Below are 57,671 nucleotides of genomic sequence, written 5' to 3'. Positions count from 1 at the left end.
ATCAATAATTAATTTTGCACCACTTAGTCTTCCTCTGATTGGAAGTGATATTCGGCTTCTTCCCATTCTCTATGGAGTTTCTATGATATTCTCCTTCAAGATAAGCCAAGCTGGAGGCGCTACACAAAGTGGAATGACAGGAAAATTCATGATGTACGGAATGCCCATCATGTTCTTCTTCATCCTGTATAATGCTCCCTCCGGATTGTTGCTTTACTGGATGGTCATGAACTTCATCTCAATTGGGCAGCAGATTTATATGAATAAAAAGCGGAGACGGACCCAAGCCCAGAGCGAAAGTTCCACACTTTCATTAAGAAAAGTCGGAAAAGGTAAGAAGAAATAAGATTCCTCTAGGAGATGGTAAATAACATGGTTAAAGAATTTGAAGGAAAAACAGAACAAGAGGCCATCGCAATAGCGATGGAGGAACTACAACTCGAACAAGATGAGTTGGATATAGAAATAATCGATTCTGGAAAACGTGGACTATTCAAAAAGAGCAATGTACGGATACGGGTATATCTACCCGACGATGAATTTGAGGAAGTTGACGAAGAGGTCGAAGTACAAGATTTAGAAGAGTACGAGATTAAGGTTGTCAATTATGTTTCTGGCCTTATAGAAAGAATGGGATACCCTGGAGAGGTCCATGTGAATTTCCGAAAAGAGGGAAAACTGGGCTTGGATATTGTCTCTGAACATTCTTCGATCATCATCGGGAAGAAAGGTAAGAATCTCGATGCTATACAGTTGATTGTGAATGTATATGCAGGGCAGGTAAATCCTGGAATCAAAGTTGTAATCGATAGTGAAAATTATCGTATGCGTCACGAAGAGCAATTGGTAAAACTCGCGTATCGCTCGGCTGAGCAAGTGAGAAGAAGCGGACGCTCTAAATTACTCAATCCCATGAATCCTTTCGAACGGAGACTGGTCCATACCGCGTTGAACGATATGGAAGGAATAACAACTAAGAGTGAGGGTGAGGGACTTTTTAAGCAAGTCCGTATCTCTGTAGATGATGAATTGCCCCCATTGCGAAAAGACCAGTAAATTGGAGAAAAGACCATGGAAAGACGTGGAAGGCAATTGTTTACCAGCGAATCCGTAAGTGAAGGGCATCCCGATAAGGTCTGCGATCAGATTTCTGATGCTATACTCGACACATGTCTCTTGCAAGATGCCCACTCAAGGGTCGCCTGTGAGACGTTTGCTACTACTGACCGAGTGGTAGTTGGTGGGGAAATTACTACCGACGCTGAACTACATGTTGAATCCTTAGTCAGGGAAGTGGTCAAAGGAATCGGATATACATTCGAGAATACTGGCTTTGATTATAAAACTCTTGAAGTGATGCAATTTTTGCATAAACAATCTCCCGATATTGCGATGGGAGTAGATGCATCCAGTAGTGCTTCCGGTTTTCAAGGTGCGGGAGACCAGGGGATGATGTTTGGTTATGCTTGCACTGAGACTCCTGAACTCATGCCCGCACCAATCATGTTCAGTCATAGAATTCTCCAAAGGGCAGCCTCTCTACGAAAGATGATGGATGTGTCCTGGTTAAGACCAGATGCGAAAGCGCAGGTAACCGTTGAGTACGATCACGGTACTCCGGTTGGGATCGACACCATAGTCATTTCCCATCAACATGATGAGAAGGTTAAACGCGAGGATCTTGAATCATATCTAAGGTCTGAGGTGATCCAGCCTGTCTTAGGAGCTACCGGACTACTACATGGGAAAACTAAATATTATATCAATCCCACTGGACGGTTCGTTATAGGAGGGCCTTCGGGAGATGCTGGCTTGACTGGTCGTAAGATCATAGTCGATACCTATGGAGGAATGGGACGTCACGGAGGCGGAGCCTTTAGTGGAAAGGACCCCTCAAAAGTAGATCGTTCTGCCGCATATATGGCTCGATTCGTTGCAAAGAACCTCGTCTCTTGGGGCTTGTGTTCAAGATGTGAAGTCCAATTCTCCTATGCTATTGGTGTTCCTGAGCCAGTCTCTATCGTTGTAGATACTTTTGGAACGGGAATAACGGACGATGAGGAGATTGAAAAATTGGTGAGGGAGGAATTCGATCTGTCCCCTGCCGGAATCATTGAACAACTCGATTTGTTACGGCCTATCTATCGCTCACATATGAATTATGGACATTTTGGGAAACCTGGAGTTCCATGGGAAGCCAAATTACCTAAGCCGGCGAAATTGCGGTAGATATTTTTCTCATAATTTTTTTAGAGCGGATAAGTTTGTTCCAGATTGGAACGTATTTTATCCGCTTTTTCTTTATTGAGTTGAGCTCCTCGTTGTTGGATAATCTCTCCTGCCAGTAGAGATGCGATATATCCAGCCTCTTCTATAGACCGATTTCGACAAAGTCCATAGAGGAATCCTGCAGCATAGACATCCCCTGCTCCTGTAGTGTCGGTTGGTGTGACCGGACCTTGGACTGGAATACGTATTAATTTCCGCTTATGAGAAATGAAAGAACCCATCTTCCCGTTTTTTACGATTGCAGTATCACATAACTTACCCATTGATTTACAACATTCATATGGGTCGTAATTCTCAAAAAGTATCCGGGCTTCCTCACTATTGGCGAATACAACATCGGCGTGTTCTGAAATAAGATTTAAGAATTCATCACGATTCCGTCCAACGGCAAAAGGATCTGCAATATCGAATGTGATGGTAACCCCATTACTTTTTGCAATTTTAATTGCATGTTTGATTGCGCTTTTTTGGGAGGTAGTGTCCCACATATAACCAGTAAAATGGAAATAATCGGCTTGAGCTAGAGTATTCTCACAGATATCTTGCTTTGCATAGAATCGATTTGCACCAAGATAGGTATTCATTGTTCTCTCGGAATCGGGTGTGATAAGTATGATGGAGGAGCCTGTCGGTTCCGGACAGTCTTCCAATTCATCGGAAACTCCTAGGGATGTCAATCTATCCTTATAGATTTTCCCAAACTCATCATTTCCAACTTTTCCTGCCAGCGTAGCCTTTATACCTAAAGAAGCTAGTGTGATGATGGTATTGGGACATGACCCTCCACACGAGTATTCAAGCTTCTTGTTCTCAATATGGGTAAGCAATTCTTCTCTTCTTTTTTCATCAATGAGATGCATTGCCCCTTTATGAATCCCCAACCTATCAAGTTCTTGGTCATTTACTTGTGCGATAATATCAATAAGCGGGTTGCCGATACCATATACCCGAGGAGAATCGTTTTCCATTCATTTATATTACCTGTCTTTCCTGCTCCATTCAACTGGATTGTCAAATGAAGTTTTCCCTTGTAGGATGGAGGTATGGGATCTTTCGTCATTACAGGTGGAACACCTCTTAATGGTAGCGTAGCAATCAGTGGTAATAAAAATGCCGCATTGCCATGTATTGCTGCGACATTGCTTTCAGATGCTCCGATTACACTTCATAATGTCCCGGCCATTGAGGATGTGCGGGTAATGGTGGAGTTGGTCGAACGCTTGGGATCTCAGGTAACCTGGCATAGCCCAAACTCACTTACAATCACCAGTGGCGATTTAGAGGCTTCCCAGGCGAAGGTACTGCCTCCAGATCTAGTGGATGCTATCCGTGCTTCATTGCTTCTGGCAGGGCCGCTGGTAGCTCGTATCGGTCATATCATTTTACCTCCACCAGGAGGAGATGTTATCGGGTTTAGACGACTGGATACACATTTTTTCGCTTTAGAATCACTTGGTAGTCGATGCCGAATAAGTGATGATGGATATCTGGAAATCGTCGCTCCAGAATTGATTGGTTCTCCAGTGTTTTTGGATGAAGCATCTGTAACTGCTACTGAAAATGTCATAATGGCAGCAGTTTTGGCTAAAGGAACTACCGTAATCAGCAATGCTGCAAGCGAGCCACATGTACAGGATCTTTGCCGGATGCTTGTCTCCATGGGTGCCCATATCAGTGGAATTGGTTCGAATCTTGTAACCATCGAAGGTGTAGAAACTCTCTCCTCAGCAGACTTCACCATAGGTTCAGATTATATGGAGGTTGGGTCCTTTATTGGTCTGGCCGCTGCTACAAAAGGTTCATTGGAACTTTCTGGAGTAGATATCAATCAATTGCCCATGATAGCAAAAGGGTTTGAAAGGGTTGGAATTGGTTGGAGGGTGATTGGTGATGATTCAATATTCGTCTCTTCTGACCAAATGCGTATAATCAAGAAAACTGTTAATGGACAGACTCACAAGATCGATGATGCTCCATGGCCAGGCTTCCCAGCCGATCTATTAAGTATCATCACTGTGGTTGCTACGCAAATGACCGGATCGGTTTTGATACACGAGAAGATGTACGAATCGAGGATGTTCTTCATCGATTGGATAATTCGGATGGGCGCTGATATTATCCTTTGCGATCCGCATAGAGCGATTGTTCATGGGCCGGTGAAACTCAAACCGGCTGAGGTCTCTAGCCCTGATGTTCGTGCGGGCATGGCATTGGTGATAGCGGCGCTCTGTGCTGACGGTGTATCTACTATCCAAAATATCTATCAGATAGAACGGGGATATGAGCGGTTGGAAGAGAAGCTCTTGGGGGTTGGTGCAATTATCGAAAGAAGAACCTAACCGTATATTTTTTAAGGATTTCCGTTCAATATTCCTTATCTTTCCCACAGGTGTTCCAACACTAGTCAACAAGTTATCCACAACCTATTCCTATCTGTATTCAGATGCACATGGGTGCTATCTTGTCAACCTATCCAAAGGCAGGCGAAAGACATTTCGCACTAATACTGTCAACTTATTCCTTATAAAAGAGTTAGTTGCTATTTGTATATCTTATGATTATCCAATACCTATATAAGAATTATTGGCTTTAATATAGGAAGTTAGGCCCTCCGAACACCCTCTCTATCCACAAGTTTTCCACAGGCTATTATCTTTATACATTCCATTTTTCTGATACTCTCTATATAACCCTTCTCAACACTGATTCAGTAAGGATTTCCTTGAATGAGAGTTCTTGGGCAGTCTGACTGGCAAAAACGGATAGTCGCTCCAATTCATGAAATAGCTCTCGTGCATTTCCAGGCCAGTTGTAGTCCATGATCAGCCTCATAGTAGTTCTGTCAGGTCTTCGGTATTCGCCGAGAAGAGATAAGAAATGGTCTACCAATAGTGGTATGTCTTCTTTCCTCTCTCGTAGTGGTGCAATATGGATTACCAATCTTTCTAAACGATAGAATAAATCAGATCGAATCTTATCGGTATCGCGGAGAGTTCTAAGCGGTATGTTGGAAGCTGTGATCAATTTGAATCTGCTTTGTTGGATAGAATCACCTCCCACTCTCTGATAGCTATGTGTTTCGAGAAGCCTGAGCAATTTTGCCTGTACCGGTTTTCCCATATCTTCCAATTCATCCAAAAAAAGTACGCCACCATTGGCTTGGCCAACATACCCAGGCGTGGATTCTTTCGCATCGGTATAGGCGCCTCTTCTACTACCGAATAGATGAGTATCCGCTAATGTCTCTGGAATAGTGGAACAGTTAACAACGATAAAAGGATCTGGTGTTTCCGATTCTTCCCTAAGGAGATTGGCGATCACCTCTTTCCCGGTACCCGTTTCACCTTCAATATGTACACCGGTAAAATTTGGGCCTATAGTCTGTATAATGTTATGTATATTCGTGATGTTGGCCGATTGTCCGATAAGAACAGAAGAGAGTCGGTTATTACCTTGAGTCTTCATAAGTCGGTCTTTTTGCGGTTTTGTCAGATGGTCGCTTATTGCTCTGATTCCCGCTACCTCTATCACGCATGATATTAGTTGTTCAATTTTAGAACATCTGTGAAGTATACCAAAAGAATTATCCTTTACATATCCAGCTTGGGCATCAAGGTGGGATGCACTTGAGATGAGAATTTTTTTCCCAGGAAGATGTTCCTTCATAATGGTATGGATCAAATAGAGAAGACCCTTCTTTGAGAATTCATCGTCTATCAGCAATACAGCATGTCGGTCGGTTTCCATAGCCTGCTTGAGCGTTGTGATCCGATTAAAGGTTGTCGCAGCGGGGCAGGGTTTTTTCAATTGGCGATTTATCGCGGTACGTAGTTTCATGTCATTCGACAAAAGATATAGTGACACCTCTATTCCTCCTCAGCAAAGTTGTTTATAGATAGGGGTGTCTATAGGATATAAGGTGATTTTTGTATAAACAATGTCGTAAATTTACGACACCGTGTCAACCATGAATTGTTGTACGATTGCAATTGATGCAATAGCTGCCGTCTCGGCACGAAGAATATTGGTCTTCAATAAGACAGGAAGAAAGTTTTCAGCGATCAATGATGCTACTTCACGCTCTGAAAATCCCCCCTCTGATCCAATTACGATCGCAATAGGTGTATGAATTTTATTGTCTCTCTGTATTTGAAGGATTTCATACAACTCTTTTTGTTTTTCGACAGTTGTTTGATGGAACAGTAGGGCCGTCCCTCGCCCATTCCAATCTGATGCCACTTTATCGAAAGGAAGAGGTTTCCCTATCTCGGTGACCACCGGAGAACCACTTTGTTGCATGGCTTCCTTGGCAATGGATTCATAGCGAGATATTCGATCTTTCTCTTTTTTAGAAATATCGGCAACGCAAAACTCAGTGGATATGGGGATGATCCGTGTCACACCTAGTTCTGTTGCCTGCCGAACAATCTGCTCCATCTTCTTCCCTTTGCATATGGCCTGGTAAAGATGGATTTCAGGAAATGGTCCCCGGAATACGGGAAGGGAATCGGTTGAAGATGATGCAATCGACTGCGTGGGATGGCATGCCAGAATGCAAGAATCCTTCCGGATCGTTTGTATCGTAATATCCCAAAATTTTCCCTCAATATCCCGACCCGTAATGGAGTCTCCCTCCGATAGGCGAAGAACTTTTGTAAGGTAATGGACATCCTTACCTTCGATAGTATATCTACTAGCTCCCCGAAAATCGGAAGGGAGTACAAAAATCCGCATTAGTTTCCAGTCTCCAAGAATTCAATGGCTCTCTTGAGAACGCGATCGTAATCGGTATCTGCTATAGGTCTATCATCGTAAGGCATCTGATACAAATATTCACGACGAATCAACAATCGATATATATCGGTCTCGAATATCGCATCATCACCAACTATCGTATCTACGAACAGCTCTATATTATCTTTGTTGAAATCGGGATGTTCTTCGACAAAATCGGTAAGGACACCACTATTGATAAATTCCATATAGGCATCCATTTCCTCTTCCTCGATTTCCAAGTCCTCCACTTCAATATCCACTGGAATACCTAATTCATGGATATCATTGCCATCAGGTGTCCGATATTGACTGGTTGTTAATGTATAGTATCCATCTCCGAAGGGAGAGACTATTTGAATAAGACCTTTTCCAAAGGTTGTCGTACCAATCAAAGTTGCCCTTTCGTTGTCCTTCAGAGCTCCAGCGAGTATTTCTGAACTGGAAGCAGACCCATTGTTAACCAAAACGACGACAGGCATGGTCTGTGGAACCAGCGTACGCGAAGAGGAGACGTAGGACCGGTTCTTTGCCGAATCCTTACTATTTACGTGCACAATCAACTGGTCGGAGAGCATCATATCTGCAACATTCATGGTAGCATCGACGATTCCACCTGGATTATCGCGAAGGTCAACGATGAGGGATGTAATTCCCTCGTCAAGAAGCTTTGAAAGGTCTTCTCGTACTTGATCTCCAGTTGTAGTGGTGAACTGGATGATACGTAGATATCCGATCCCATTGTCCAGAACTTCAGCTGCTACAGTCGGGATGGAGACTATCTTACGTATCACGGTAACTTGGAATTCCGATGAACCTCGTTGAATCGTTAATACCACTGGAGTATTTGGTGTTCCTTTTAGTGCCTTGGAGGCTTCGTCAGCTTCCCAATCTTCAACAGGCTCACCATCTATATGGCTTATTAGATCACCTGAACGGAGTCCCGCTGCCTCTGCTGGAGAGCCGGGGAATACACTAGTGATATTGACCATATAGGTTTCGGGTTTCGTGAAGTCACGGTATTCCAGATAGTTCTTCGATATATACGCACCAATACCTCCATAGGTGCCACTGGTATCTTCACTGAAATCTGCGGCTTCTTTTGAAACGATATATGCGGAGTAGTCATCCCCAAGGCCAGAGAACAAACCCTTCGCCATACTTTCATACACCTCTTTATGATCGATATCAAACAGGAAGTCGCGTTCGACAAGACGATAAAGCAACTCCAATTTCTGCATATTGGTGGAAATTTCATCTTGACTGTAATTCGCGACAGTAGTCTGTGGTGTCCCTGTCAGGAAAGCGGGAATCAATTGCTCTTCGATACCGGTTGCGGCGGCTGCCTGGCTGATAAAGAAAGAGATGATTACCAATACTATGATACTTACAATCTTTTTCATGGATGTAATATATAAAATTTTACGCCAGACGGCTACAAATGTATGGTTGACCATCATGATTTCTCAGCGTACACTTCCGCCATGTTTCAATTTATTGCTTATCCTTCATGGATATCACCGTATGTCATTCCAGGAATGCCAATCCGATGGTACAGTGTCATGTACCTTGTTGCCTTTGCGGTCACATTCATTCTTTTTATAAAACAACGTAATAAAGGGCTTATAAAAATATCTAATGATGATGCATATACACTCTTTCTCTTTACCATAACCGGGCTCATTTTAGGAGCCCGGCTTTTCTCTACATTGTTTTATGATGGAACACTCTATTATTGGAAACATCCATGGTTAATCTTCTGGCCATTTTCGAATGGACAATTCGTAGGCTTGCCGGGAATGAGCTATCACGGAGGTCTTGTTGGTGCCGTTGCGGGGGCAATGTTGTTCGCTAAACGATATAAGATGAAATTCCTTTCAATAGCCGATACTCTTGTTGCAGGAATACCTCTCGGATATACCTTTGGAAGGTTGGGGAATTTTATCAATGGAGAATTATGGGGCCGTGTCTCCACAGCTCCATGGGCAATCGTATTTCCCCGTGCACCATCGTTCTCCACCAATTACGAATGGGTACGAAATATTGCCGATGCGGTGGGAATCGAGTATATCTCTGGAGCTATGGTGAATCTTCCCAGGCACCCTAGCCAGTTGTATGAAGCACTGTTTGAAGGGGTAATTCTATGGGCTTTCCTTTGGTTCTTCATGAGAAAACGGGATAAATTCCCAGGATACACGCTGAGTTGGTATCTTATTGGATATGGCTCTGTCCGCTTCCTTATCGAGTATTTGCGGGAGCCCGATTCAAACCTCGGCTTCATCCTCTCCTTAGGAGCACAGACAGAACCGACTGCATTGTTTCTCTCTCCATTTAATATCTCTATGGGTCAACTGCTTAGCTTCGCCATGATTTTGGCGGGAATCCTCATGTTGGTTATCTGGGGAAAACATAGTATTGATGTTACGGCTCCAGTTGTGCCCCAAAGTGTCCATAAGCCACGCCATAAGAAAAAAAAGAAAAAGCACAAATAGATAGGAGCCTACATGTCAGACATAACAAATCGACTGGAAATGATAAGAAACCTTATGGTTGAAGAGCAAATCGATGCTTGGGTAGATTTTGGGAGCGATCCTCATGGAAGTGAATATGTCGCTCCTAGATGGCGCACCCGAGCATGGATTTCCGGATTTACTGGATCTGCGGGGACCATAGTTATTACACAAGAAACAGCGCTGTTATGGGTTGATTCTCGTTACCACATCCAAGCAGCTCAACAGATTTCAGGAACTCCGTTCAAGTTGCAAAGATTGGGGAATCCGGGAGTCGTAGACCATACCCAATGGATACTGGATAATCTTCCTTTGGGGGCCACTGTGGGTACGACAGGGCTTACTGTTTCCATTGCTGTAGGCCGATCGATGAGAGAGACTCTATCGAGAAAGGGTGTGAACCTCGTCTATACTGAAGATTGGTTAGATACTATATGGCAGGAACGTCCATCTCTCCCTTGTGAGCTTGTAAGGGCTCAAGATGTAGCTATAGCTGGAACCAGTGCTAGAGCAAAGATTGAGAAGGTACGGGAAACGATCGCAACCTATGGTTGTTCCTATACGGTAGTTTCATCATTGGATGATATTGCATGGTTGTTGAATCTTCGTGGTTCAGATATCGCTTTCAATCCTGTCTTTCTTGCATACCTTTTGATTGGGGAGAAAGAGGTAGTTCTTTTTACCGAGGCTTCCCGTGTCGATTCTTCTTGGATGCATGATTTTTCCTCTTTCGGAGAAGTACGTGGATATGAAGAAATCTTCAATTACTTGCCACAAGTCTTCAAAGAGACTGATACCGTCTTCCTCTCACCGGAGAAAACAAGCGTAACATTGCTTAAAGCTATTCCTGTAGGAATCAATCTAGTAGAAGGCCGCGATATTTCTACTAATCTAAAAGCTAAAAAATCTTATATCGAGATCGAAGGTATGCGAAGAGCCCATGTCTTGGATGGAATCGCTATGGTCAAGCTCTTATCACAGCTGAACCGAGCGGAAAAAGTATACACCGAGTTATCGATAGCCGAAGCACTTGAAAACTTCCGCTCCGAGCATGAAGAGTATCTTGGCCCCTCCTTTTCTCCCATTGCCGGATTCGGTCCACATGGAGCCCTTGCTCACTATAGTGCTTCAAAGGAATCCTCGGTCGATCTACTAGGTGATGGACTATTGGTTCTGGATACTGGAGGACAATACGCGACAGGGACGACCGACATTACCCGTACTTTGCTTTTTGGAGAACCTTCTGACCAAATGAAACGTGACTATACATTAGTCCTGAAAGGGAATTTAGCCCTTGCTGCACAACGTTTTCCTGTTGGTACTTATGGTTATCAGTTGGATATCCTTGCAAGACAGTTCCTCTGGCAGGCGGGTTACTCATACGGTCATGGTACCGGACACGGTGTGGGCTTTTGTCTGAATGTTCATGAAGGACCTTTCAATATTTCACCAAAGCCGATTACCGTTGCTATTGAGCAGGGTATGGTCATGAGCGATGAACCTGGAATATATAGAGAAGGATTGTATGGTATCCGATTGGAGAACTTACTTGTTGCCCAAAGCTCAGGGACAACGGAATTTGGAGAGTTCTTGGCGTTCGATGTGTTATCCCTATGTCCTTTCGAACGAAAATTGATTGAAGTCTCTTTACTTACCGAACCTGAGATCCAAATGCTCAATGCTTACCACGGATGGGTTTATGATGAGTTATCCGATAAACTTCCTGAGGCCGATAAGAGTTGGTTGGAAGAAGCGACTTTACCTCTTTCGGCTCTATAGGTATATTCAACATATGTTGGCCAATGGCCGATGCTAAGGAGATCGATCAATATGGTAGAACCATTGAAAAAACACAACAAAGTAACGAGAAAAGGTCCTGTCGTCCTAGTTATTATGGATGGAGTTGGATTTGGAAAATATAAAGAGGGTGATGCTGTTGCTGAGGCAAAGACTGCAACACTGTCATCCCTATACGGAAGTGCTCCATGGACGAAGCTGAAAGCTCATGGAACAGCAGTTGGATTACCATCTGATGATGATATGGGAAATAGTGAAGTCGGACATAATGCAATCGGTTGTGGTCGGGTTTTCGCCCAAGGTGCAAAGTTGGTAGGAATTTCTATCGAGACAGGAGCCATGTTTTCTGGAGAGACCTGGAAAAAGTTGGTTGATAATGCGAAGAAGAAGTCGAAGACTCTGCACTTTATTGGACTGTTGTCCGATGGTAATGTCCACTCCCATGTAGATAATCTTAGAAAAATGATCGCTCAAGCGAAATCAGATGGTGTTTCACGTGTTCGGGTACATGCCTTGCTTGATGGACGGGATGTAGGGGAGTTGAGTGCTCTGGAATATTTCGATCCATTCGAAGCGTATTTGGAATCATTGAACGATGAATCCTTCGATGCCAGAATTGCGAGTGGTGGTGGAAGAATGGTAATCACCATGGACCGGTACAATGCCGACTGGAATATGGTGAAAAAAGGATGGGAGACTCACGTTCTCGGCGAAGGTCGAAAATTCCCTTCTGCCCACCAAGCAATTGAAACATTGCGTAAGGAAACTGGAGCTATCGACCAGGACTTACCTCCTTTCGTGATTGCCGATGGTGAAAAGCCTGTAGGGGAAATTGTCGATGGAGATAGTGTTATTCTATTCAACTTCCGAGGTGACCGTGCATTAGAAATCACGAAAGCCTTCGAGGCGGAATCTTTAACCGAATTCGATAGAAAACGGCATCCTAAAGTCGAGTACGCTGGCATGATGGAATATGATGGTGATTTACACGTTCCCGCCCAATATCTTGTGAGTCCTCCCTCTATCGATCGGACGATGGCTGAATATCTTGTGAAAAGTGGTGTGAAGCAATTCTCAATCAGTGAAACTCAGAAGTATGGGCATGTCACATATTTTTTCAATGGAAACCGGTCTGGGAAATTCGATGAAAAATTAGAGACATATGTAGAGATTACTTCGGATAATGTCCCCTTTGAGCAACGTCCTTGGATGAAATGTGCCGAAATAACCGATAAAGTTATCGAAGTTTTAAAGAGTGGTGAGTACGATCTTATAAAAATGAACTATCCCAATGGAGATATGGTGGGACATACGGGAATTTATCAAGCTGTGCTTTGTTCCATGGAGGGGATGGATTTGCAACTCGGTCGATTGAAGAATGCCGTCAAGGAGGCTGGTGGAATTCTTATCCTCACAGCAGATCATGGCAATGCTGACGATATGTTCGAACACGCCAAGGATGGTTCTGTCAGTCGAAAGGAAGATGGATCACCAAAGGGAAAAACTTCCCATTCGTTGAACCCTGTTCCATTTATTATATATGATCCGGAATATAATGGGGAATATGAGCTGGAACTGAATAGTGGTCTAGGTATTAGCTCGATAGCTTCCACCTGCATGAATCTCTTAGGTTTTGAACCCCCAGAGGATTACGATCAAAGTATCATTAAATTGAAGTAATCTTTTCTGTTTGAAATGGAAATATAGACCTCCAAGTTGAATAAAATCTCCTTGGAGGCCTTTTCATTCTATTGTATTTGGCTGAATCTTCCTCTGGGAATTCCTATTACAATTCCGATTCCGAAGAAAATTATTCCCAACCATACCATGGGACCTGACATCCGAGATACATTGAGTAGATACCCAGATATGATCAATATGATACTGATACTTTGAAATAGGGAATGTTGTAGGCGTTCACGAAGATAGATTGCTAAATAATTGAATCCTGCGATTACTCCAACCAAGAGTGGAATGAGAAAAAATTGGCGATCGGTAATCCACATCGTCTGATCCATCGGATTCATTGCCACGGAAAGAGGCACCATAACCGCGATGAGAATACAACCAAGTGCTGCTAATAAGGTGAATTGGAAAATCTTGCTTGTGTTTATACCTAAATGGAACAGCCCCATGAATAGTAAAAGGATAGTAGTGAACAGGATGGCAAAAACATAGATACGTGCTACGGGATTCATGCCTATGAGACCCATTTCCCGATAAGCCATTGCGTGTACTATCACTGGAATGTTGGTGAGAGTCATACTTAAGTACATTGGAGGCATGAGGACCCGTTCAATTTCATTTTTAGATGTGGCGGGAAGGTAGAGAGCAGGAACCATGCCTATGAAGGATAGGATGATATGGAGGAAGGTTGGTAATAAAAAGGGTGCAATCGGCTCCAATCTGTCGTGAGTTCCCGTTTCGAATGGCTGGGGTAAGATTCGATGTAGCAAAAGGTACAATACGATTGATGATAAAAATACAACAAGTACTCCATGGGCGATAATATAGGTAAGTTTTTGCGTTTTTTGCTTCATGACAATTACATCATTTCTTCAATGGGAACCCTATCATCAGGAGAGACTATTCTGGATCCGAAAGTGGTCCCAAAGGCATTGATAGCGGAATCGGTTATCAGAGCCGCCATTTGAAGACAAGGCAATAGAACAACGATTCCAGATGAAAGGATAGAAGTCCCTTCTCCTTGTATGCCTCCCATTACGAAAACCATGATGAAGATAACTTCTAGACCGGGAGAGAACGATGCCCCAAAAGAGAAGAGCGCAGAAAAGAGCGCAATGGCAACCATAGATTGTAATGAAAGCGGATTCCCCATACTTTCAATAAGGGTAATGATTGTAAAACTGGCAACCATAGCAGAACCACCGCGTCCGAGTATGGTAAGAAGAGGGATTGAAATTCCAGAGACCCGTTTTCGGACTCCGCAGTTGTGTTGGGTAAGGGCAATAAGAGGAGTGGTCCCGAACAATAGACTGCCAGAGAATCCACTGGCTAATAGCGCACCCATGGTACCGAAGAGAATCTTATAGGGATTACCTCCCTTGAATAAGGTCGCTACACCGAAAAGTAAGGGTAAAAGAAGAAATATCGCTATTACTACGGTTGCCAACAATGCAACACTGAATAAAATATTTTCTTTTGAGACCAATAGTCCAGGGAAATCTATGAACCATTTTGCACTTATGACCAAAAGCAATGCAGCTCCAATTACACTGAAGATACGTGCAAGACGCATCATGGCTTCTGCAAAAGAGTTCACCACAACGTAAGCGGGACGGATGGCTTCCCTATCAGGGCGAAGAGAGATACCGAAAACCATGGCAACAATAAGTATAGGTAGAAGAGATATCGATGTTACCGTGAACTGGTTGAAGGCATTAGTTGTGATGAAAAAATTTGACAATGTTGAAAATTGAAAGAAGTTGACTTCAGGTTGACTTGTACTAGGGGGAAGATCAAGAACGAACGGAGAGGCTATTGCCAGTCCCATACCTAAGAAACTCAACAACAAAGCGGTAATCAATCCCCAGAAAAAAGCTGAAGAGAAGACGATAATTGTATCCTTATATCTTCTCAGGGATGCCGTCGCTGCAGTAAAAAGAGTGAAGACTATGGGGAATAGGACAAAAAGACCAAGTTGATGGGCGAAAGGGACAATCGCATTGAGAAAATCGGTATATGGTTGCCAATCTTTTAGGAGCAAAGTAGCTGCCAATCCAAAGATTATTGCCGCCGGATATGTGATCCATGTCTTCATATTTTCAACAGTATCCTATCGTTATGCATAAGTCAATTCACTTGTTCCAGAAGGGTTCTGACCTTATATTGGGCTCGTAGATCCGCTTTCAACCATGAGGAAAGAAGCTTCTCCAAATTATTTTGTCCATCGGCGGTACTATGTACGCAGGCACCAAGGGAGATTAGGAATACAGTCTCTTGGAACGATTCCTTTCGATACCATTGTACATGCTGGTATTCGTTCCACCCTACTGAGCGTTTGAATTCGGGACTATCGAAGAGACGTTCCAGACATCGCTTTGGGTTTGGTTCGTTATCATGTAACTCCATGCGAATTTCCTTGATATCAAGTGTAATGTAGATTGCTCTTCTCAATATTTCCTCAAGAGCAAATTCATCAATACCTAGACGTTGTGCATGATCAGCAAAAAACTTACCTAACAGAAGACTCTCATTGATATAACCAGCTTCATGCATTGTTGTGTCAGGAAAAACAAAAGCTTTTAGGATGAGCGAAGAGAGCACTAAAAGGGGCAATTCATCCATGACCATACCACCTGAAGAGAGGAGTTTGGAACCATTGGACGGGTTGAGGCAATTGATGAATGCTTCAAGTTCTTGGAGGAGTTGTTTTGGTTGTATTTCAGCAGAGAGAGATGGAATGGCATCCACTGTCATTTGGGGAAGTGTCTCATAGAGTGCCGTCAGGCGAGCATAGGCTTCTCCTGCCATGAGGATGAATTTCTTTAGATCCTTACTCTTGATAGTCTTCCCTTCGATAATACTGTGTATTGTCCCAAACATGAATGGAGAACGGAAGTTTTCTAAGGCTTGGAATACCGGCTGTAGTCTTATTGCAGCCAAATCCCGCTCCAGTGTCGAAGTTCCATTACCCTCGAGGTATCGGTACAATGCCTCGTAAGTTCCATCATGGTCCTCCACTTCTCGAATGTTAAGCAAGATTCGGGTTTCAAATCCATTCAAAGAAACCCACATTCCTTCATCGAATACAGTCATCGATGGTACGATATAGGTCAGGCGGTCAGGGAAACTTTCATACAGCATGTATTGTCGACCACCGACGGTGAGTCCCAAACTTTCCCCTAATGATTTCGTTCGGGTTGTTCGTCCTCCATCTGAATGCCGTACCAGCTTTGGAACCGAAGAGAAAATTCTTCCCTGTGCATGTTCATACTGGTTGTTGTACAGTACCAAAGCTCTTCTTTCATGAGTTCCATTCACATATGCATAGACGGACTCACTTACAGAATCGCCGTCGAGAACGTCAAAAAGATCGAAATAGTCTACGCCACTGAAAGCATATCTGATTTTTAGAAGGGGGAATATTCTCTTATGATGTTCACCTATCAAGTGGTCATTCGGATATTCGTTCCAGTAGGCTCTTCGATACTCCATTCCGTATTTTTCTTTGAACCCTTCAACTTGCCCATGGCCGAACATGGGAAGTCCAGGCATGGTAGACAAGAGAGTACAGACTCCAAAATACTTATCACCATCTCCAAATTGGGCAATCGCGGTCTCCTCATCTGGATTGTTCATGAAATTGACGAAGCGTTTGAGGATTTCAGGATCGAAAGCAAGTGTGTTCTTAATAGTATCGCGATATTTCTTATTTTCCTGATTCTTGAGCATATTCATGAATGCACTGTTATATACTCTATGCATGCCAAGAGTCCTGACAAAGTAGCTTTCCATCATCCAGAAAGCCTCTGCGAGAAGTAATGTATCGGGAACCTCTTTGGCAACACGATCAACTACCTCTCTCCAAAATTCCTGAGGCATTCTTTGTGCGAACTCCTCATTGTCCATCCCTGCTTCCGCACGTCCAGGTATATCGCCACCACTACCTGGTTGGGGATACCACAATCTTTGGACATGACGTTTCGCAAGCGTCATCGCCGCATCGAATCGTATTACATGGAAGTTCCTTGCCACATGGAGTATTTGTTGAATGACAGCTTCTCTAGTATTTGGATTGAGGAAATCAAGCTGTGCAGTGTCATTCCAGGGCATAGAAGTACCATCATTACCATGAAAAATGTAGGTAGTCTCATGGGTTTGTTTGTCTCTTCTCCTGTAGGTCACTGCAGCATCGGTACGGTCAAAATAGTGGTCCTCAATCTTAACCTCGATTCGAGGATCCGGTGAAAGGTCCTCCCCATTGAATGAATAAGATGGAAATGGTGGATAGGGTGTCCGAATGAAATATTCAGGATGATAGAGAGCCCAATCGCTATCGAGTCCAGTGTGGTTGGGAACCATATCACTGGCAAGTCGGATACCTCTTGCTTTGCATCGTTCATCCAAATTCTTGAGTGCTGCCCAACCACCTATACTTGTAGCAATATCGTATCCCTTAAGAGAATAAGCTGAAGCCTCAGCTTCGGGATTACCACAAAGATTTTTAATTTTTTTTGAGGCATTGCTTCTCTCCCAGATGCCTATCAACCATAATCCGGTAAATCCGCGTTCAGCCATAAGATCCAATTCACGATCCGGTATTTTGTCGAGCGTATCAACTGGATAACCGTAATAACGAGATAATTGATCCATCCAAACCAAGGTGCTTTTTGCCAATAGAATTACGTTAGGCATCCAGTTCTGGTCTGAACTGTAGGCTTCATATTCCATATCAGGAGAGCCATAGGAAGGAACTTCGATCGGACCAGGTCCTGCGCCATGAAATCGTGGTTTCTCTTCTTCTTGGACGAAGTCGATAGCACGTAGCAGGTGCCTCTGTAAGTTCTCGGGAATCAGGTCTTTCCACTTTCTGAGGATGTAACTTATTTGTGCTGTAAGAGAATCAGGGTGGGCTTTCGCTGGTCCGGTGAGAAATGAAAACAAATCCTCATCATATTCTCCAACTCGTGGAGCTGATCTTGTATAACCACCCATCAAAGCTGTAATTGCCATGGAAGCTGGGGGGAATTGGATTCCTTCCGGTTTAATGAAAGGTTTTGCGGCTTTGGTGAGTGCAGGATTTTCTAGCATGACTTGATGGATAAAAAAACCTCTGGTTGATTCCTCCATCAAGTATGGAGCGGTTGGACGGCTTTTATTGAGTAAAGGTGATGGAAATTCCCTAGAGAAGAAGACCAGAACATCCTGACAGGAGTGGTTTTTGGTTATCTGTGGGGTCAGTCGAGTGAAGAAGTCGTGATCTTGCTCTACTAGATATCTTGAGACTACCGATTGGTACAGAAGGTGGAGAATCCCCGTAGCATGAAGTTTTGCAGCCGAAATGAAAACCTCTCCTCCCTCCCTCTTCTGAGTGGAATTATATGTATGGGCAAGAGCTTTCGCTTGCTCGTACATGCCTTCAAGTTGATCCTCTGAAGCAAAAACCGGTTCTTCATAGGAAATTTCTTGTCGGGTTTTACGTGCAATCCGAAAATCTCTTGCTGCCATACTATTCCCCCTGATGGTCCATGTTTTATTAATGCGAATCTACTATTCCAGTATCGCCTTCAGAGTCGTTGACGTCAACAGAAATCCCTTATTCACCTAGAGTGAAGAAAAGAGGTAAATCCCCGATTTTGCATCCCCCTGCGATCCAATTACGTAAAATTTCGTGATTTCGATCGAATATCAGAGGAAGTTCAGCATCCTCCATGGGTGAGAATTTACCCAGTACATATGAGGTGACGTCTCCCCTTTGGGGACGTCCTATACCAATCCTCAATCGTATGAAGTCTTTTGAACCGATTGCAGTCTTTATAGATCTGAGACCGTTATGTCCAGCCATGCCCCCTCCGACTTGTATGCGAGTTGTGGCAAACGGGAGTTCCAAATCATCATGGACTACGAGAATTTCTTCTGGCTTGATGGAAAAGTATTTCGCCATCGCCCCAACACATATACCGCTCTCATTCATATAGGTCATAGGTTTTACGAGGTAAATTCTTGTGTTAGCGATTTCTGTCTTGGTCCATAATCCATGGAATTTCTCTTGCCAATTGATCGCTGGAGGGATTTCCGGTAGAGATTCAAGAAATAACCAACCACTATTATGTCGGGTCCTATGGTAAGTTTTTCCTTTGTTGCCAAGAAAGACGATGAGACGTATCATGATTTCATCATCATAGTTTTTTATTACGTACGGAGCAAGAGAAGGGGGAAGGTATGTATATGCTTGTCTTTCATGTCCCTGTATCCCATGTGGAACAGGTCAAGGAGGCGGTATTCGCCGCAGGAGCCGGAACAATGGGAAATTATGAAAAATGTTGTTGGCAGGTTATTGGCACTGGCCAATTCCTCCCTATGGAAGGTTCTTCCCCGTATATCGGTTCAGTTGGTGAAATCGAGAGGGTAGACGAATACCGTGTTGAAATGACTGTTGACGAATCGGTAATATCTGCAGTTGTATCGGCTCTTCTCTCTGCACATCCCTATGAAGTTCCTTCCTATCAACTAGTGCCGGTGCTTACTCTTGAGCATACAGATTTCAACTGATACACTGCCCCAAATCGTCTTCTTGGGGGAAATGCATGACCCGCATTGAATACCTGGTCGAGCTGGCCGAAAAAAAAGTTCTCGTACTTGACGGTGCGATGGGAACAAAAATTCAAAAAATCCCACTGACCGATGATGATGTTACTTTTGAGAATATCGGTCCAGCATATGGTTGTAATGAACTACTTAACCTTACCCGTAGTGACGAAATCTTAGATATACATCTCTCATACATCAATGCAGGTGCAGATATCATAGAAACCAATACGTTCGGCGCCAATGCCTTCTCTTTGGCAGAGTACGGTTTCTCAGACCATGTTTACGATATCAACCTTGCCGCTGTTGAAATCGCTAAAGCTGCAGCGGAGATCATCGAAACACAGGAGCCCTCCAGATATGTATTCATAGCAGGAGTAGTAGGGCCGACTGGTAAATCGCTCTCATTCTCTCCATCTGTCGATGACCCCTCCTACCGTGATGTGTCATTCGATGATTTTGTGTTTATGTACAAACAGCAGATGAGTGCTTTGGTCGACGGTGGGGTAGATCTGCTATTGATCGAGACGGTATTTGATACTTTAGTGGCAAAGGCAGCAGTCGTAGCTGCATTGGAAATCATGGAGGAACAGGGAAAAGATATTCCTCTCATGGTTTCAGCTACCTTCAGTGATAAGAGTGCTCGGACTTTGTCGGGACAAACTCTTGAGGCTTTGGTGGATACCTTATCTCCCTACCCACTATTTTCGCTTGGAATCAATTGTTCAACAGGACCTCAAGAGATGATTCCTCTGCTACAACGGCTCTCTGAGATTTCTCCATTCAGAATCAGCGCTCATCCAAATGCAGGGTTTCCTGATAATGAGGGTAACTATCGGCAGACACCCCGCGATATGGCGCATCTGTTGATGCCAGAGTTGGAAGCCGGGCACTTGAACATTCTTGGTGGATGTTGTGGAACCACAGAACAACATATAATTGAGATGGCTAGGGCTGCTCGTGGTGTCAAACCACGAAGAATTCCTCCAGTCCAAGAACGACTTGGAGTTTGTGGGCTGGAACCGCTGAGAAAGGATATTCATGACCGTTTCATAGCGGTAGGAGAGAGAACTAATGTAGCCGGTTCTCGAAAATTTGCTCGACTTATCAAAGAGAAACGCTACGATCAAGCATTGAGCATTGCCAAGAGTCAGATTGGGCAAGGAGCAACGGTAATTGACATCTGTATGGACGATGCTCTCATCGATCCGGTGGAATCCATGGTCACATTCCTTAGACTAGCTGCAGCGGAACCCGAAATCTCTCGTGTTCCCTTTATGATCGATTCATCGAATTGGGAGGTTGTGGTCGCAGGCTTGAAAGAGGTTCAAGGTCGTGCCATCGTAAATTCTATCAGTCTAAAAGAGGGCAATGCTTTATTTTTGGAAAGGGCGCGATATATTCAGAAGATGGGTGCAGCCATGGTCGTCATGCTCTTTGATGAAGAGGGTCAGGCTGATACTTTTGAACGTAAATGCCAGGTAGCGGATAGGGCATATCACCTATTAGTCGACTCCGGAATCTGCCGCCCTGGTTCGATTATCTTCGATCCGAATGTATTGGCGATAGCAACAGGGATCGATGGACATGATAGATATGCTAATGATTTCATACGGGCGGTGAAGTGGATAAAGTCCCATTATCCAGCGGTTTCCATTAGTGGTGGGATTAGCAACCTTTCTTTCTCTTTCCGGGGAAACAATACCCTAAGAGAAGCTATCCATTCCATTTTTTTGGACTACGCGATTGAATCGGGTCTTTCTATGGCAATTATTAATCCTTCTACTCTCATGGATTCCAAGCGAATCCCATCCCAAGCCGCTTCGGTAATAAGGCGAGCAATTTTGGCAGACGAAGACAACCCTAAAAATGCTCGCGATGCATTGGTCCAACTTGCAATGACTCCTTTTGAATGGGATGGCAAGATTGAATCCAAGGGGAAGGAACAGGAACGGAAAGAATGGCGATCATTCTCCGTCGGTGAACGACTTTCCCATGCTCTGCTGATTGGAGAAGATTCCTATTTGAAACAGGATTTGGCGGAAACAATGAATTCTGACCCGGTCTCCGTGATTGAAGGACCCCTGATGGATGGTATGGCCTATGTAGGGAAACTGTTTGGAGAAGGAAAATTGTTTCTACCCCAAGTTGTCCGGTCGGCGCGTGTCATGAAACAAGCAGTGGACATCTTACAACCTCGATTGGATCTTTTGAACACCAAGGCAAGCCGTAGTAGCGGGACCATAGTTCTTGCTACGGTAAAGGGAGATGTCCATGATATCGGGAAAAATATTGTTTCTCTCGTACTCAAATGTAATAACTTCGAGGTAATCGATTTGGGTGTTATGGTTCCTGCTAAGGATATCCTTGATGCAGCCAAAAAGTACTCTGCCGATATTGTAGGGTTAAGCGGTCTGATCACGCCATCGCTCTCAGAGATGGCCAACATTTGCAAACTGTTTGACCAATCTGGTCTACAGATACCTATCATGGTGGGAGGAGCGACTACAAGCGAAGAACATACCGCACTAAAATTATCACCATGTTATGGATCTCGAGTATTCCATTCCACAGATGCATCGAATGCCGTTGCTGTTGCACTCAAGCTGGTCTCTGCTGGAAGAGAGGGTTTCATTAAGGAAATTGAGGGTCGATATGCGAAAGTCCGGGAATTGAATAGCAAATCCCATGGTAGTGGGATTTGGGTATTGCCTCGAGCGATTGAACACCGGTATTTGAAGAAGCATCCCGCTCCTATGCCATCTTGTCATGGTGTCTATACTGTAGGAGATATTTCGCTTGGAGATTTGGTAAGGCGAATACGATGGAATATGATTGCATCAGGTTGGCGAGTTCCTCCCAAATCGGAGGAGGCTCAAAAATTGCGATTAGATGCAGAACAGTTGTTAGCTTCTAGTCGAGTGACTTCTGTCTTTTCCAGAGCTTTCAAAGCAGTGGTTGGAATCTTTTCCGCAAAGAGGGTGGGAGACCGATCGATTGAAGTAACTACTGGAAATTTTTCCCAAACTTTCGAGTTCTTACGCATGCAAACTCCTGGCAGAGATGGATATTGCCGATCCTTAGCTGACTATATACACCCTTCCCAACCTGATACTATAGGTATGTTTGTTGCGACTGCAGGTCTTGGAGTCGAATCTTTGGTCGAATCTTTCAGGATTCAGGGGGAGGAGTACCAAGCTCTCCTGATATCGATGATTGCTGATCGTCTTGCGGAAGCTTTCAGTGAATATCTTGAGGATAGACTTTCCTCCTCATGGTGGAAGCTAGGAGATGCAACAGTAATTCGACCTGCAATCGGCTACCCCTCAGCACCTGATCATATACAGAAAAAACAGGTATTTTCCCTTCTGGAAGCAACGGAGCGTATTGGTGTAGAATTAACCGAGGGTTTCGCCATGAAGCCTGCTGCCTCTGTCTGCGGATTTTATTTTGCAGGAGAAGGTAGCTCCTATTTCTCTCTTGGAGCTATTGGTAAAGACCAGCTTTCCGAATATGCTGGAAAAACGGGTAGAACTGTAGAAGAATTGGAACAGACCATGCGAATTGATGCAGAGCAGGGATGAAGGAGCCGAGATGAAAGTTACAGATATTATTTCACAAGCAAAAGGACCACTCTTTACTTTCGAGCTTCTTCCTCCTTTGAAAGGCCATACTATGGAGGCTTTGAACGCAGCGATCGAAACATTAATTCCTTACCATCCTGCCTATATCAATATAACAAACCATCAGATGGAAGTAGTTTACATAGAGAGACCCGATGGACTGATGGAACGCAGGACTACCCGAAAGCGACCTGGAACCGTAGGACTTGCAGCCGCAATTCAGCACAGATATGGCATTCCAGTAGTGCCTCACCTTATTTGTGGAGGACAAACGAAAGAGCAACTGGAAGACCAATTGGTTGAATTGAACTTTCTGGGGATAGAGAATGTGCTTGCTTTACGTGGAGATCCTCCACATGGGGAACGTCGATTCATAGCCGCTAAAGGTGGGTATGACCATACGGATGGTATGGTTGCGCAGATTGCGGCTACAAATCGCGGAGAATACCTGGATCCCACATTGCGTGATCCTGCTCCTACCTCCTTTTGTATAGGTATAGCGGGATATCCGGAAAAACATGCTGAAGCTCCAAATTTGGAACATGATATCGCAATGTTGAAGAAGAAGGTCGATGCTGGTGCCGATTATATCGTTACACAAATGTTTTTCATAAATGAAAGGTTCTTCTCTTTTGTCGAACAGTGTAGGAATGCGGGAATTACTGTTCCTATTATTCCTGGAATTAAACCTATCCAAAGGAAAAGTGATATCGACCTGTTGCCCCAGACCTTTCGTGTCGATCTACCTGTATCACTGGTAAAGGCTATTGAGGAGAGTTCCTCAGCTGCTCAGGTCCGAAGAATTGGGATTGATTATTGTATCGATCAGGTAACTGAGTTGATAAAAGCGAAGGTTCCAGGGGTACATTTCTATACACAAGGGAGAGCTGAACCTATAGCAAAGATTGTCGAAGCAACATTCGACCTTGGATGATCACGTCTATCGGGACGTTTTCACTCCCTTCTTTTGGCATACATCTACAACAGGACACTGAGAACAGAGTGGTGAGATCGGTTTGCATATTCGTTGCCCAAAAGTGACTAAAAGTTCATTAAGAGGTATCCAATAATGGCGAGGCATAATTTTCTCCAAAGCCAATTCCGATTGTTCAGGTGTTTTAGTCTCTATCCATCCCATTCGGTTGGAGATCCGGTGGACATGCGTATCAACACAAATTGCATCGATACCGAATCCTAGATTTAAGGTAAGATTCGCTGTCTTCACCCCTACTCCCGGAAGAGATAATAAGGTATCCCGTCTAGAAGGGACTTCTCCACAAAATTTTTGTATCAAGATTTGCGAAATAGCCAGTATGTTTTCCGCCTTTACACGGTAGAAGCCAGCAGGATATATTGCTCTTTCAACGACCTCTTTAGGGATATGGATCATTTTTTGAGGAGTATCGGCAATTTTAAAGAGCCTTCTTGAAGCCGCTATGGTGACTTCATCCTTAGTACGTAATGAGATTATTGTGGAAATGAGCACTCTAAAGGGATTATGATTTTCTTGTGCAATCGTTGAAACCGAGGGGAGATCTTCATCAGAACTACGTATACTCATCTTCATTCTTGTAAAAATATCATCCCAATCCATTTCCTAAAGCTCCTCCCGCGGATGTAAGCTATCATAGCCAAATCCAAGTGATATGGACAACTACTCAATAGTTGAACCTTGACAGCAAATGGTAAAAGATTTAGGTTTCTTCTACCATGATCATTATTCTCAAACAACACATAAGCGATGCTCAAAAGAGTTCTATAAAGGATTTCCTGAAAGGCCGAGGCTTCAAAGTTAAGGAAATCATAGGTCAGGAAGAGACTGTCCTCGGTGCAGTGGGGACCAATCGGATCGATATTAGGGAAGTTTCATTACTCGAAGGAGTAGCCGATGTAATTCCTATTTCCAAACCATTCAAATTGGCTTCCAGAGAACTTAAGAAGAGCGATACAATCGTACAAGTCGGAAAGGTTAAGATCGGGGGACAGCGCATTGTGATGATGGCTGGGCCTTGTGCAGTGGAAAGCCGACAACAGATTATGGAGATAGCCTCCCAGGTACGAGATGCCGGTGCTGTTATTCTTCGTGGAGGAGCTTTCAAACCAAGAACAAGTCCCTATGCATTCCAAGGTTTGGGAGAAGAGGGTTTGCGATATCTACGGGAAGCCGGCGATGCCTATGATATGCCGGTTACTACAGAGGTTGTCAGTCCGAGGGACGTTACGATGATGTTGGATTACATCGATATGTTCCAAATTGGCGCTCGGAATATGCAGAATTTCGAATTGCTCAAGGAGGTCGGTAGCACTGGTCGACCAGTATTGCTAAAGAGAGGTCTTTCTGCAACCATTGAAGAATGGCTCATGGCAGCCGAATATTTGATGGCTTCTGGAACTGACCAGATTATTCTCTGTGAACGTGGAATTAGAACCTATGAGAGGGCAACTAGGAATACGCTGGATATCAGTGCAATTCCAGTTGTGCAAAAATTGACTCATCTGCCAGTAGTCGCCGATCCAAGTCATGCAACAGGACTGAGGGATATGGTTGCGCCCATGTCTCTCGCTATTGTTGCTGCAGGAGCAAGTGGTTTGATTGTCGAGGTCCACAATAATCCTGATAAAGCCTTCTCGGATGGTCCACAGTCATTGTATCCACAGCAATTCGATAAGTTGATGCATGATATCCAAGCTCTTTGCCCGGTAGTCGGTAAATCGTTGGAACGCATTCCGAGGTCACAAATCATTATTGGAGAAAAGCCTTCAAAGAGTGTTCCAACACAAAAGGATTCTCCCCTGAGAATCGCATTCCAGGGAGAACCTGGTGCATACAGTGAACAGGCGATTCGTTTTATTTTTGATGAGACTGCAGAGACTGTTCCCTGTAGGAGCTTTTCAGACGCATTCGAGGCTGTGTCGGCGGGTGAAGCCGCCTATGGAATGCTTCCTGTCGAAAATACGCTTGGGGGAACCATAAACGAGACCCTCGACCTACTCAATAGCCATCCAGATCTGACCGTTGTAGGGGAGAAACAAATCCGTATACGGCACAATTTGATTGGTATTCCAGGAACCTCACTTAGCCAAATCCGGCAAGTTTTTTCACATCCACAAGCATTAGCCCAATGCGCAGAATTCCTGGCGAAGGAACTGCCTAATGCAGAGGCGGTACCTTTTTTTGATACAGCTGGAGCCGTAGCCCATATCGCCAAAGTGAAAGATCGCTCCTGTGCCGCGATTGCGAGCTCGATTGCTGCCACTTACCATCACATGGAGATCCTCCAAGAGAGTTTGGAAACCGACAGCAGCAACTTTACCCGGTTTTATATCATCTGCAGGGAGGAACAGGCTGAAGTGTTCCGTAGTGCTATGGTAGTGAATCGTATTGCTATGGTCTTTTCTGTAAATGACAGACCGGGATCCTTGTTTGAGGTTCTCCAGATTCTCTCAAAGTATGGTCTCAATATGAAAAAATTGGAGTCTAGGCCAATCCCGGGCAAGCCTTGGGAATATGCATTCTTCATTGAATCTGAGTTGATTCCAGAGGACCAATTCACGAAAGCGATCGAAGAATTGACAGCCGCTTGTACCACATTCAGGATTCTCGGGACCTTCCACGGAGACAGGAGGTAACTAGCATGGCAAGTCCTAGACCATTCCGTCCAGTGAAATTGGTCATAGGAGTCTTGTCAGTAAATACTGAAGCCCATTCCCGATTGTTTTCTCTTGTTGAAGAGACATTTGGTCCGATTGAGTTTGTGACCGAAGCGATTCCATTCGACTATACCAAATACTACGATAGGGAGATGGGAGCTCATCCGGATCGATTTTTCATCGTATGTAAAAATCTGGTCGATCCTGCGATGTTGGCACAGTTTAAAACGCGGTCCAATGAGATAGAAGTTCTGTTCATGAAAGAGGGTAATCGGAAGATCAATCTTGATCCAGGTATGCTATCCGCAGAGAATTTAATTCTAGCTACAACCAAGAATAGAAGTCATAGAATTCCTTTGAATAATGGGATTTATGGGGAACTCACGCTTATGTATAGTGACAAGGAATTCCAAAGTTTTCCATGGACGTATGCCGACTATGCCAGTGAGTCGTTCAAGTCATTCTTCTATCGATTGAGAGTTTCCTATTTGGAGCAATTGAAGCATTGATCTCGTAAGCGACGTTATCTGGGTATGAGAAGTCGTTTATCTCTCTATTTCCGCTGTATAATCGTATGTTCCGCACTACTGCTATTCTCAGGTTGTGAACAGAACCTTTGGATCGAAGTTTCTCTCGGAGAGGATCATCCTTGGGAAGTGTCTTCAGGAAGAAGATTTTGGTATACTGTCATCTATCAAGGGCTTCATGGAGTTGAACAACAGCAGCTATCAATTGGAGTACGCACCTTCCGGTTACTTGTTCCTCCCTCTTCCACATGTATTATCGCTGCTTTTCCTTTAGGCCAAGGGATTCCTTTTGGAGGGGCTTACCAAGCCCAAAGTAGTGGAAGTACCGTTACATTGGAACTACGCGATGGCCTATTGGCAAAAACCTTACTCCAAGTCGCCCAGAATTGGCCAGAACCTGTTCAGACAGTGAATTTCTATCGACTCGCCAAGGAAATTTCGTATATCGATTCGCGTGGAATCGCCATTGATTGGAATCGGCTAGCAAAAGATTTGGTGAGTGGTGGATTGGATTCCGATTCATTGAAACAAAGTAATATGATGCACATCGAAATCTCTGATCTGATTGGTGGACATTGGATAGCAGAGTCTCCCTGGATCACTTCATTCTATGCTTTCTCTTCGATGGTTTCTGGGATTGGGGAGCTTCCACCAGGTATTTTCCGCTATATAAATCTTGCTGCAAAGGTAGAGCTCCGATTGGTAGTACCAGATGATGATTCGCAACAGGTCTTTTGGCATTTGGTGCCACTAGATGCTCTACTCAGGATCTCCGATGCTGTTTATCAGAAACTCTTGGAGGACGATGGAGACTTCCCATAGCACAAGGAAATCGATAGAGTATGCGCATGGAATCGATAAGAGAGCTTTACAGGATTGGATATGGTCCCTCTAGTAGCCATACGATGGGACCGAGGTACGCTGCGCAGCGCTTCCTCTCAGAACAAACGGATGCTGACCATTTTGAAGCGGAACTCTATGGAAGTCTTGCTGCTACAGGAAAAGGGCACCTTACAGATACAACTTTGAGGGAAGTGTTCGGTCAAAAGGAGAAAGCCCTTACTATCCACTGGTATCCTGAGCAGTTCAAACCTTATCATCCTAATGCCCTTACACTTAAAGCTTTTGATGGAAACGATTCTCTTGTTCGTGAAAAGACCTATTACAGCGTTGGCGGAGGGAAAGTGGTTGAGGAGGGAGATGTCCTCTCTTCCCAAAAACAAACCTACCCCAAATATTTGAGCAAAATGGATCATATCCTTGCCTACTGTAGAAAAGAGGGAATGCAACTATGGGAGCTGGTTGTAAAATATGAGGGAAGGGAAATACTCACCTTTGTAGAAGAAGTCTGGAATGTCATGGTCTCTGCAATAGAGCGTGGTTTAGATGAGGAGGGAGTTCTTCCCGGAGGGTTGAAACTACCAAGAAAAGCGTCCCAATATTTTGCCCAAGCTAAGGATATGTCGGGTCCTGTCGGAACCTCTTCCCGTGCAATCAGTTATGCTTTGGCTGTAGCTGAGGAGAATGCTGGGGGAGGTCAGATCGTGACAGCTCCAACTTGTGGTTCGTGTGGAGTTCTTCCAGGGGTACTCTACTACATCAGGAACCAATATAAATTACCGAAGATAAAGATACTACGTGCTCTTCTTACTGCAGGTCTTATCGGGAACTTGGTAAAGACAAATGGATCGATATCTGGTGCTGAAGTCGGATGTCAAGGAGAAGTTGGAGTTGCCTGCGCGATGGCATCAGGTGCCGTCGCCCAACTCTTGGGAGGCTCGATCCATCAGATTGAATACGCAGCCGAAATGGGCTTGGAACATCATCTTGGTTTAACCTGTGACCCCATGATGGGATTGGTGCAGATCCCTTGTATCGAAAGGAATGCACTTGGTGCGATGCGGGCACTGGATCATGCAAACTATGCCCTGTTATCGGATGGAAGGCATAAAGTATCATTCGATGATGTTGTGGATGTTATGATGGAGACCGGCCAAGCACTACCCTCATTATACCGAGAGACATCATTGGGAGGTCTTAGCAGGATTAAAAGTTGAACATGGAAGCAATGGCAACCATTGCCTCCATGTTGGATATTTAGCCTTTCACGACTATATTGACTAGTTTGTCAGGAACAACAATCGTTTTAATGATGGTCTTGCCTTCTGTAAGTTCGATGATCCTCTCCTGCTTCATCGCTTCTGAGAGGATTGCATCTTTCGCGATTCCTTTCGCTGTTTGGATCTTTGCCCGTAACTTTCCATTGATTTGGATTACGATTTCAACTTCATCATCTATTGTCAACTCTTCACGATACTTTGGCCAATTCTGGTTAGCGACTGAGGGTTTATGACCAGCCATTTCCCATAGTTCCTCAGCCAAATGAGGGACATAAGGTGCTAACATGAGAATCAGAGCCTCCCAGATAGAGCGAGGCAAATCCTCAATCTTATACAATTCATTGACTAGAATCATCATCTGGGAAATCGCGGTATTGAAGTCAAGACTATTGGTATCTTTGGTAACCTTCTTGATAGTCTTATGAAGAACCTTCAACATATATTCGGAGGGTGCATCCTCAGAGATTGTACGTTCAGTCAATCTCCAGACACGGTCTAGGAATCTATATACCCCAGAGAGTCCTGTAGTAGCCCATGGCTTTGAAACTTGGAGTGGCCCCATGAACATCTCGTATGTCCGCATGGCATCCGCTCCATAATCATTGATGATCTCATCAGGATTGATGACATTCTTCAAGCTTTTGGACATTTTGGCGATAACACGTTCGAGTTTTTCTCCCGTAGCTTTTTCCACGTATGTGTCGGGTGCTATCTCCTCAACTTCGTCGGTCGCCACGAGAGTTTTGTCGGCCCGCTGATAGGCGAATGAAGTGATCATTCCTTGGTTCACCAGTCGTTGGAAAGGTTCTATAGTGTTCACAATTCCCAAGTCATAAAGGACTTTATGCCAGAATCTTGCATAGAGAAGGTGTAAGACAGCATGCTCCGCACCTCCTACATACAAATCCACTGGCATCCAGTAATCAATGGCTTCCTTGGATGCTAAAGCTTCTGAATTATGGGGATCCAAATATCTGAGATAGTACCAACAGGAACCCGCCCATTGTGGCATAGTATTAGTTTCCCGTTTGGCAGGACCTCCACACGAAGGACATGTCGTTTCAACCCATTCGGGAATAGTAACCAATGGACTCTCACCTGTTCCCGATGGTGTGTAGGAATCAACTTCGGGAAGAGTTAAGGGGAGTTGGTCCTCCGGTACAGGTACGGTACCACAAGAGGTACAATGGACCAATGGGATTGGTTCTCCCCAATAACGCTGACGGCTGAATACCCAGTCACGTAACTTATAGTTAATGGTTCGTTTGCCAATACCCTGTTCTTCCAGCCAGGAATTCATCGTCTCAATAGCGTCCTCTTTGTTCAATCCATCGAGGAATCCTGAATTTACATGGATACCATCTTCAGTCCAAGCCTGTTCTTGAACATTGACTTCACTTTTCAGGACTTCAATGATAGGGAGATCAAATTTTTTGGCGAATTCCCAGTCTCGGGTATCGTGTGCAGGAACAGCCATAATGGCTCCAGTTCCATAAGATACCAATACATAGTCGGCAATCCATATTGGTATCTTCTTCTTATTGACTGGATTAATTGCATAACTTCCACTGAATACGCCCGTTTTATCCTTAGCCAAGTCGGTTCTTTCCAAGTCGGATTTATGGGAAGCTTGATGGATGTATTCTTCCACAGCTTCTCTTTGTGTTTCAGTTGTCAGTTTTTCGACCAAAGGATGTTCAGGGGCGACGACCATATACGTAGCGCCGAAAAGTGTATCACTTCTTGTTGTGTAGACTTCTAGGCTATCCCCAAGCTTTTCCAGTTTGAATTGGACACTGGCGCCTTCGCTCCTACCAATCCAATTGCTTTGCATGCTCTTTATGGAATCAGACCAATCAAGAGTATCCAGATCGTTGAGCAAACGATCCGCATAGGCTGTTATCTTGAGAATCCATTGACGAATATTCTTTCTTGATACAAGAGAGCCGCATCGTTCGCATTTGCCATCCTTGACCTCTTCATTGGAAAGTCCGGTAAGACAACTGGGACACCAATTTATTGGAGTTTCCGCTTCGTAGGCTAGGCCTTTCTTGTATAGTTGTAAAAAGATCCATTGGGTCCAACGGTAGTATTCTTCCGTATGGGTCGAGACTTCCCGATCCCAGTCATAACAGAAACCGAGACTTTTTATCTGTTTTCGGAAATTCTCAATATTCTTTTCAGTTGTAGTCCTTGGGTGTGTCCCTGTCTTGATTGCATAGTTTTCGGCAGGTAGACCAAAGGAGTCAAAACCCATGGGATGTAGTACATTGTACCCATTCATACGAAGATACCGGCAATAAATATCAGTTGCGGTATATCCTTCAGGGTGCCCTACATGGAGGCCTGCTCCCGATGGATAAGGAAACATGTCCAATACATATTTGCGCTTTTCGATAGGAACCGAAGGATCTTCAGTTACTTTGAATGTTCGGTTCTTATCCCAGAATTCCTGCCATTTTTTCTCTATTTCGCTAAAAGGATACGTACTCATGCGCGCATCATACAACCGACTCCAAAGGGTGTCAATGGAAGTCGTTCTGTTGATAATCCTCTCCTGGTTGGATAGGTGTGAGACGAACCGATTCTATTCTCTTCCCTTTCATGGAAACAATGGTGAAGATTCCGTAGGGGAAGGATATCTCTTCTCCAGGGACAGGGATAGTCCCCAACTGCTCGATCAGGAAAGCTGCCAAAGTACAGGAGAGGTCGGTACGTTTGATCTCCAGGTCCAGTTCATCATTGATTTGTTGCATGGTCGTATCGGCTTTGATCAAATATGTACCCGATTCTTCCGACTTGATCCGTAATAATTCTCCGGTTTCATGTTCATCATAAATTTCACCAAAAAGCTGTTCTACAATATCTTCCATTGATACGATTCCCGACAATCCTCCATATTCATCTAAAACGACAGCGATCTGGAGTTTTCCTTTCTGAAATTGGAAGAGCATGGAGTCAACTTTACGAGTCTCTGGGACGAAAATAGGGGTATGGGTAAACTCGGATAACGGTTGGTCGAGCCTACCATCCACCTCTGCGATCAACGCATCCCGAACCAGCAATATACCGGTGATATTCTCTGGACTTTCATGATAAACAGGTATCCTGGAGTATCCACTGGCGATTATCGGGGGGAATGCCTCTCTAAGACTGATGGAATCCGAGAGACTGAATACCTCTGTCCTGTGTGTCATGATTGATTTCACCGGTGCTTCACTGAAATGGAGGACTCTCTGAACCAGGCTTGTCTCGTATTCATCCACGATTCCTTCATTTTCAGCGACATCCACAACATGCATGAGGCTGTCAAGGGAAAGGGATGCTTTCTCTTCTGTTGCGAACATCCGTGTAATGAGAGAACTCAGCCAGCGAATGACCATAATTATGGGGTAAAGGACGATAGTTAGGAATTTTATTGGATAGGCGGAGAGTCGTGCCATTGCTGTGTTATAGGTAATGGAGAGATGTTTTGGAGTAATTTCCCCAAAAATTAAAATAAGGAATGTCAGTATTCCCGTAGCTATACTTATGGCAGTGTTTCCCCAAATTGAGATCGCTAGCGTTGTGGTTAGCGCAGATGCTGTAAGATTGACGATGTTGTTTCCAATGAGGATGGTTGTCAATAATAGATCGGGCGTTTTAGCAAGTCGTGCGGCAAGACGACTTGAACGACGATCATCAGTCTCCAGTTCTCTAATTTGTAAAAAGGAAAGAGAGGTATAGGCCGTTTCCGATCCGCTGAAAAATGCGGAAAGAAACAACAGTATGATAATTGCACCAATATGGAGGCTCATAGAGTCCTCCAATGTCGTCTACACTGGGGACCTGTACTCTCAGGCTCCGAATTGTCTGTACTAGGTAAAGGATCTTCCATAGGGGTCTACTATACTAGAAAGTCGGTGGATAAGGCAAGCTATGAAAACAACATACAAGGATTGCTGGAAATATCTGTCATGTGGCTGCCAAACCACCTCCGCTATGGTATTGTTTTTCCAAAAGGATTTGGTATGGAGGGCATATGGTACCACAAGAGCGGATACGAATGCGTAACAGTAAGCCAGTGATAGGAGAGAGAACTTATATTCTCTATTGGATGCAGAGTGCACAACGTGTCCAGGAAAATCCAGCGCTCTCATACGCAATCGAAATAGCCAATTCACTCCACAAGCCATTGATAGTCTGTTTTGGGTTGACCGGTGATTTCCTGAATGCCACCAAGCGACATTACCGATTTCTTTTGGAAGGGTTATCGGATGTCGAAACACGATTGAAGGAGATGGGCATTCGGTTCGTGCTATCTCCAGAAGGGCCGATTGAAGGACCGCTCCGTCTGGCTGGAGATGCTGCAATGATGGTTACCGATTTTGCTTATGGGAAGCTGGAACGACTCTGGAGAAAAGAGGTAGCGGCTAGAGTTTCGTGTAGCTTGGTCCAAATAGAGACGAATGTAGTGGTACCTGTAGAGACAGCATCTTCCAAAGAGGAGTATTCTGCTGCCACTTTAAGAAGGAAAATTGAACCGATGATAGCCCATTTTGTATCATCCATACCCCTTCGAGCTATTAAGATATCATCTACAGATATCGCATTGAATATACCTGAATTATCGTTATCGGATATTCCTCATATCATGTCTACGGTTAATATTCCATCAGGAGCTTCCGAATGCAGCTGGATTAGCGGGGGAGAAACAGCTGCCCAAAACCAGTTGAACGATTTCATTGAGAATCGTTTGGAAGGGTATGGTTCACGGCATAACGATCCTGCTGATCCATACGACTCTGGTCTTAGCCCCTACCTCCACTTTGGACATATTTCACCAGTATCAATCTATAACGAGGTCGTAGGTAAGGCTGTTGGGGACGTCTCGGATTTTATCGAAGAATTAATCGTCAGACGTGAACTCGCAATCAATTTCGTATACTACAATCCACGCTATGATAGCTATAGCGGCTTACCAGAATGGGCACAGAAAAGTCTTTCCAAACATGAAGTAGACCCAAGGGAGTACTGCTATACCTATAGAGAACTTCTATCGGCAAAGACGCATGATCCGTATTGGAATGCCGCCCAGCAGGAATTGGTATACTTCGGAACAATGCATGGGTATATGCGGATGTATTGGGGTAAGAAGATTCTCGAGTGGTCTCCGTCTCCCCAACAGGCTTTCTCTACTGCTCTGGATTTGAACAATAGATTTCAGTTGGATGGACGAGATCCAAATGGCTATGCAGGGGTAGCATGGTGCTTTGGCAAGCACGATAGGCCGTGGGTAGAACGGCCCATATTCGGTAATGTTCGGTATATGAATGACAAAGGGTTGGAGAGGAAGTTTGCGATCAAACGGTATGTCGAAAGAATTGAGAAGGCGAAGGAGCGTAGTTTTGGAAAAGAGTAGCATGACTAAAAAGAAATCTTATCTCATATCAGCATTGTTGTTTGTAGCTTTTCTGTTCTTCAGTTCCTGTTTGCTCCCCTATGCTTTCACCGTATCACAGTCCGAAGGTTCCCATCCAACTATCAAACCCTATGCAGAGTCACAGTACATGTTAGTCGATGGTGTTTGGATCCACTATCGTTCTTTAGTCCCTTTGGATCCGCACCCACAGGGAAAGGTCCTATTGGTACACGGGTTGGGCGGCTCAACTTATTCTTTCGATCGTATGATCGACGTACTGAAAAAAGAGGGATATATAATAGTCGCGGTAGATCTCCCTGGTTTCGGATATAGCGGGCGTCCAGAAAAATTCGATCATAGTCAAACTAGTAGAGCTAAATTACTATGGTCCCTATTATCTGATCTGGATAGGAATTCCTCAATTTCCGAGTTCTCCGCAATGCCTTGGCATCTGGTGGGTCATAGCATGGGTGGGGGTACAGTAGCTGCCATGGCTGTTGCTGATCCTTACAGAAGCGCAAGTCTCACTCTCATAGCAGGCGCTTTGGAGGATAGGCAGTCTATTCTCAACACTTTGGTCAATTTCCCTCCCTTTGCACGATGGACACAAATTTATTTGGAACGTTCCTTGCTGACCGAGGAGCGTGTCACAAAAATACTAGAAGAAGCATATGGACGTGTTCCTACTTCGAAGGAGGTCTCTGCATACTTGGTCCCTCTTGAGATTTCTGGGACAGCACGAAGCTTGACCAATTTTGCCAAGACCTCTGAATCGATTCCACTTTCAGTGGTGGGAACTTTGGATATACCGGTATCTGGAATCTGGGGGGAACTCGACACAATTGTGCCATTGGAAAAATCGAGGGTCATTGGGAAATACTTGCCCCACATGCGTCTCTATGTGATTGGAGGTTCAGCTCATATTCCAATGGAAACCCATCCTGAAAAGACGAATTTTGCACTTATTGAGTTTCTTTCCGAAAACCAAAGATGATCACTAGACTTTCCAAGTAGCGATAAAGCGTATATACTGAATACCCATGGCAAAGAAAAAATCTCCAGCAGGTCCAATGGCCTATGATGAGAGCAAAATACAGACTCTAAGTGCTCTTGAGCATATCCGTCTACGTCCAGGAATGTATATCGGAAGACTAGGAGACGGATCCCATTTTGAAGATGGCATATATGTGTTGCTGAAAGAGGTCATAGACAATAGTGTCGATGAATTTATTATGGACTATGGAGCCCGGATCACCATTCGACTGGATGATGATAAGGTGTCCATCCGTGACTTTGGACGAGGAATTCCATTAGGTAAGGTTATCGATTGTGTATCTATCATTAATACCGGAGGAAAATTCAACAATGAAGTGTTCCAGTTTTCTGTTGGATTGAATGGTGTTGGTACGAAAGCTGTCAATGCATTGTCCTCCCATTTTAGAGTAGTCTCCTATCGGGATGGTGTAACGTTTGAAGCTCTTTTCGCCAAAGGAGAATTGGTGAGTAGTAAGAAGGGTAAAAGCGAGGAGCCTAATGGAACGTTGATCGAGTTCATCCCAGATCACGATCCCGACATTTTCGGTAACTATAAATTCAATGATGAGTTTATAGAGGAACGCCTTTGGAACTATGCCTATTTGAATATGGGCCTCTCCATCGATTACAATAAGAAGATTTTTTCAAGTAAACGTGGGTTGCTCGATTTATTGGATAAGCAAGTGGGTGTTGATGGGATGTATACGATCATCCACCACCGTTCTGATAAATTGGAGTTTGCCTTTACCCACACCCAGAATTACGGAGAGAACTATTTTTCCTACGTGAATGGACAACATACCAGTGATGGGGGAACACACTTATGGGCCTTCAAGGAAGGAATCCTGAAAGGAATAAACGAGTTCTATAAGAAATCCTATACTGCCCCCGATGTCCGAGACGGGCTAACGGGAGCAATTTCCATCAAATTGCAGGATCCTGTCTTCGAAAGCCAGACAAAGAACAAATTGGGGAATACTGAGGTACGAACCTGGATTGCCCAAGAGGTGAGGGAAGCAATCGTCGACTTTCTCATGAAGAATCCTGATGATGCCACCAAGTTATCGGATAAGATTGCAAGCAATGAAAAATTACGGAAAGAGTTGGCGGCAGTAAAGGGCGCCGCCAGGGATGCTGCCAAGAAGGTTTCCATAAATATCCCCAAACTCAAAGATTGTAAATATCATCTCAATCAAAATGGCGAGAAGGGTGAGAAGACCATGATCTTTCTCACCGAAGGCGATTCCGCTTCGGGCTCAATGGTTAGTGTCCGGGATGTGCATACCCAGGCTATTTTCAGTCTTCGGGGTAAAGTATTGAATGTGTTCGATAAGAAACGGACCGAAATATATAAGAATGAAGAACTGTATAATCTCATGATTGCACTTGGAGTCGAAAACGGTGTCGATGGGTTGCGATATGGAAAGGTGATAATCGCAACCGATGCAGATACCGATGGTTTCCATATCAGGAATCTTCTGATGACCTATTTCTTAACCTATTTTGAGGATCTGGTGTTGGCTGGACGTCTATTCATTTTAGAAACTCCGTTATTCCGTGTCAGGAATAAGCAAGAGACCGTTTACTGTTATAGCGAAAGGGAACGGGATGTTGCTGTCCAAAGTATTCGAGGAGCTGAAATCACACGATTTAAAGGTTTGGGAGAAATCAATCCTTCCGAGTTCCGACAGTTTATAGGGGATCAGATGCGTCTCATTCCCGTCTCGATAGCTTCTTCACGGGAAATGCATCTGACTATGAAGTTTTATATGGGAGATAATACTCCCGACCGTCGTGAATTTATCATGGAGAATCTCATTTAATGGCACACGCTGAATCAGTATTCAAAGTCAATTTTCTCGAGTATGCCTCTTACGTTATCAAGGATAGGGCAATACCCGATATCATAGATGGATTAAAACCCGTTCAAAGAAGGATCCTTCATTCATTATTCGAGATGGATGACGGTAAATTCCACAAAGTTGCCAATGTCGTTGGTCACTGTATGAAATATCATCCTCACGGCGATGCTTCAATTGGCGACGCATTAGTGAACTTGGCGAATATGGCTCTGTTCATCGATAGGCAGGGTAACTTTGGCAATGTGATGACCGGAGACCCGGCAGCTGCATCCCGTTATATCGAGTGCCGAATTTTACCCTTTGCAAAAAAAGTCCTATACAATCCCGAGTTGACTGAGTTCGTGGATTCGTATGATGGGAGAAACAAGGAACCTCTTACGTTTCCGGCTAAATTACCTGTAGTGCTTATTCAAGGTGCGGAGGGTATTGCTGTCGGAATGTCCACGAGAATCCTCCCCCATAATCTGATAGAGGTAATTGATGCTATCGGATCTGTGCTCAAGGGAGAGAGTTTTGAATTGTTCCCCGATTTTATAACAGGCGGACTCATGGATGTTTCGTCATATGATGAGGGCAATGGGAAAGTCTTAGTTCGGGCAAAACTCAATACCAAGGATGCAAAAAGGATCGTGATAGAGGAGTTACCTTTTGGTGTTACCACTGAAAAAATGATCAAGTCGGTAGAGGATGCGGCAAAGAAGGGAAAGATTAAGATTGCCAGCATAAACGATTACACTACCGACCAGGTGAATATTGAAATTGTACTTGCACGGAATACCTACTCAGATGACGTGGTAGATGCTTTATATGCTTTTACGGCATGTGAACAATCCATCTCGGTCAATCCCTTGGTCATTTGTGAGGGTATCCCTCGAATCATGCCAGTCTCCGAGATGATCCAATATCATGCGAAGTATCTTGTAGAGGTCCTTCAGCGGGAACTGGAAATGGAGAAAGGACATCTTCTCGATCGTCTCCATGCTCGGACTTTGGAGCGAATTTTTGTTGAAGAGCGTATCTATAAAAAGATTGAACAGAAGCGATCCCAAGAAGAGATTGAAAAGGCTGTAATCAGTGGTTTCAAACCATTTTCTGATCAGATATCTGGATCAGTTACGGTAGATGATGTTGAACGTCTTCTTAAGATTCCTATCCGAAGGATCAGTCTTTTCGATATTGAGAAAAATCGGCACGAAATTGAGGAAATTAATGCTCGGCTTGAGGAGATTACTTTCCATCTGGAGCACCTAGTCGACTATGCTCTGGCGTATCTTGCGGAGATGAGAAAACTTTCGGATCCAAAGACTCGAGAGCGGAGAACTGTAATAGGATCCTTCAAGAAGGTGGATGCGAAAGAGGTTGCCAACAGGGATCTGTCTTTGAGATATGATAGCAGTACCGGTTATCTCGGGTACGGTTTAAAAAGTGGTACGGTCCAATGTTTGGTCTCTCCCTTTGATAGGATTTTAATAATCCAGAAAGAGGGAACCTATTTTGTCACAGACGCTCCTGAAAAGCTGTTTGTGGGGAAAGGGATGCGATACTGTATTATCGCTGATAAGGAAGAGCTGGAGAAAACCGTTTTCACTATCATCTATCAAGAGAAATCATTGAAATATCTCTTTATAAAGCGATGTAAGATTACACAATTTATCTTGAACAGGACATATGAGCTTCTTCCGGAAGGAAATTACAAGCTCTATACCCTCTCCGCATTGGAGGATGCTAGGATTACTATCACCTTTAAAAAGGGGAAAGGGTATAGAAATCTGGAAGATCGAACCTATTTTTCCCGATTCCTCGTAAAAGGGATTAAAGCAAATGGAGTGCGGTTAAGCACCAAAGAGGCCCAAACCATACGGATAAAGTATGAACAGGATCCGAAAGCTGAAGATGGTGATGAACCCTCACTCTTTAAGGATATAGACCCCTTTGATGATGAACCGGATGAGGAGAACAGCAATGCATAGTCTTGCACCAAGAATTCTATTTGAAGACAACCATTTAATTATAATCAATAAAATGCCAGGGGAACTTGTCCAAGGGGACAAGACCGGGGATGCGACACTTGCCGATACGGTGAAGGACTACCTTCGAGAAACCTACAATAAGCCAGGAAATATCTTTTTAGGAATTCCCCATCGTATCGATCGGCCCACCAGTGGTGTGGTTGTCTATGCCAAGACAGAAAAAGCCCTTGTGCGCATGAATTCTATGTTCCGCTCTGCTGATGAGGTCCAAAAGACCTACTGGGCTGTAGTGGACAAGCTTCCAACACAGGATGAGGGGCTGGTGGTCCATCATGTCACCCGAGATACAAAGAAGAATAAGACTTTTGCTTCTGTCCAGAAGCGTAATAATAGCCAAGAGGCTCGCATGACGTATAAGGTAGTAGCTGCTTCGAAGTCGTTTTACCTTTTAGAAATCGGACTACTTACAGGAAGACATCACCAAATACGGGCTCAGTTGGCTGCGATGGGGAGCCATATAAAAGGTGATCTCAAATATGGGGCTCAGCGATCGAATGAAGACGGTGGTATCCATTTACATGCTAGAAGTATCTCATTCCTTCATCCAGTAAAGAAACAGAGATTGACCGTATTGGCCAAACCTCCAAAAGATGTTGTCTGGGATTATCTCTCCTCGGTTGTATCTGGAGCGAATGATAAAACTTGGTTTATGGATTAATTTCCAAATGAGGCGATACAGGATATGAAAGCTTGCTTGCATACCTTTAATATCATTCATTTATGATTTTGTAGTCACGACACCAAGTCTACTCCGTCCATCTGCCTTTACAATCAAAGGTATTTCCGACCGAACATGCTTAAAATGATGTGTTTCATCGATATGTTGGAATGCATCGAGCCGTTTGAAATCCAGCATTCCATCCTTGTGTACCGGATTGACTGTCAGATAGATAGTCCCAAGAGAGGTAATGTTCTGGAAGAAGTGAGTTCCTTGGCTTGGTTCTACTTGGAATCCTGGAAGACTGGTTTCTATAATCACCGCTGCATGGGAAATTTGTGCCCATACGACTGGAATACCGAGCCACGGATCACTTGAGCCCAGTCTTCCCGCCACCACAAGAATATATTCTGTCTCTGACTCGACGAATTTTGCGTTGATTGCGTCCAATTCCAATACCATCTCAGCCGTTTTCGCTGGATTGAAGGTCTCGGTATTGATATATACCACATCAGTAAGATCTTCGTTATGGCCATTGCCCATGACATGGTGAGAGACTATTATCGCTCTCTCCCGCTCATCTTTGTCTACTTGTAGGATCTCCGATTCCATACCCGATACGATAGGTCGTATCTGCAAAAGGCTGAATTCCGGTTTTTTCCATTTCGGGCGATTAAGATTACATGCAAATTCGATTTCGATGGGTGTACTCATTACCCGTTCTCCGAAAGTAAGCAAATCTTTTACAATAGCGGCTATAGGGTAGCTGTTATATTTGAGAATGCTGTTGAATGTGATGACCTTCTGTCCCTGCGCACTTAATTGATCTACCAACATACCTCGGGATATGTCGAAAGTTGAGGCAATATGTCGGAGACTCTCGGGATGTTTTTCTGCCTCTGAGAGGGGAAGGTTCGCCAGATTCTCAGGATTTCCCTCAGGTGTATAAGGGTGGGTCATATCCAGTCCATAGAACTCGGTCTGAGAACTTGATTCCATTCCTCCAAGATATTGAAGATTTCTTTTAGGATACGTAGGCGAGAAACGGAATGCCATTCCATTATCAACGACCGTTTTACCGAAACCAAAACAGAGCATCCCGACGCCATCCTCAGCCTTTTCCGTCCCGATAGGATAAAAATTTAGAGAACGTGCGACTCCTGCGAAATTTGGGTACCAGTAATCACCGTGGGCGCTACCGATTACCTGCTGAATGATTACAGCCATGCGTTCCTCTTCCACCATATGGTTGGTTGCTCTAAGATATTCCTTACTCTTGTTATAATATGTAGAGGCATACACACAAATGATTGCACTAGCGAGCGCCTTGAGACGCTCTTCCTCAGAACCGGTGTTGGGAAGCATACAGGTTTCATACACACCGGCAAAAGGCTGGTAATGGGAATCTTCGAGCATACTGGAAGATCTGACTGCGAGGGGGACTTTCAATATTTTAACAATTGCGTGTAGATCGAGCAGGAGCTCCTTTGGTAGGGGCTTTGAAAGGAAAATCCTTCTCAATGTTTCATCCGGAAGGGAGGCTGCGACAACATCGTGAAGGTCGTTATCTTCCATGAATTGCGTAAAAAGATCTGTAGCTATGACTATAGTTCTGGGAATAGAGAGATACATGGATGGATACTTATCAATGATGTCGCTCTGGCGCAATTTGAAATCAATGAATGCCAGACCTCTTCCTTTTCCTCCCAATGAGCCTGATCCTATACGACTGAAGAACGAGAGCTCGTCAAAACTATTTCTATTAAATTGGGCAATCACCCCTTTTCCCCGGTTTAATCGGAATTCTTTGATCATCTCTACCATGTGGTTGCGCATCTCTTCAGGACTTTTGAAATCTTTTACAGAGTAGGGGCGGAAGAGGTTTGCGAGAACATAGAGGCTACGCGCCTTTAGCCAACGGGAGAAATCGTTTCTATTCGAATGCCAAATGAAAGACTCAATAGGTACATTAGGAAGTGTATGTTGCATTTCTCGTAGATTTTCGGCTTTAGCGATCTCTTTTCCGTTGTTATGGTCCTTGAAAATAAAAGGTCCAAAGCCATAGTTTTCGAAGACATATTGCCGAAGGTCGTTCAATAGTGAAGGACTCAATTTCCATATAAAAGAGGAATGTTCTGTCCTTGCCAATTCGTAATAATCGTCTTTTGTGGATTGGAGAAGAATGGGAAGATCCGGGTGTTGTTCACGGATATAATGGCAGAGCTTCAATCCTGCTTCGTTGTCGGCGACCCCATCTTTGTCGAAGGAGATATCTGTGATGATTCCCAACAGATTCTCTTTGAAGGTATTGTATAGCTCCATAGCCTCTTCATAATTTTGGGCGAGCAGGATTTTAGGTCTTCCACGCATGCGTAGTGCTGTAGCCCAAGGATTGAGCCCTTCGCTCATACTCATCCTGGTTTGTTGAATTATGGCTGTATAGAGTATGGGAAGATATGATGAATAGAATCGTACCGAATTTTCCACGAGGATAATTACCGGTACTTCAGCTGCAGTTTGAGCATCGTGCAGTGCATTCATCTTGTCTTCAAGGAGTTTTGCCATGGCAAGAAAGATATTTGCGTTTCCCTGCCAGTAGTAGAGGTAATCAACCTCGGCAACATGATGTTTTCGCAGATGTTCACTTACCCGATGAGAAGGGGAAGGTGAGAGCGCAATTATGGGTATGCTTGGATATTGATTTTTGATTGCCTGGGCTAGTTCGACAACACTCGTACTGCCAAGTTCAAGCATAGTTACAACCAGATCGAATTTGTTTGTTGATAGCAGCATGAATACATCGTCGATATTTCTTGCATAGGTGATTTTTGGAGGATTGCTCAATCCTAGCTGGGTGTATTCCCTAAACAATTCTTCTTCAACTCGTCCATCCTCTTCAATCAGGAACTGATCGTATTCACTGCAAAGCAAAACGACTTTATAGATATGGCGAGGCATCAATTCTCCAAAGGGATCGCTGGCAGTCATCAACTTTCTCATAGTAATATATCGTAGCATGATTTCTATTTTTGGAGCAAAACAAATCGAAGCTATCTCCAGTCGATGGCTATTGCAATTGATGGGCTGTCCCGGTATCATCACTCCAATTTTTTTTGACAGATTGTAAGGGAGGAGTATGAAAAAATCCGTAAAGCGCTGGGTGGTTTTGTTTTCCGGAATATTCATGCAGACGATTCTTGGAGGGATTTATGCCTGGAGTACGCTTACCCCTTGGTTGAAGGAGAGCTATGGTGTCACCAATGCTCAAAGTGGGTTCATATTTGGGACAACTATTGGTGTTTTTACCTTAGTCATGCTTTATACAGGGCATCTATTGAACATAAAAGGACCAAAGGTCACTGCCGGGATTGGCTCATTCTTGTATATGGCTGGATATTTTTTATCCTCCTTTTCCAATGGCTCATTTCCTATTCTCTTGTTAACTATTGGAATAATTTCAGGGTCTGGTATAGCGTTCGGATATGTTTGTCCACTCTCGGTAAGTATGAAATGGTTTCCGAAACGGAAGGGATTGGTTACTGGCCTAGCAGTTGGTGGTTTTGGGGCAGGAGCGATCATTTTCTCCTCATTGATTGAGTACTTCAAACTTTCCGGCCTTTCCATCGAAGTGTTCATGAGAGGGTATGCGTATGCTACGGGAGTTCTTTTGTTCATCTTGGCGATGCTACTTGATACTCCTTCAGAGAAGTCTATAGTTCATAGAGAGCCTATTGGTAGGTTGTGGTTTAACAGGGCTATGCGAATAAATCTGTTGGGTATGTTTTCAGGAACGTTTGCTGGATTGTTGGTTATTGGCAATCTGGCGCCCTATGTCATTTCCAGAGGTATTCCAGAATATTGGGCTGTCGTTTCGGTGACAATCTTTTCTATTGGAAATGCATTTGGACGAATAGTATGGGGACATATTTTCGATCGTTTGGGACAACTGAGTATTCCAATATCACTGTGGTTGTTTGCCTTTGTTGCACTTGCAATGGTTTTCCCTCTACCACTGTACGTTCTTTTGGGAGCGTTATTCTTATTGGGAATTGCTTTTGGTGCGAATTTTGTATTATATGCTGGAAATATCTCCCATCAGTTTGGTATTTTGAATTTCTCCAGACTCTATCCAATCTGCTTCTTGGCTTATGGAATCGCTGGAATCATAGCTCCTGGGGTTGGAGGATACATAGTAGATACGACCGGTTCCTATGACCTTGCCATGTATCTCTGTATTGCTCTTGTATCAGTCTCGGGTTTATTCATGTTCTTGAGATTCAGAAAGGTTTCCAAATAGCCGGACTATAGCCAGCAATGCATGCCTTTGCAGTTATTACAAACAATGTAGGAAACGAAAGCTGAGATACCTCCCTCATAAGGGTTGAGAAGGAGGTTAAGTCTCTTCATCCTATGGCCTGCCCTAGTATAATGAGATCTTTCATTTATCATATGGCAAAAGATTTTCAGATATTCTGCTGTATCCAGAAAAATGAAAATTAATTATTCATGAAAACAGAGATATTTCTGTTGACAGCTGATATATGATGAATTACACTTCTCTCTGGAAGGTGTCTTTACGTCTATTCTCGCCGTCTGGACACTGCTGGTTATAAGGGAGGTTTTACCATGTATAGATTGGAAGATTTTATGGCAGATTTGGAGCGACGCAATCCTGCGGAACCCGAATTCATCCAGGCTGCTGCAGAGGTCGTGGAGTCGATTATCGATGTGGTGAACGATAATCCCGCCTATGTCAATGCAAAGATTCTTGAAAGAATTACTGAACCCGATCGTGTTTTCAGTTTCAAGGTAGAATGGGAAGACGATAATGGCGATGTCCAGGTCAACCGTGGATATCGTGTACAGTTTAACAATGCATTAGGTCCATATAAGGGTGGTATTAGATTCCACCCCAGTGTCACTTTGGGCACGCTAAAATTCCTTGGGTTCGAACAGACTTTCAAAAATAGCCTTACCACCCTTCCTATGGGTGGCGGAAAAGGTGGCTCGGACTTCAATCCACGAGGCAAATCGAATAATGAGATCTTGCGATTCTGTCGGTCATTCATGACCGAATTGCAGAAATACATCGGACCGAATACGGATGTTCCTGCTGGTGATATCGGTGTAGGCGCAAGGGAAATCGGATACATGTACGGACAATACAAACGTCTTAGAGATGAGAATACCGGAGTATTGACTGGCAAGGGTCGAAATTGGGGAGGTTCTCTGATTAGACCTGAAGCCACAGGTTTTGGGGCTATGTATTTTGCCAACGAGATGGTCAAAGCCCATGGCGACACCATGGAAGGCAAAAGGGTTTCAGTCAGTGGGTTCGGTAATGTTGCATGGGGCGCCGTGATGAAGGCGACAGAACTTGGCGCAAAGGTTGTGACTATTAGTGGTCCGGATGGATATATCTTGGATGAAGACGGTATCAACACTCAAGAGAAGTGGGACTACATGGTACAGTTGAGGGCTTCTAATAATGATGTCGTTGCTCCATATGCTAATAAATTCGGTGCAAAGTTTATTTCCAACAAGAAACCCTGGGAAGTTCCTGTAGATATGGCGTTCCCCTGTGCTATTCAGAATGAGTTGTCGCTTGAAGATGCAAAGACTCTCGTTGCCAATGGAGTTTCATATATCGTCGAGACTTCCAATATGGGTTGCACGGCTGATGCAGTACCATATTTCATCGAGAAGAAGATTCCTTTCGGCCCTGGAAAAGCCGCTAATGCCGGAGGTGTTGCAGTTTCTGGATTGGAAATGTCTCAGAATGCCATGAAGCTCAGCTGGGATGCCGCTGAAGTCGACGAGAAGCTCAAAGGCATCATGCAGAATATCCATGCTGCATGTGTTTCTCAAGGCAAGGGTTCCGATGGCTATATCAACTATGTGAAGGGAGCGAATATCGCAGGGTTCAAAAAAGTAGCCGATGCGATGCTTGATCTCGGATATTAATTCAGTTTCTCACATCCTTGCAAAAGGGTAGGTTATGTATCGAGGCCGTTCTCTTGTAAAGAGGACGGCCTTCTTACTATAATTTGCTTATGAATGCAGAAATGATTGAATTGATTGGTCAGCTGATCCAAGCCGCTGGCCCCAGTGGCTACGAAGATGCAGTAGCAGATATCATACGATCTCATATCTCTTTATGTGGGAACGTCTCAACCGATGGTATAGGGAATATCATCTGTGAAATTCCTGGAAAGAACCCTAATGGGCCTCGGCGACTATTCGTAGCACATACAGATGAGATTGGGTTTATGGTTTCCGATATCTTGGAGAATGGATTTTTACGGTTTACACCTGTAGGTGGTTGGAATGCCCGAACTCTACCATCATCGTCGGTCGATGTAATCAATACTTTGGGAGAGGCTGTTCCCGGAGTTATCGGACAAATCCCTCCACATTTCTTATCCAAAAATTCTTCACAAGTTCCAGAAATTGAAGAGTTGTTCATCGATATTGGAGCAAAGGATCGAACACAGGTTGTCGAACTTTTCAATATCCGTATCGGTTCGATTATAGTTCCTTTTGGTAGATTCCATCATGATCAGAGATGTCAAACCCTTTCTGGTAAAGCCTTTGATGACAGGATTGGTGTTGCAGCCCTGATTGAATTGGGAAAGAAAGTGAAAGAAAGTCCATGTGATGCTACGGTTGTTTTGGCATTCACTGTCCAGGAAGAGGTCGGGACAAGAGGTGCTCAGGTGTTAGCCAATTATATCGAAGCTGATGTTGCGATAATTGTGGAAGGAGCCCCAGCCGATGATGTGCCTGGAGGACCCGTAAATCCACAAACTTGTATGGGCAATGGTGCCCATGTCCGAATCTTCGACCCAACGCATATAGGCAATCCTAAGTTGTTACAGACCATAAGAAATCTTACCGGGGAACATCATATAGCTATACAAGAGGCTGTCCGGAAAGGGGGAGGTACCGATGCCATGGTTTTGGCATTGGCGAACAAAGGAATACCCTCGGTTGTAACAGGAGTTCCTGTACGATATGCCCATAGCCATACAGGTATGATTGCACTTTCTGACTATGTTAATCTGGTGGAACTATTGTATGCGATATGTCGAGATAGCAGTTGGAATGTATGATTTCCGTACCTTTTTTTGTCGTATAAGATTACCATAAAAGTTATATCTATACACTATATATGGTGTATTGGCTGAGTAATATACGCTAAATATCGCTATTTTTACCTTGTTTCCCTTCTACTAATATGCTATCTTGTGAAAGGTCCGAATAGGACAGTTATCAAAAATAGTGAGGGCTAGTATTGTGACAACGGCGAAAAATGCACTTACGCCATTAGGACGTAAGATTTTCTTAGATAGATATGCTCAGAAAGACGGAAAGAAAAGTACCTTGAAGGTCGATGATCTGGTCGTTGCGGTAAGTAATCCCCAGACAGGGCAACGCGAAATAGGAAAGGTGCTCTCTATCTCAGGAGATGCAGTAACTGTCTTGCTTGAGGATGGTACCGAAATACAAACCACGAGGGAGCATGTCGACAAACCGACCGAAACGGATCCCTCCGAAATGCTCGCCCGTGTAGCGAAAGGTATTTCAGCACAGGAAAAAAAGAGTACTCGTCCCAATTGGGAAAAAGAATTCAACTGGCTTTTAGAGGACTGGAAATTTGTCCCTGGTGGTAGGATCCTTACTGGGGCTGGAACCGATCAGAACCTAACTTACTTCAATTGTTATGTGATTCCCTCACCAAAAGACAGCCGTGGTGGAATTATTACCTCATTAGGGCAGATGACCGAAATCATGAGCCGTGGCGGGGGCGTCGGTATGAACTTGTCTTCATTGAGACCTCGTCATGCCTACGTGAAAGGAGTAAATGGACGTTCAAGTGGTTCGGTTTCCTGGGGTGCCCTTTTCAGTTTTGTGACTGGACTTATCGAGCAGGGCGGTTCCCGAAGAGGAGCTCTCATGCTCATCTTGAATGTATGGCATCCTGATATTCTCGACTTCATCAATAGCAAGCGAGAAATGGATAAGATCGTCAATGCCAACATTAGTGTGGGTATTACCGATGATTTCATGGAAGCTGTTCGTTCGGATGATGATTGGACTACCTATTTCCCAGATACTTCGGATCCTGATTACAACGAAAAATGGGATGGGGATCTGGATCGCTGGAAATCATTAGGGAAGAAAGTGATACCCTATCAGACGGTAAAGGCTAAGGAAATCTGGAATGCAATCATAGAGAGTGCATGGGCTTCCGCCGAACCAGGTGTATTCTTCGTAGATCGATACAATAAAATGTCGAACTCTTGGTATTACAGTAGTATCCAATGTACTAATCCCTGTGGTGAACAGGGTTTGCCACCTTGGGGTGTATGTAATCTCGGTTCCATCAACCTTTCCCGGTTTGTCCAGGAAAAGAAAGTCCTTTGGGATGATCTCGGGCGAACGGTCAGGGGTGCGATTCGATTCCTCGACGATGTGATTGACGATACTCCCTATTTTTATGAGGAGAATAAAGAGCAGCAGCAATCGGAACGGAGAGTAGGTCTGGGGACCATGGGATTGGCTGATATGCTGATCAAAATGGAGCTAGCCTACGGTAGTGACCGGTCTATCGATTTTATCGATAAGCTGTACAAGTTCATCTGTGTCGAGGCATATAATGCAAGTGCTGACTTGGCAGAAGAAAAGGGCTCCTTCCCGTTATTCGATGCGGAGAAATTCTTGCAAAGCGGTTTTATGAAAGAGATGCCACAAGAGGTACGGGACCGTATAGCCAAAAAGGGAATCCGAAATGTGACGCTATTAACCCAGGCTCCTACAGGCACAACAGGAACGATGGTGGGAACCAGTACTGGGATTGAACCCTACTATTTTTGGGAATGGGAACGAGTAGGTCGTATGGGTTCCCATATAGAAAGGGTCGCTGTGTATGATGATTGGATCAAGGCCAATCCCGGTAAAGAGAAGCCAGATTTTTTTGTCTCTGCGATGGATCTTCCTCCAGAAGGCCATGTAAGAGTACAGGCAGCAATACAGCGATGGGTCGATTCAAGTATTTCAAAGACTGGCAATACCCCAGCAGAATATACCGTTGAACAGACCGCAAACCTGTATGAATTACTCTATGATCTCGGATGCAAGGGTGGAACTACCTATCGAGATGGTTCACGTGATACCCAGGTTCTCATCGCAAAGGCGAAAGAAAAGGCTGCTGAAGTAGATCAAGAGAGCCCCAAGATTGTGGCTGAGGAGCCAAAATCTCGTATCCGTTCCAAAGTTCTTCATGGAACCACCTATCGTAAGGCTACTCCGATCGGAACTGCCTATATTACCGTCAATTCAGATGGAGGACCGTATGGAGAGCCGTTCGAAGTCTTTATCAATGTAGCGAAAGTCGGTTCGGATGTTTCTGCAGATGCTGAGGGATTAGGACGACTTATCAGTCTTATATTACGTATGCCCAGTCCCTTGACTCCTAAACAACGAGCCCAGTCCGTAATCGCACAACTGCGAGGAATCGGTTCAGGAAGACCAATGGGATTTGGAAAGAATAGGGTAATGAGCCTGCCTGATGCCGTTGCGCAAGTGCTGGAAGATCATATAGGGATTGAGCAGGATGGATCCAGCTATCCACCACTTCCGGATGAAGATGATGTTGACCTTGCAGCAAAACAATTCGATCTTGGGTTGGCTGCTGAGGTCGCCCATAGTGTTACTCCCGATATTTGTCCGGTATGTGGGAATGTGACGTTCGTGAACATAGAGGGATGCAAGAAGTGTTTTTCCTGTGGGCACAGCGAATGCTGATATTGTGAAGTAGTATATACCATGGATTCATCATCGACCTCCCGTCTTCGTACGGGAGGTTCCTATAGATCATTGGACAAATCAATACATATCCTCTTCTTTGCTCGGATCATCAATCGATTTGGTGATTTCGTTCAGATGTTACTAGTGCTGATACTCACGGTATCCATCGGCATGGAGGAGCATCAAGCTGGACTATTCACTACAATGACCGTAGTCGCAACTATACTTGGTCAGTTGGGTGGAGGCTTCGTTGCTGACAAGTATCCACGTAAATATGTAATGGTAGCGTGTCAGGCAATTGTAGCAGTACTTTATGTTTTCAGTGGGCTTTTGATAGATACTGCTCCCATGACAGTCGCCTATATCATTCTTATTTCATCACCGTTTCGTGGCGCGACTTGGCCGGTTTCTCACGCGCTCATAGCCGATTATTCACATGGAGAGATGGAAAGGGCAAGGGCTTTCTCTCTTCTGTATCTCGGCTCAAATATCGGTGTAGCCGTGGGACCTTTGGTTGCGGCGTTTCTCTTTTCCCGAAACTTGCCACTTCTATTTATTGTCTCTTCGGTTACTTTGGTTATTTCAGCTAGTCTTTTAGGATTCTTTCTACCCAAATATCCAAAAACACGGGAAACTACTGAAGCTAGGGCAGAATCTACTTTTTCTGGATCTTTGTGGAAGCTCTTCTTCACCAATAGGATGTTAGTCCTCTATGTTGTCGCGTTCACCCTATATAACCTCATCTATGTTCAGCATGCATTTGCATTGCCATTGCAAATGCATGGTTTGTTCGGAACACAATCTGGAACTGAAGGATATGGTTGGCTCATGACTGTGAATGCCGCAACCGTGCTACTCATGACTGCTATAGTTACACGAGCTACAATATATGTATCAAGATCAATGAACATGGCTCTTGGAACATTATTCTATGTAGTTGGTTTTGGCCTGTACGCAGTATGTTCTTCGTTATTAGCTTTTCTCGGAGCTACGTTTATCTGGACCATAGGTGAGATTCTATTGGCGACCAATGGTAATGTATTCGTCAATCAGCATGCTCCAAGTACACATCGAGGAAGGTTCAATTCCCTAGTAAGTGTCATAGTCGGAATAGGTACCGCACTAGGGCCTTACGTAGGAGGCTTGGTCCTCTCAATAGCTAATTTCAGAGTTCTTTGGTTGGGTTCGGTAGGTGTTGCCATTCTTATCGGGTTCTTGTTCGTCCGACTACGTGGAATGGTAAAAACAGCCGCTTCCAGATAGGTGTTTCTAATGTTTGAATCAGCACTCTATGGTTGCAAACCCCCCGCTATTGCGTTATAGTCAAGGGGTAAGTACCCTGTATTTATTACAGGGTCGTATTGTGTGCAAATGGTTGTGGTCACAAGTCGACCACAGGTAAATATTATTTCAATGGAGTGTCAATATGGGTAACAAGAAAATGGTTACTATCGATGGCAATACCGCTGCCGCGCATGTAGCGTACGCGTTCAGCGATGTTGCGGCGATCTATCCCATCACCCCCTCTTCACCAATGGGGGAATATGCCGATTCATGGGCAAGTACGGGAAGAATCAATCTGTTCGGTGAGAAAGTAGATATCACAGAAATGCAATCGGAAGCCGGTGCAGCTGGTGCGGTACACGGTTCTCTCTCTGCAGGAGCTCTTACGACAACATTTACAGCAAGCCAAGGATTGTTGTTGATGATTCCGAATATGCACAAGATCGCTGGAGAAATGCTCCCGACGGTTTTCCATGTTTCTGCCCGATCCTTGGCAGCACAATCCCTCTCAATTTTCGGTGACCATTCAGATGTCATGTCCTGTAGGAATACCGGTTTCGCCATGACTGCGGCTACCAGTATCCAAGAGACTATGGATCTTGCACTTGTTGCCCACCTTGCTACACTTAAGGCTCAGGTTCCGTTTCTCTCATTCTTCGATGGATTCAGAACTTCACACGAAGTCCAGAAAGTTGAGGAAATTTCCTACGAAGATATGCAGGGGTTGGTGGAACCCGAATATATTGAACAATTCCGTTCCCGCGCCCAACGCCCAGAAAAACCCCGATTGAAAGTTGCGGCACAGAATGAAGATGTATATTTCCAAGGTCGAGAGACGGTAAATAAGTATTATGAAGCCGTTCCTGAGATCGTACAGGAATATATGGACAAAGTTGCGAAAATCACCGGTAGGCAATACCATTTGTTTGATTATGTCGGAGCACCTGATGCAGATCGGATCATTATTGCAATGGGTAGCGCACTCGATACATTCGAGTGGGCAGCCGATTATCTCAACAAGAAGGGAGAAAAGGTCGGTGTTCTCAAAGTTCGTCTATACCGCCCATTCTCAGCAAAGCATTTCGTGGCAGCCATTCCTGAATCTGTAAAAAAGATTGCTGTTCTGGATAGAACTAAAGAGCCCGGTTCCATCGGTGAGCCTCTCTATCTCGATGTTGTAACAGCTCTTTCCCAGATGGGAAGAACCGATATCTCGGTTATTGGTGGACGCTACGGTTTGTCGAGCAAAGATTTCACACCAAGCCATGCAAAAGCGGTCTATGACCACTTGAATGAAGGCAATTGGCATAACTTCACTGTAGGCATCGTGGACGATGTAACCAACTTGAGCATCCCTGTCAAAGATAAGATTGACGTATCACCCAAGGGTGTCGTTTCCTGTATGTTCTGGGGACTCGGTTCCGATGGAACCGTTGGTGCAAATAAGGATTCCATCAAGATCATTGGTGGCAATACCGACATGAATGCACAAGCTTACTTCTCTTACGACTCAAAGAAATCTGGTGGTATTACCATAAGTCACTTGAGATTCGGGAAGAGCTCAGTAAACATGCCATGGTTGATTGATAGCGCCGATTTTGTTGCTTGTCATAACCCTGCATATATCGGTCGTTATGATATGCTTGCTCCTTTGAAAGAGGGTGGAGTCTTCCTTTTGAACTCACAGATTCCTTCTGATGAGGTCTTCGAACACCTTACTGCTGACGAACAGAAGCAGATTATCGATAAGAAGATTCGATTCTACAATATCAATGCTCTGTCGATTGCAGAGAAGGTTGGTTTGGGAACACGCATCAATACGGTCATGCAGGCGGCATTCTTCAAGATTTCTGGTATTTTCCCAGAGGATGAAGCCATCACCTTGATCAAGAATGCAATCAAGAAGACTTTCGGCAAGAAGGGTGAGGATATCGTTAAAATGAACTGGGCAGCTGTCGATGGCGCGTCCGACGCATTGGAAGAGGTAAAGATTCCCTCTAAGGTCGGTAAAGCCTACGAGCCCAAGAAACTCATCGGTGACGATGCTGATGCTTACGCCAAGGAAATCATTGAGCCGATCATGCATCTCAAGGGTAATGACATTCCGGTTTCGAAGATGTCCTTTGATGGTACATTACCAACCAATACAGCTCGCCTCGAAAAGCGTGGTGTAGCGCCCTTCATTCCACATTGGATCAGTGAGAACTGTATCCAGTGTAACCAGTGTGTACAATCTTGTCCCCACGCTGCTATTAGGGCAAAACAGATTGATCCGAAGGATTTGGAGAATGCACCAGAAAACTTCACCACACTCAAGTCCAGCACCAAGAACGATAGAGAGTTACGGTTCAAGATCCAAGTATATCCTGAAGATTGTCAGGGATGTGGCGTCTGTATCGAAACCTGTCCTTCCAAGACCAAGTCCCTACAGTTCAGTCCGATTGATGTTGAGCGGAAGGCTGGTGAGACCACCAATGCTGAATTCTTTGATGCTCTCCCAGATGATGTAGTAGATGGAATTTCTGTTGACACGGTCAAAGGTATGCAGTTCAAGAAACCCTTATTCGAGTTCTCTGGTGCATGTGCCGGTTGTGGAGAGACTCCCTATGTCAAGTTGGTCTCCCAGATCTGTGGGGAGAGGATGATTGTGGCCAATGCGACCGGATGCTCCTCCATTTATGGTGGAACATTCCCAACCACTCCGTATGCTCAGCGTACTGATGGTCGTGGTCCAGCTTGGGGTAACTCACTTTTCGAAGACAATGCCGAGTACGGGCTTGGTATGCGTCTGGCTGTAGAAGCCAACCGCAGACAGCTTAAAGCAAATATCGACCGACTGCTTGCAGCAGGTACTACCGAAGCTTTGACTAATGCGATTGAAAAGAATCTGGAACTTTGGAATGACAAGACCGAAGCTTCGATTACAGCTCAGAATGAGACTCAGGCTTTACTCGATGATGCCCTTAAAGCTGCGAAGAGTGATGAAGCAAAGGCAGCTTTGCGAAAAATCATTGAATTGAAGGACTACTTCAGTGAGAAGGATGTCTGGATCTTCGGTGGTGATGGCTGGGCTTACGACATTGGTTACGGTGGTGTCGACCATGTTGTCGCTTCCGGTAAGAATGTAAATATTCTCGTTTTGGACACTGAAGTGTATTCGAATACTGGAGGACAAGCTTCCAAGGCAACTCCGATCGCTGCTGTCGCTAAATTTGCGAATGCAGGAAAGCAGATGGGTAAAAAGAACATGGGCTTCATGATGATGAGCTATGGTCATGTCTATGTTGCTTCGATCTCCATGGGTTCAAACAGGTTGCATGCCCAGAAAGCTTTGCAGGAAGCTGTCGCTTTTGACGGTCCTTCAATTGTGTTCTGTTATGCACCTTGTATCAACCATGGAATCAATATGATGAAGAGTCAGGTTGAGGAGAAGTTGGCGGTTGAAGTCGGTTATTGGCCGTTGTTCCGTTACAACCCTTCCTTGGGCGAAGGTAAGCGATTCTCTTGGGATACAAAAGAACCCAAGGGTGATTACCAGGAATTCATCAAGAGCGAAAGAAGATACTCATCACTCTACAAGACGAATCCAGACCAAGCGGAAGAGCTCTTCAAGAGAGCAGAAGAGGACGCAAAACGCCGCATGAAGTTCTACAAAGATGTAGGAGAAGTCATGTAACGGCACACGTCGAAAGGCATAAAATCGGCCGCTCGGGAGTATCTCTCGGGCGGCTCTTTTCATGGTTAATTCTTCAGTTGTTTTACTCAGAAGCAATCCAGGTGTCTATGATTGCTTTTGAAGAGCGATCCATCTCCTTCATGAAGTCACTCGTGTGTTTTCTAAAATAGTAAAAATCGGAAATGGTACCCGTATTTCCAAACGGAAGACGTCCTTGTTTCTTCAATTGTTGTTCTTGTGCTCCAAAGGCAATTTCAAGATCTTGGAGATGAGGTTCTTTATAAGAATTTTCCATAAAAATTGAGTTAACGGGACACCTGATGGCTGGATTGGCCAGAGGTTCTGTCGATTTTGGGTATCCAAAAATGACCAAGGTAGCGACAGCAGTATACTTGGGAAGATTGAACAGTTCTGTTATCTTCTCATGGTTCTCTAGGATATCTCCTATATAGCAGGAACCTATTCCTAAAGACTCGGCTGCAACTACTGCTGTTTGTGCTGCAATCAAGGCATCACTCATAGCGAGAAGCAAATCTCCAGCTCCTGGGGCTCTCCATGGTATATTCTTGTTCTCCCCCTTTTCTACGGATCCCGATTCACTGAAGAAATTGACCCATTTGCGTACATCGGAAAGGAATAGCCAGACCATAGGAGCATTAGCTATCATAGGTTGGTTGTCACAAAGAACGGCTAGTGTCTCTAGACGTTTCTTATCTGTGACTTCAATGACAGAATAGAACATCATATTTCCTGCTGTTGGTGCTCGAAGTGTCGCTTGTTGGATTAGTTCATGATGAATATGCTCAATTGGCCTATCGGAAAAAGAACGGTGGGTTCGACGATTCATGAGTAAATCTAAGGTCGGGTTCATTATTTTCTCCTGTTGAAGCATCAAGGCTTTTAGTTCCGTACTATACGCAACGATATCATTCATATAGTATACAAGCCAGAAGGTCGCTATGAAAAGTGTTCGTGTTTATTCATACCGTTGGGTAGTCTTGATTGCTCTGATGGCGGTTATCATGGCCTCGGAGATGCAATGGTTGGTCCTTGCGCCGATATCGCGTGCTGCAGGAGCTTTTTACTCCACACAAATTCCAGCAGATTCAATCATCGGGCCAGATCTCCTTACATTGATCCATCTTTTGGTCTTCATATTCATCAGTATTCCCGCTTCACTTGCCATTGATAAGATTGGGCTGAAATGGACACTTCGTTCCAGCGCGATACTCATTGCAATTTTCAGTCTGCTAAAAGGCTTCGGTGCAAATCATTTTTGGACAGTTGTTGTCTCCCAAGTAGGCCTTTCTTTCGCACATGTACTAATTCTCAACAATGTGACGCTCGTTACAGCGAGATGGTTTCCTCTACGTGAGCGGGGCTTTGCCATCGGTCTAGTCTCATTCGCACAGTATTTGGGGCTTTTATTGATAATGATAATAAGCCCATATGCTGTTGTCAGTAATCCTGAACTGGTGGGTTACGGGGAAGGGATTCCCCAGCTATTGCTCTGGTTGGGAATCGCAACAGCGATCGGGGCTCTTGCGGTGTTGTTTTTCATAAAGGAGAAGCCACCGACGCCATCGTCACTGGAACCGATTGAGATAGACTCATTTATCAGCTCATTTCGATTATTGCTCCATAAGAAACATATGGGGGGATTTATTGCCATCTTTGGATTGATGTGGGGACTATTCAATGTTTTTATCGCAAAGATCGACAGTATAACTGCCTTCATAGGGGTCCAAAACTCCAATGGGGTAGTTGGATTGATATTATTGGGTGGTGGTATGATCGGATCAGTAGTAATACCGCTCTTGTCTGATTATCTCAGAAAAAGAAAGATCTTCTTTTTTATTTCCATGCTCGGAATTTTCGTTGGGGTTGTAGTTTTTGCGGCAATACCGCTGTTGGATACACTATTTTCCTCTCCCACAATATTTGGATTCATCGCGGCAGGATTCCTCGGGTTTTTCTTCCAAAGTGCTATTCCCCTGGGATATCAATATGCTGCAGAATTGAGCTATCCAGTACAAGAGGCCTCTTCACAAGGCGTCCTTCTCCTCAATGGTCACTTTATTGGTGTAATACTTCTTATATTTATGAATCTTCATGGTGGAGCGTTCCTAGAGCATGTTTTGATTGTTAGCGTGGCTTTATTATTTGCTGCAGTACTTGCTGCGATTTTTATCAAAGAAAGCCCTATTATCGTTACTGAGGATGAACGGCTCAGGGCGGCTGTTGATAAAGAGTCTGTGAGGCAGGGAAGATAATTGAGGCTCAGTGAGTTTTTCTGGGGTTGGGGGGGAAGAGCAGGTGAAATAGATATGGAAATGGCAGGTCCAATCCTGTAG

General features: G+C 44.3%; 39 protein-coding genes (1 of these 39 running past the window's edge). 26 read left to right on the top strand and 13 right to left on the bottom strand.

The window, feature by feature from the left end; translation table 11 throughout:
* The 3 genes in view from yidC to metK are tightly spaced (at most 26 nt apart) and all read left to right on the top strand, a layout consistent with a single transcriptional unit that may run on beyond the window.
* A protein-coding gene (gene yidC / locus ACODJP_RS06800) for a membrane protein insertase YidC (protein ID WP_422479849.1) crosses the window boundary here: on the top strand, positions 1-346 show its final stretch. The gene continues 1,475 nt to the left of window position 1, outside the view; only the last 346 of its 1,821 coding nucleotides appear in the window; the start codon falls outside the window, past its left edge; its stop codon occupies positions 344-346.
* A gap of 26 nt (positions 347-372) precedes the next feature.
* Positions 373-1,056, top strand: coding sequence for an RNA-binding cell elongation regulator Jag/EloR (jag, locus tag ACODJP_RS06795; protein ID WP_422479847.1), 684 nt, complete (start codon positions 373-375; stop codon positions 1,054-1,056).
* A 15-nt stretch (positions 1,057-1,071) separates the two neighbouring features.
* Positions 1,072-2,229 carry a methionine adenosyltransferase gene (gene metK / locus ACODJP_RS06790; RefSeq protein ID WP_422479845.1) on the top strand — a complete coding sequence of 386 codons (1,158 nt, stop codon included), beginning with the start codon at positions 1,072-1,074 and terminating at the stop codon, positions 2,227-2,229.
* Between the two features lie 20 nt (positions 2,230-2,249).
* Here metK and ACODJP_RS06785 read toward each other — a convergent pair whose 3' ends face one another.
* Positions 2,250-3,257 carry an adenosine kinase gene (locus ACODJP_RS06785; protein ID WP_422479843.1) on the bottom strand — a complete coding sequence of 336 codons (1,008 nt, stop codon included), beginning with the start codon at positions 3,255-3,257 and terminating at the stop codon, positions 2,250-2,252.
* A gap of 75 nt (positions 3,258-3,332) precedes the next feature.
* Here ACODJP_RS06785 and murA point away from each other — a divergent pair, with 75 nt between their 5' ends.
* Positions 3,333-4,628 (top strand): UDP-N-acetylglucosamine 1-carboxyvinyltransferase, encoded by a 1,296-nt coding sequence (murA, locus tag ACODJP_RS06780; RefSeq protein ID WP_422479841.1) that lies wholly within the window; start codon positions 3,333-3,335, stop codon positions 4,626-4,628.
* A gap of 343 nt (positions 4,629-4,971) precedes the next feature.
* On the opposite strand, the gene ACODJP_RS06775 is transcribed toward murA, so the two are convergent.
* From ACODJP_RS06775 to ACODJP_RS06765, 3 genes are all read right to left on the bottom strand, one after another.
* On the bottom strand, positions 4,972-6,126 hold the full coding sequence (locus ACODJP_RS06775) for a sigma 54-interacting transcriptional regulator (RefSeq protein WP_422479839.1): 1,155 nt from the start codon (positions 6,124-6,126) through the stop codon (positions 4,972-4,974).
* A 111-nt stretch (positions 6,127-6,237) separates the two neighbouring features.
* A complete protein-coding gene (locus ACODJP_RS06770; RefSeq protein WP_422479837.1) occupies positions 6,238-7,023 on the bottom strand; it encodes an RsmE family RNA methyltransferase in 786 nt (261 codons plus the stop codon).
* A complete protein-coding gene (locus ACODJP_RS06765) occupies positions 7,023-8,465 on the bottom strand; it encodes a S41 family peptidase (protein ID WP_422479835.1) in 1,443 nt (480 codons plus the stop codon). The genes ACODJP_RS06770 and ACODJP_RS06765 overlap by 1 nt, the downstream gene beginning before the upstream one ends.
* Positions 8,466-8,546: 81 nt before the next feature.
* Here ACODJP_RS06765 and lgt point away from each other — a divergent pair, with 81 nt between their 5' ends.
* From lgt to gpmI, 3 genes are read left to right on the top strand one after another with little or no spacing between them, the layout of a single operon-like run.
* The gene (lgt, locus tag ACODJP_RS06760) at positions 8,547-9,554 is read left to right on the top strand and encodes a prolipoprotein diacylglyceryl transferase (protein ID WP_422479833.1); all 1,008 of its coding nucleotides are present in this window, start codon (positions 8,547-8,549) and stop codon (positions 9,552-9,554) included.
* 12 nt (positions 9,555-9,566) lie between these two features.
* Positions 9,567-11,351, top strand: coding sequence for a M24 family metallopeptidase (locus ACODJP_RS06755; protein WP_422479831.1), 1,785 nt, complete (start codon positions 9,567-9,569; stop codon positions 11,349-11,351).
* 51 nt (positions 11,352-11,402) lie between these two features.
* Positions 11,403-13,049: a 2,3-bisphosphoglycerate-independent phosphoglycerate mutase gene (gpmI, locus tag ACODJP_RS06750; RefSeq protein ID WP_422479829.1), complete on the top strand. Its 1,647-nt coding sequence runs from the start codon at positions 11,403-11,405 to the stop codon at positions 13,047-13,049.
* Between the two features lie 68 nt (positions 13,050-13,117).
* Here the strand turns inward: gpmI and ACODJP_RS06745 are convergent, their stop codons facing one another.
* The 4 genes from ACODJP_RS06745 to pth form a co-directional block, all read right to left on the bottom strand.
* The gene (locus tag ACODJP_RS06745; protein ID WP_422479827.1) at positions 13,118-13,909 is read right to left on the bottom strand and encodes a hypothetical protein; all 792 of its coding nucleotides are present in this window, start codon (positions 13,907-13,909) and stop codon (positions 13,118-13,120) included.
* Positions 13,910-13,914: 5 nt separating this feature from the next.
* A complete protein-coding gene (locus tag ACODJP_RS06740; RefSeq protein ID WP_422479825.1) occupies positions 13,915-15,150 on the bottom strand; it encodes a cation:dicarboxylate symporter family transporter in 1,236 nt (411 codons plus the stop codon).
* Between the two features lie 32 nt (positions 15,151-15,182).
* A complete protein-coding gene (locus ACODJP_RS06735; protein WP_422479823.1) occupies positions 15,183-18,560 on the bottom strand; it encodes an alpha-amylase family glycosyl hydrolase in 3,378 nt (1,125 codons plus the stop codon).
* Between the two features lie 88 nt (positions 18,561-18,648).
* Positions 18,649-19,221 carry an aminoacyl-tRNA hydrolase gene (gene pth, locus ACODJP_RS06730; protein ID WP_422479821.1) on the bottom strand — a complete coding sequence of 191 codons (573 nt, stop codon included), beginning with the start codon at positions 19,219-19,221 and terminating at the stop codon, positions 18,649-18,651.
* 53 nt (positions 19,222-19,274) lie between these two features.
* On the opposite strand from pth, the gene ACODJP_RS06725 reads away from it, so the two are divergent.
* The 3 genes from ACODJP_RS06725 to ACODJP_RS06715 are packed head-to-tail and all read left to right on the top strand — an operon-like array spanning position 19,275 to position 24,197.
* Positions 19,275-19,604, top strand: a complete 330-nt coding sequence (locus ACODJP_RS06725) for an NGG1p interacting factor NIF3 (RefSeq protein WP_422479819.1) — start codon at positions 19,275-19,277, stop codon at positions 19,602-19,604.
* Between the two features lie 35 nt (positions 19,605-19,639).
* Positions 19,640-23,224, top strand: coding sequence for a methionine synthase (gene metH / locus ACODJP_RS06720; protein WP_422479817.1), 3,585 nt, complete (start codon positions 19,640-19,642; stop codon positions 23,222-23,224).
* A 10-nt stretch (positions 23,225-23,234) separates the two neighbouring features.
* Positions 23,235-24,197, top strand: a complete 963-nt coding sequence (locus ACODJP_RS06715) for a methylenetetrahydrofolate reductase (RefSeq protein WP_422479815.1) — start codon at positions 23,235-23,237, stop codon at positions 24,195-24,197.
* A gap of 6 nt (positions 24,198-24,203) precedes the next feature.
* Here ACODJP_RS06715 and ACODJP_RS06710 read toward each other — a convergent pair whose 3' ends face one another.
* Positions 24,204-24,857: an endonuclease III domain-containing protein gene (locus ACODJP_RS06710; protein ID WP_422479813.1), complete on the bottom strand. Its 654-nt coding sequence runs from the start codon at positions 24,855-24,857 to the stop codon at positions 24,204-24,206.
* 116 nt (positions 24,858-24,973) lie between these two features.
* Between ACODJP_RS06710 and aroF the strand changes: the two genes are divergently transcribed.
* The 4 genes from aroF to ACODJP_RS06690 are packed head-to-tail and all read left to right on the top strand — an operon-like array spanning position 24,974 to position 29,498.
* Entirely contained in the window at positions 24,974-26,893 is a 1,920-nt protein-coding gene (aroF, locus tag ACODJP_RS06705; RefSeq protein WP_422479811.1) for a 3-deoxy-7-phosphoheptulonate synthase, read from the top strand.
* Positions 26,894-26,898: 5 nt separating this feature from the next.
* A complete protein-coding gene (locus ACODJP_RS06700; RefSeq protein ID WP_422479809.1) occupies positions 26,899-27,423 on the top strand; it encodes a DUF4416 family protein in 525 nt (174 codons plus the stop codon).
* A 24-nt stretch (positions 27,424-27,447) separates the two neighbouring features.
* Positions 27,448-28,263 carry a hypothetical protein gene (locus ACODJP_RS06695; RefSeq protein WP_422479807.1) on the top strand — a complete coding sequence of 272 codons (816 nt, stop codon included), beginning with the start codon at positions 27,448-27,450 and terminating at the stop codon, positions 28,261-28,263.
* Positions 28,264-28,289: 26 nt separating this feature from the next.
* A complete protein-coding gene (locus ACODJP_RS06690) occupies positions 28,290-29,498 on the top strand; it encodes an L-serine ammonia-lyase (protein ID WP_422479805.1) in 1,209 nt (402 codons plus the stop codon).
* 40 nt (positions 29,499-29,538) lie between these two features.
* On the opposite strand, the gene leuS is transcribed toward ACODJP_RS06690, so the two are convergent.
* Together leuS and ACODJP_RS06680 are read right to left on the bottom strand one after the other, a co-directional pair.
* The gene (gene leuS, locus ACODJP_RS06685) at positions 29,539-32,055 is read right to left on the bottom strand and encodes a leucine--tRNA ligase (RefSeq protein ID WP_422479803.1); all 2,517 of its coding nucleotides are present in this window, start codon (positions 32,053-32,055) and stop codon (positions 29,539-29,541) included.
* A 31-nt stretch (positions 32,056-32,086) separates the two neighbouring features.
* The gene (locus ACODJP_RS06680) at positions 32,087-33,358 is read right to left on the bottom strand and encodes a hemolysin family protein (protein ID WP_422479801.1); all 1,272 of its coding nucleotides are present in this window, start codon (positions 33,356-33,358) and stop codon (positions 32,087-32,089) included.
* A gap of 224 nt (positions 33,359-33,582) precedes the next feature.
* On the opposite strand from ACODJP_RS06680, the gene ACODJP_RS06675 reads away from it, so the two are divergent.
* From ACODJP_RS06675 to ACODJP_RS06655, 5 genes are read left to right on the top strand one after another with little or no spacing between them, the layout of a single operon-like run.
* Positions 33,583-34,962: a deoxyribodipyrimidine photo-lyase gene (locus ACODJP_RS06675; RefSeq protein WP_422479799.1), complete on the top strand. Its 1,380-nt coding sequence runs from the start codon at positions 33,583-33,585 to the stop codon at positions 34,960-34,962.
* Position 34,963: 1 nt separating this feature from the next.
* Positions 34,964-35,956, top strand: a complete 993-nt coding sequence (locus tag ACODJP_RS06670) for an alpha/beta fold hydrolase (protein WP_422479797.1) — start codon at positions 34,964-34,966, stop codon at positions 35,954-35,956.
* Between the two features lie 46 nt (positions 35,957-36,002).
* On the top strand, positions 36,003-37,820 hold the full coding sequence (locus ACODJP_RS06665; protein WP_422479795.1) for a DNA topoisomerase IV subunit B: 1,818 nt from the start codon (positions 36,003-36,005) through the stop codon (positions 37,818-37,820).
* The gene (locus ACODJP_RS06660) at positions 37,820-39,829 is read left to right on the top strand and encodes a DNA topoisomerase IV subunit A (protein WP_422479793.1); all 2,010 of its coding nucleotides are present in this window, start codon (positions 37,820-37,822) and stop codon (positions 39,827-39,829) included. Before ACODJP_RS06665 ends, ACODJP_RS06660 begins: the two co-directional genes overlap by 1 nt.
* The gene (locus tag ACODJP_RS06655; protein ID WP_422479791.1) at positions 39,822-40,547 is read left to right on the top strand and encodes an RluA family pseudouridine synthase; all 726 of its coding nucleotides are present in this window, start codon (positions 39,822-39,824) and stop codon (positions 40,545-40,547) included. The genes ACODJP_RS06660 and ACODJP_RS06655 overlap by 8 nt, the downstream gene beginning before the upstream one ends.
* 60 nt (positions 40,548-40,607) lie before the next feature.
* Here ACODJP_RS06655 and ACODJP_RS06650 read toward each other — a convergent pair whose 3' ends face one another.
* Entirely contained in the window at positions 40,608-43,547 is a 2,940-nt protein-coding gene (locus tag ACODJP_RS06650) for a PEP/pyruvate-binding domain-containing protein (RefSeq protein WP_422479789.1), read from the bottom strand.
* Positions 43,548-43,683: 136 nt separating this feature from the next.
* Here ACODJP_RS06650 and ACODJP_RS06645 point away from each other — a divergent pair, with 136 nt between their 5' ends.
* From ACODJP_RS06645 to nifJ, 6 genes are all read left to right on the top strand, one after another.
* Entirely contained in the window at positions 43,684-44,844 is a 1,161-nt protein-coding gene (locus ACODJP_RS06645) for an MFS transporter (RefSeq protein WP_422479787.1), read from the top strand.
* Between the two features lie 329 nt (positions 44,845-45,173).
* Positions 45,174-46,511, top strand: a complete 1,338-nt coding sequence (gene gdhA / locus ACODJP_RS06640; RefSeq protein WP_422479785.1) for an NADP-specific glutamate dehydrogenase — start codon at positions 45,174-45,176, stop codon at positions 46,509-46,511.
* A gap of 89 nt (positions 46,512-46,600) precedes the next feature.
* Positions 46,601-47,659, top strand: coding sequence for a M42 family metallopeptidase (locus tag ACODJP_RS06635; protein ID WP_422479783.1), 1,059 nt, complete (start codon positions 46,601-46,603; stop codon positions 47,657-47,659).
* Positions 47,660-47,843: 184 nt separating this feature from the next.
* Positions 47,844-50,354, top strand: coding sequence for an adenosylcobalamin-dependent ribonucleoside-diphosphate reductase (locus tag ACODJP_RS06630; protein WP_422479781.1), 2,511 nt, complete (start codon positions 47,844-47,846; stop codon positions 50,352-50,354).
* 21 nt (positions 50,355-50,375) lie between these two features.
* A complete protein-coding gene (locus ACODJP_RS06625; protein ID WP_422479779.1) occupies positions 50,376-51,620 on the top strand; it encodes an MFS transporter in 1,245 nt (414 codons plus the stop codon).
* 163 nt (positions 51,621-51,783) lie between these two features.
* The gene (nifJ, locus tag ACODJP_RS06620; RefSeq protein WP_422479777.1) at positions 51,784-55,317 is read left to right on the top strand and encodes a pyruvate:ferredoxin (flavodoxin) oxidoreductase; all 3,534 of its coding nucleotides are present in this window, start codon (positions 51,784-51,786) and stop codon (positions 55,315-55,317) included.
* Between the two features lie 82 nt (positions 55,318-55,399).
* Here nifJ and ACODJP_RS06615 read toward each other — a convergent pair whose 3' ends face one another.
* Positions 55,400-56,188, bottom strand: a complete 789-nt coding sequence (locus tag ACODJP_RS06615) for a nitroreductase family protein (protein ID WP_422479775.1) — start codon at positions 56,186-56,188, stop codon at positions 55,400-55,402.
* Positions 56,189-56,276: 88 nt separating this feature from the next.
* Between ACODJP_RS06615 and ACODJP_RS06610 the strand changes: the two genes are divergently transcribed.
* Positions 56,277-57,590, top strand: coding sequence for an MFS transporter (locus ACODJP_RS06610; RefSeq protein ID WP_422479773.1), 1,314 nt, complete (start codon positions 56,277-56,279; stop codon positions 57,588-57,590).
* Positions 57,591-57,671 lie beyond the last annotated feature (81 nt).

This window comes from Pleomorphochaeta sp. DL1XJH-081 (assembly GCF_049310885.1).
Taxonomy (GTDB): domain Bacteria; phylum Spirochaetota; class Spirochaetia; order Sphaerochaetales; family Sphaerochaetaceae; genus CAYZJV01.
This window is presented reverse-complemented; position numbering and strand designations above follow the sequence as displayed.

Bases quoted from the DNA above. Each gene is read 5' to 3' on its own strand.
- jag (WP_422479847.1), top strand. From the start codon at position 373: ATGGTTAAAGAATTTGAAGGAAAAACAGAACAAGAGGCCATCGCAATA.
- metK (WP_422479845.1), top strand. From the start codon at position 1,072: ATGGAAAGACGTGGAAGGCAATTGTTTACCAGCGAATCCGTAAGTGAA.
- ACODJP_RS06785 (WP_422479843.1), bottom strand. From the start codon at position 3,257: ATGGAAAACGATTCTCCTCGGGTATATGGTATCGGCAACCCGCTTATT.
- murA (WP_422479841.1), top strand. From the start codon at position 3,333: ATGGGATCTTTCGTCATTACAGGTGGAACACCTCTTAATGGTAGCGTA.
- ACODJP_RS06775 (WP_422479839.1), bottom strand. From the start codon at position 6,126: ATGAAACTACGTACCGCGATAAATCGCCAATTGAAAAAACCCTGCCCC.
- ACODJP_RS06770 (WP_422479837.1), bottom strand. From the start codon at position 7,023: ATGCGGATTTTTGTACTCCCTTCCGATTTTCGGGGAGCTAGTAGATAT.
- ACODJP_RS06765 (WP_422479835.1), bottom strand. From the start codon at position 8,465: ATGAAAAAGATTGTAAGTATCATAGTATTGGTAATCATCTCTTTCTTT.
- lgt (WP_422479833.1), top strand. From the start codon at position 8,547: ATGTTTCAATTTATTGCTTATCCTTCATGGATATCACCGTATGTCATT.
- ACODJP_RS06755 (WP_422479831.1), top strand. From the start codon at position 9,567: ATGTCAGACATAACAAATCGACTGGAAATGATAAGAAACCTTATGGTT.
- gpmI (WP_422479829.1), top strand. From the start codon at position 11,403: ATGGTAGAACCATTGAAAAAACACAACAAAGTAACGAGAAAAGGTCCT.
- ACODJP_RS06745 (WP_422479827.1), bottom strand. From the start codon at position 13,909: ATGAAGCAAAAAACGCAAAAACTTACCTATATTATCGCCCATGGAGTA.
- ACODJP_RS06740 (WP_422479825.1), bottom strand. From the start codon at position 15,150: ATGAAGACATGGATCACATATCCGGCGGCAATAATCTTTGGATTGGCA.
- ACODJP_RS06735 (WP_422479823.1), bottom strand. From the start codon at position 18,560: ATGGCAGCAAGAGATTTTCGGATTGCACGTAAAACCCGACAAGAAATT.
- pth (WP_422479821.1), bottom strand. From the start codon at position 19,221: ATGATACGTCTCATCGTCTTTCTTGGCAACAAAGGAAAAACTTACCAT.
- ACODJP_RS06725 (WP_422479819.1), top strand. From the start codon at position 19,275: ATGTATATGCTTGTCTTTCATGTCCCTGTATCCCATGTGGAACAGGTC.
- metH (WP_422479817.1), top strand. From the start codon at position 19,640: ATGACCCGCATTGAATACCTGGTCGAGCTGGCCGAAAAAAAAGTTCTC.
- ACODJP_RS06715 (WP_422479815.1), top strand. From the start codon at position 23,235: ATGAAAGTTACAGATATTATTTCACAAGCAAAAGGACCACTCTTTACT.
- ACODJP_RS06710 (WP_422479813.1), bottom strand. From the start codon at position 24,857: ATGGATTGGGATGATATTTTTACAAGAATGAAGATGAGTATACGTAGT.
- aroF (WP_422479811.1), top strand. From the start codon at position 24,974: ATGATCATTATTCTCAAACAACACATAAGCGATGCTCAAAAGAGTTCT.
- ACODJP_RS06700 (WP_422479809.1), top strand. From the start codon at position 26,899: ATGGCAAGTCCTAGACCATTCCGTCCAGTGAAATTGGTCATAGGAGTC.
- ACODJP_RS06695 (WP_422479807.1), top strand. From the start codon at position 27,448: ATGAGAAGTCGTTTATCTCTCTATTTCCGCTGTATAATCGTATGTTCC.
- ACODJP_RS06690 (WP_422479805.1), top strand. From the start codon at position 28,290: ATGGAATCGATAAGAGAGCTTTACAGGATTGGATATGGTCCCTCTAGT.
- leuS (WP_422479803.1), bottom strand. From the start codon at position 32,055: ATGAGTACGTATCCTTTTAGCGAAATAGAGAAAAAATGGCAGGAATTC.
- ACODJP_RS06680 (WP_422479801.1), bottom strand. From the start codon at position 33,358: ATGAGCCTCCATATTGGTGCAATTATCATACTGTTGTTTCTTTCCGCA.
- ACODJP_RS06675 (WP_422479799.1), top strand. From the start codon at position 33,583: ATGGTACCACAAGAGCGGATACGAATGCGTAACAGTAAGCCAGTGATA.
- ACODJP_RS06670 (WP_422479797.1), top strand. From the start codon at position 34,964: ATGACTAAAAAGAAATCTTATCTCATATCAGCATTGTTGTTTGTAGCT.
- ACODJP_RS06665 (WP_422479795.1), top strand. From the start codon at position 36,003: ATGGCAAAGAAAAAATCTCCAGCAGGTCCAATGGCCTATGATGAGAGC.
- ACODJP_RS06660 (WP_422479793.1), top strand. From the start codon at position 37,820: ATGGCACACGCTGAATCAGTATTCAAAGTCAATTTTCTCGAGTATGCC.
- ACODJP_RS06655 (WP_422479791.1), top strand. From the start codon at position 39,822: ATGCATAGTCTTGCACCAAGAATTCTATTTGAAGACAACCATTTAATT.
- ACODJP_RS06650 (WP_422479789.1), bottom strand. From the start codon at position 43,547: ATGAGAAAGTTGATGACTGCCAGCGATCCCTTTGGAGAATTGATGCCT.
- ACODJP_RS06645 (WP_422479787.1), top strand. From the start codon at position 43,684: ATGAAAAAATCCGTAAAGCGCTGGGTGGTTTTGTTTTCCGGAATATTC.
- gdhA (WP_422479785.1), top strand. From the start codon at position 45,174: ATGTATAGATTGGAAGATTTTATGGCAGATTTGGAGCGACGCAATCCT.
- ACODJP_RS06635 (WP_422479783.1), top strand. From the start codon at position 46,601: ATGAATGCAGAAATGATTGAATTGATTGGTCAGCTGATCCAAGCCGCT.
- ACODJP_RS06625 (WP_422479779.1), top strand. From the start codon at position 50,376: ATGGATTCATCATCGACCTCCCGTCTTCGTACGGGAGGTTCCTATAGA.
- nifJ (WP_422479777.1), top strand. From the start codon at position 51,784: ATGGGTAACAAGAAAATGGTTACTATCGATGGCAATACCGCTGCCGCG.
- ACODJP_RS06615 (WP_422479775.1), bottom strand. From the start codon at position 56,188: ATGAACCCGACCTTAGATTTACTCATGAATCGTCGAACCCACCGTTCT.
- ACODJP_RS06610 (WP_422479773.1), top strand. From the start codon at position 56,277: ATGAAAAGTGTTCGTGTTTATTCATACCGTTGGGTAGTCTTGATTGCT.